Source organism: Rhizobium phaseoli (assembly GCF_003985125.1).
GTDB classification, from domain to species: domain Bacteria; phylum Pseudomonadota; class Alphaproteobacteria; order Rhizobiales; family Rhizobiaceae; genus Rhizobium; species Rhizobium phaseoli.
The window spans coordinates 1-57179 of record NZ_ML133582.1 but is presented as its reverse complement, the minus strand read 5'-3'; the positions used below and the strand labels follow the sequence as shown (position 1 = coordinate 57179).

Sequence of the window (57179 nt, the reverse complement as noted above, 5' to 3'; positions counted from 1 at the left end):
GGCCGGCGACCTGATCGCCAAACTCGATGACCGGACGGCCAAGGCCGCCGTCGACAAGGACAATGCGATGATCGTGCGCGACACGGCGACGCTTTCGGAAGCCGAGACCGCGCTGGTGCGGGCGCAGGACCTGTTCGACCAGAAAGCCGGCACCCAGCAGAGCCTCGATCAGGCGAGAGCCGCGCGTGACACCGCCGCCGCCACCGTCGATGCGGACAAGGCGACACTTGCCTCCGATCAGATCCTGCTCGAGCATACCGATATCCGCGCGCCCTTCGACGGCCGGCTCGGCGATATCGCCGTCAGCAAGGGCGCCTTCCTCAACGCCGGCGCGGCCATCGTCACCATCGCCAAATACGATCCGATCTATGTGAAATTCCACCTGCAGGAACGATATCTGCGCGTGCTGAAGAAAGCCCTGGCTGCCGGTCCGGTCGAGGTCAGCACGGTTCCCGCCTCCACCAAGGGCCAGGTCCGCAAGGGCGAAATCAGCTTCTACGACAACACGGTCGATACCGCCTCGGGCACGATCCTCGCCAAGGCGAAATTCGAGAACGCCTCTGGCGCCCTCTGGCCCGGCCAGTCGGTCAATATCGTGGTGCATTTCAACAATGATGAACAGCAGGTGGTGGTGCCGACGGTTGCCGTCAGCCCCGGCCCGGACGGTTTCTTCGCCTTCGTCGCCAAGGATGGCAAATCGCGGCTGACGCCGGTGACCGTCGCCCGCGCCAATGGCGGCTTCACCGCGATTGAATCAGGCCTTTCCGAAGGCGACCATGTCGTCGTCGAGGGCCAGGGCCAGCTCAGCGATCAACAAGCGATCCACGAACAGTTCGACGAAAAGGCGCTCGATGTCGCTTCCGCCGACGCGCCTCGGCAGCCCCAGCAGTCCGCGACGATCACGGTGGGAGCGCAGCAATGATCCCGAATTTCTGTATCCAGCGCCCCGTCGCGACGACGCTGCTTGCGATCGGCGTCATTCTGGCCGGCCTTGCCGGTTACCGGCTCGTGCCGGTCGCGGCCCTGCCCCAGGTCGATTTTCCGACGATCAACGTTTCGGCGCAGCTGAGCGGTGCCTCGCCGCAGACGATGGCAACGTCGGTCGCCACGCCGCTGATCAAGCAGTTCGAGACCATTCCCGGCATCAGTGAGATCAGCGCCTCAAGCTCGCTCGGCAGCACCAGCATCGTGCTGCAGTTCGACCTCAATCGCAATATCGACGCGGCCGCGGCCGACGTGCAGGCGGCGATCTCGCATGCGACCCGGCAGCTGCCCGACAATCTGACGACGCCGCCGAGCTACCGCAAGACCAACCCGGCCGATGCGCCGGTCATGCTGCTCTCCGTGCAGAGCAACACCATGCCGCGCAGCAAGCTCGACGAGATCGCCGAAGATATCATCTCGCCGTCGCTGTCGACGCTTCCGGGTGTCGCCCAGGTCAGCGTCTTCGGCGCACAGACCTATGCGGTGCGCGTCGAGGTCGACCCCAACAAGCTTCTGGCCCGCGGCATCGGCATCGACACCGTCAACAAGGCGCTTTCTGCCGCCAACAGCCAGCAGCCCGTGGGCACGCTGCAGAACAATGCGCAGAGCATGACCATCACGGCGAATACGCAACGCACCAATGCCGAGCAGTTCCGCTCGCTCGTGATCGCCAATCCGAACGGCGCGCCGATCCATCTCGGCGATGTCGCCGACGTCCAGGATGGCGTCGAGAACCAGTATACCGGCAGCTGGTATGATGGGCAGCGCGGCATCATCCTCGCCATTCAGCGGCAACCCGATGCCAACACGGTCGACGTCGTCGATGCGATCAACGCCAAGCTGCCGCAGCTTCACGCCGAAATCCCGGCTTCAGTCACGACTGTCGTCATGAATGACGCCGCAAAACCCATTCGCGCCGCCATCGCCGACGTGAAATTCACGCTGTTCCTGACGATCGGCCTCGTCGTCCTGGTCATCTACCTCTTCACCGGCCATGCGACCGCGACGATCATTCCGGGGCTTGCCGTTCCGCTGTCGCTGATTTCGACCTTCGGCATGATGTATGTGCTCGGCTACAGCATCGACAATATCTCGCTGCTCGGGCTGACGCTCGCGGTGGGGCTGGTCGTCGACGACGCCATCGTCATGCTGGAAAATATCCTGCGCCATGTCGAGGAAGGCATGCCGGTGCGGGAGGCGGCGATCAAGGGTGCCGGCGAAGTCAGCTACACCATCATCTCCATGTCGGTTTCGCTGATCGCTGTCTTCATCCCGATCCTGCTGATGGGCGGCGTCGTCGGCCGCGTCTTCAACGAATTCGGCATGGTGGTGGCGATCGCCATCATCTCGTCGGCCATCGTCTCGCTGACCGTGACGCCGATGCTCGGCTCGCGCCTGTCCAACAATCACAGCCGCCCGCCGCTCCTGATCCGCCTCTTCGATGCCGGTTTCGAGCGGACACTGCGCGGCTATGACCGGTCGGTCGGCTGGTGCCTGCGCCATCGCGTCACCATCCTCGGCGTGTTCCTCGGCTCGGTGGCGCTGACGGTCTATTTCTTCATGACGCTGCCGACGAGCTTCTTCCCGCAGGAGGATATTGGCCGCTTGACAATCAGCACCCAGGCTCGCCAGGACATTTCCTATTCCGCCATGGAGGCGCTGCAGCAGCAGGCGGCGGCCGCTGTCAAGGCGAACCCGGCGGTCAACCACGTGATGTCGACGATCGGTGGCAACCCGAACAAACCGCAGAACAACGGCTCGATGTTCGTCGAACTCAAGGACAAGAAGGAGCGCCCGCCGCTTGACCAGACGCTGCGCGAGCTGCGCACGGCGATCAACAAGATCCCCGGATTGCAGGCCTTCGTGACGCCGAACCAGAGCCTGCGCTTCGGCGGCCGCCAGACCGCCAGTCAGTATCAGCTGGTCATCCAGGCGCTGAGCGCCGACCAGACCAACCTCTGGGCCGGCAAGATCCAAGCGGCGATGCGCAAGGACCGGCTTTTCACCGACGTCACGTCGGACGCCCAGAACAACGCCCTGCAGGCCAATATCGTCATCGACACCGAGCGGGCGGCCGCCTACGGGATCGACAATGATACGCTGCGCACGACGCTGCAGGAATCCTTCAGCGGATATACGGCGGCCGAGATCCAGTCGACCGGCGACAGTTACGACGTCATCGTCGAATACGACACCAGCAAACCCTGGGACGACCAGAAACTGGCGGAAATCCGTGTCGCCTCGTCCAATGGCAGTCTGGTGCCGCTGTCGAACTTCGCGCATGTGCAACGTACCACCGGCCCTGTTACCATCAACCAGACGGGCCAGCTCGTCTCGACCACCGTGTCCTTCAATTTGCCGGAGGGCGTCTCGCTCAGCGACGCGACGGCGGCGATCGATGAGATCAAGAAGGAGATCAGCCTGCCGGCCGACGTCTTCACATCCTATGGCGGGACGGCGGAAATCTTCCAGCAGTCGCAGGGCAACACGCCTTATCTGATCCTGGCGGCCGTGTTGACCATCTATGTCGTGCTCGGCGTGCTCTATGAAAGCTTCATCCATCCGCTGACCATTCTCTCCGGCCTGCCGGCGGCGGCCTTCGGCGCGCTGCTGGCGTTGAAGATCATGGGCTTCGATCTGTCGATCATCGCGCTCATCGGCCTGCTGATGCTGATCGGCATCGTCAAGAAGAACGCGATCATGATGATCGACGTGGCGGTGGAGACCATGCGCACGACCGGCGAAAAGGCGACGGCGGCGATCCACGAGGCCTGCGTGCGGCGCTTCCGGCCGATCATGATGACGACCTTCTGCGCCCTGCTCGGCGCTCTGCCGATCGCGCTCGGCACCGGCGCAAGCTCGGAGCTGCGCCAGCCGCTCGGCATTGCCGTCGTCGGCGGCCTTGTCGTCTCGCAGCTGCTGACGTTGTTCATCACCCCTGTCATCTTCGTCGAGATGGACCGCTTCGGAAACTTCCTCGGCCGGCTGATGGGCCATAAGAAGGTCGAGGCACCGGTGTTGCAGGAGGCAAGGGCGATGGCTGCCGAATGATGATGGCCCTCTGACTTCCGCGCCGCTCAGCCCTTGAGGCGCACTTCTTTTCCCCGGCCAGGAGAAGAAGTGCGCCGGCGCTCGCATCAGCTTTCGATCCTCTTGAATGTGTCACGCCTCTGTGGCATCACCCGCCCTCCTTGATCCGGGCGTTGACACGCCCTTGCGGAGCAACGCTCCGTCTCCAATAACAATCGGCATGAAAGAGGTGCGGGCATGGCTCAGGCGCTGGGTTTGGACTTCGGCACGACCAATACGGTTCTCGCCACGGCGGATGGCGGGGCGACGCACTCGATGGCGTTCACGAGCACGGCGGGCACGGCCGACAGCATGCGCACGGCGCTGTCCTTCATGAAGGATGCGCAGCTCGGCGCCTCGGCACTGAAGGTGGAGGCCGGTCATGCGGCGATCCGCCAGTTCATCGACAATCCCGGCGAATGCCGCTTTCTGCAGTCGATCAAGACCTTTGCGGCGAGCGCGCTGTTCCAGGGCACGCTGATCTTCGCCAAGCGGCATAATTTCGAAGACCTGATGGAGGTTTTCATCAGGCGCCTGCGCAACTATGCCGGTGACAGCTGGCCGTCCGATGTCAGCCGCATCGTCACCGGCCGTCCGGTACATTTCGCCGGCGCCAGCCCAGATCCTGATCTGGCCACCCAACGTTATAACGAGGCGCTATCGCGCTTCGGCTTTCCCGAAATCCACTATGTCTACGAGCCGGTCGCCGCCGCTTTCTATTTCGCGCAGAACCTGAAGCGGGATGCGACCGTGCTGGTTGCCGATTTCGGCGGCGGCACGACAGACTATTCGCTGATCCGCTTCGAGACCGTCGCCGGCAGACTGACGGCAACGCCGATCGGTCACTCCGGCGTCGGCGTCGCCGGCGATCACTTCGACTACAGGATGATCGACAACATCGTCGCGCCGCTGATCGGCAAGGGCAGCCATTTCAAAAGCTTCGACAAGATCCTTGAAGTGCCGTCCAACTATTATTCCAGCTTCGGCCGCTGGAACCAGCTGTCGATCTTCAAGACCACGCGCGAATTCGAGGATCTGAAGAAACTGGTGCGCACCAGCCTGGAACCGGAAAAGCTGGAGATTTTCATCGACCTCATCGATCATGACGAGGGATATCCGCTCTATCAGGCGGTATCGGCGACGAAGATGGCGCTCTCGGCGGCCGACGAGGCGCCCTTCGATTTCGCACCGCTCGGCCGCAGCGGCCACCGCAGCGTCCGGCGCAGCGATTTCGAAGGCTGGATCGCCGACGATCTCGCCCGCATCGAAGGCGCGCTCGACGAAGTGCTCGAAAATACCAATACGAAGCCTGCCGAGATCGACAAGGTGTTCCTGACCGGCGGCACGTCCTTCGTGCCGGCCGTGCGCCGCATCTTCACGGAGCGTTTCGACCGCGACCGGATCGAAAGCGGCGGCGAACTGCTGTCGATCGCCCACGGCCTGGCGCTGATCGGCGAACGCGACGACATCAGGCAATGGACTGTGCAATAGATCCGGCCGGAGCGGCCAATCCTGCCGCCTGCCCTTTCAATGCCGATTTCTCTCCGTTAAACTTGCCGCATGATCTCCGCCAACGACCTTTCCCCCGCCGAGCTTGCAGCGCTTCTGCATTTCCATGCGGATGCCGGCGTGGAGTGGCTGCTGGAGGAAGAGGCGGTCGACCGCTTCGCCGAGTTCGAGGCGATGAAGGCCGCGCGCCGCCCGGCGTCGGCGCAGCAGGAACGCCCTGCGGCCGGGGAGCGCCCTAGCGTCGGAGAACGTCAGACATCGCCGCGCCCGACTGCCGCAGCCCGTCCGGCCCCGGTCTCCGGCCCGCAACCGGCGATTCCGGACGGCGAGGCAGTGCAGCAGGCGCGTTTCGTCGCCGAAGCCGCGCGATCGCTCGGCGAGTTGAAGACCTCGATCGAAGCCTTCAACGGCTGCAATCTCAAACACAGCGCCCGCTCGACCATCTTTGCCAGCGGCGATGCCGAAAGCGGCATCATGGTGATCGGCTCGGCGCCGAGCGCCGAAGACGACCGTGAAGGCCTGCCCTTCTCGGGCAAGTCCGGCCAGTTGTTCGACAAGATGCTGGCGGCGATCGGGCTGAACCGCTCGAGCGTTCTGCTGACGCAGGTCATTCCCTGGCGCCCGCCGGGCAACCGGGCGGCATCGGCGGCCGAGATCGACATCTGCCGGCCCTTCATCGAACGACAGATCGCGCTCGCCGAACCGCAGGCGATCCTGCTGCTCGGCAATTTCGCGGCGCGATTCTTCTTCGGGGAAAACGATACGATTCACGGCTTGCGGGGCCGCTGGAAAGACATCGTCATCGCCGATCGTACCATTCCGGCCATCGCCAGCCTGCATCCCCAGGATCTGTTAACCGCACCCGTCAACAAGCGGCTGGCCTGGAACGATCTTCTCGCCTTCCAGGCAAAACTGAAATCCCTGTCTCTGCTCAGAAATTAGCCGCAGTTGAATAATTTATGAAGCGCGCCATGCATTATTCGCATGGCTGCATCGCGTCAGCACGCATTGCAGAATCTATGTTGCACTGCAATATAAGCCTGTGTCTTGGGAGGAATCACAGGAACCAAGGCCATGAACAAGAGATTTCGTCCTATCCATTCCGGGTTTGATACCCTTCGCCTGGCCGGCGACCAGCTGCGCTCCACACACGGCTACAGCCGCTTCGGCTTCGCCACGAACGAACAGATGATCGCCCGCGGCACTGGCATCAACAGCCGCACGGCGCGCCCGAACGCGATTTTCTCGGACTTCCAGCAATACTGAGCGGCAGTCGCTACAGCGCTGCTGCCTCTTTCCGGACGCACAAATGGTGCTGTAGCGCTTTGAATTTGCTGCCATTTCATGCCAGAGTCATCCACCATGCCAACGATCCTGCTATCGCTTCTGCGCAACATCGAAACCTTCGAGCATATCCGCGCCGCGGTCTGCGCCGCGCGCGAATATGAGCGCGAGCTGTCGGCAACGCCGGCCAGTGCCGCCCCGAGCTCAGCAGCAATCGTGTTGTGATCACATCGTCAGCGCATCGATTTGGGCCGTTGCCCATTCGAAGGCTTCGTCGACATAGGCGAACTTGACCGCCTGCCAGGCGCAATATTCCTCGACGAAGTCACGCGATATCCAAAGATGCGTCTTGCGCGGCTCATCATGCCAGCCGACGCAGCCGCGCTGCGCCGCCTTTGCCAGCAGCCGCTGCAGGTGCGTGCGCGACATCATGAAATCGGCGGCAAGCGCACGGGTTTCGACGCGGCCGACGAGAAACTTGCCCGCCTCGGTGTCTTCCGGCTCCATCCTGGCCATGAAGTTGTCGACGACGAGGCCGCCGGCTTCCGTCCAGAGAAACAACGCCACCTGCGCCGGCGGCTCCCGCCAGCCGGCGTCTTCCAGGCAGTGGCGGGCAATGCGCGGCTGAACGAGCCGCATCAGTGAAGGGTTTGCCTGGAAAATAACCGCCCGCTCACCGCCGTCAAGCAGGTCGAGCGCGGCGAGATTGGCGTGAATCCAGGCAAACATCGCCTGGTGGCTGACAGTGGCGGGCTCGAAATGGCGTGGCCGGCGCCGCTCGTCGCCGGGCGTATGGGCGATGAAGCGGTAGGTATAGAGTTCTTCGATGAAGGCGAGCACGGTATTGCGGCTCGCCACCTTGTGGGCGGTGATGCGGCCGGTCAGCCGAACGGCGGTAAAACCCGAGGTCGGGTCGCGCGGATCATATTCCAGGTGAAGGGCATAGGCGGTCTGGGTCAGCAGCCAGCGCTGGTGGGAGGCGAGCAATCGCGCCAGACGCGGGCCGGCGTCGAACATGCTGCGCGTCTGCCCGGCCAGAAAGCGGATACTCGTCAGAAAGGCGCAATTCCCCGCCAATTGCTCCGCCGTGTATGCCATTATGCTTTTCTCCACCTCCGCTCGCAGACCAGCGTTCGGAGCAGTAATATAGAAAGCCGCCCAGCGGCCATTTCAGACATGCATAGCTTTGAATAAATGATAGTTTCTCATATTGAACAATCATATTCGCCGGGCCGGCGCCATCCTAAGAAATCACCATTTTCTTCGCCCGCCGGCGGCGGGCGCCGCACGACTGCAATCCTCGCGCTGAAATTTTGGATGTCGTGAGCTTGCGGGCATCAGGCCTGCGGCGTCGTCGCCTTGCGGGCTTCCCTTTGTTCGATGCCCAGTTGATGCTCGCGATAGATGATGAAGATACCGGCGCTGACAACGATGACGGTGCCGATCAGCATCGTAACGCTCGGCACGTCGCCGAAGACGAAGTAGCCGACGATGCCGCCAAGCAGGATCGACGTATATTCGAACGGCGCAATGGTGGAGACGTCGGCATGGCGGTAGCTTTCGGTCAGTAGAATCTGCGCGACACCACCACAAAAGCCGGCGGCGATCAGGAAAAGCGCCGACGGCCATGGCAGGACCAGCCAGCCGAAGGGCAGCGAAGCCAGCGAGAAGACCGATGCGGTGAGCGAAAAATACAGGACGATTGTCGCCGTCTTCTCCTCCTCGACGAGGCGACGCACCTGGATCATCGCCATGCCGCCTAGAACCGCCGAGAACAGCACGCAAAGTGCGCCGACGGCCTGTTCCGTTTCCATGCCGCCGTCGCGAAACAGCGTGAGCTTTGGCCAGGAGATGATGGCAACGCCGGCCATACCGACCAGGACGGCGCTCCAGCGATAGATGCGCACGGTCTCGCCGAGAAAAACCGCGGCGAAGATCACGGCGACGAGAGGCAAGGCGTAGCCGAGGGCGATCGCCTCCGGCAGTGGCAGATGCAGGAGGCCGTAAAAACCGAAAGCCATCGACAGAATGCCGATCGTGCCGCGCTTCAGGTGTCCGACCGGATTTTCGGTGTGGAAGGCGGGGCGCAGCTGTCCGATATAGGCGAGATAGGCGATGATCGGGAAGAGCGCGAAGAAGGACCTGCAGAAGGTGACCTGACCCGGCGGAATATCCGGGCCGGCCAGCTTGATGAAAGTCTGCATGGCCAGGAAGACCACGACCGACGAGACTTTCAGCGCAATGCCTCTCATCGGGTTTCTGAGAACCGAGTGCATGATCCTGGCTCTAATGCTGACTTGAACGAACGGGGAGACGCGTTCGACTCGGGAACGCAAAAGGTGACGCCGCCATCGTAGCGAAAGAAAATCCCGCTGCATAATCCTTAAATCGGAATGACGTCGGGATAAATTACGCAGAGGTCCAAAGTTTTACGGCACGGCCGGAACAGGATTATCGCCACCAATCCCACCCTGCTCTTTTCCCGTTTCACGCTCGCCAACCCGGCCGGCCGGGCGAAGGGCAGCGACTACGACGATCATGGCTCGATCGTCGCCTTCGCGCGCCCCCTCGGATACGAGGACTATGGCGGGCTTGGCTGGGACGGCGTTGTCGCACAGCAGACCGAAAGTGACGCGACCATCAAGGCCGCGCTCAATCTGAAATAGCGGCCTTTCTTCCGGCCGCCGCGTCCATCCGTTTCGAACAGGATATTTTGCCCGTGAACTTCGCATTCACGGGCAATTTGCTTTAACTTTAGTTCAGACTTTAATGTAATCATGCCGGCCAATTATTGCAGAGCGCGCCCGCCTCTGTATTCCGCGGTTGTCAAATAACGGTCTTCAGGAAACACCATGCGAACAGATACCGGCCAGGTCATTCATCTGGCAGATTACCGGCCCACCGACTTCGTGCTGGAACGCGTGGACCTGACTTTCGAACTCGATCCGACGGAGACCAAAGTCGAAGCCCGTCTCATCTTTCACCGCCGCCCGGACGCCGACATTACCGCGCCGATCGTGCTCGACGGCGACGAGCTGACGCTGGCGGGGCTGCTGTTCGACCAGGTGGAGCTCGATCCCTCGCGTTATGACGCGACGCCGGAAAGCCTGACGGTGCGCGACCTGCCGGAGAGCGCGCCCTTCGAGCTGACGATCACCACGATCATCAATCCCGAGGCCAATACCCAGCTGATGGGCCTTTATCGCACCGGCGGCATCTACTGCACCCAGTGCGAGGCGGAGGGCTTCCGCCGCATCACCTATTTCCCCGACCGGCCCGACGTGCTTGCGCCGTTCACCGTCAACATCATCGCCGACAAGGACACCAACCCGCTGCTGCTGTCGAACGGCAATTTCCTCGGCGGCGCCGGCTACGGCCCCGGCAAGCATTTCGCCGCCTGGTTCGACCCGCATCCGAAGCCGAGCTATCTCTTTGCCCTCGTTGCCGGCGATCTCGGCGTCGTCGAAGATACGTTCACCACCATGTCGGGCCGCGACGTGGTGCTGAAGATCTATGTCGAGCATGGCAAAGAACCGCGCGCGGCCTATGCCATGGATGCGCTGAAACGCTCGATGGCGTGGGACGAAGAGAGGTTCGGGCGCGAATATGATCTCGACATCTTCATGATCGTCGCCGTCTCCGACTTCAACATGGGCGCGATGGAGAACAAGGGCCTCAACGTCTTCAACGACAGATACATCCTTGCCGATCCCGAGACCGCGACCGATGCCGACTACGCCAATATCGAGACGGTCATCGCGCATGAATATTTCCACAACTGGACCGGCAACCGCATCACCTGCCGCGACTGGTTCCAGCTGTGCCTCAAGGAAGGCCTGACGGTCTTCCGCGACCAGGAATTCACCTCCGACCAGCGCTCACGCCCGGTCAAGCGCATCGCCGATGTGCGCCATCTGAAGTCCGAGCAGTTTCCGGAAGATGGCGGCCCGCTCGCTCATCCGGTGCGGCCGACGACATATCGCGAGATCAACAATTTCTATACGAGGACCGTCTACGAGAAGGGCAGCGAAGTGACGCGGATGATCGCGACGCTGCTCGGCAGAGACGGCTTCAAGAAGGGCATGGACCTCTATTTCGACCGCCATGACGGCCAGGCGGTGACGATCGAGGATTTCGTCAAATGCTTCGAGGATGCGACCGGTCGCGACCTCACGCAATTCTCGCTCTGGTATCATCAGGCCGGCACGCCGCTCGTCACCGCATCGGGCAGCTATGATCCGGCGGCCGGCAGCTTCACCCTGTCGCTCGAACAGATGACGCCGGCTACACCCGGCCAGTCGAGCAAGGAACCGATGCATATCCCACTCAGCCTGGCACTCTTCGGCGAAAACGGCGGCAAGATCGCGCCGAGCTCGGTCGAGGGCGCCGAATATGCCGGCGAGGTGCTGCATCTGACCGGCCGCACGCAAACGGCGGTGTTTCATGGCGTCGGCTCGCGCCCCGTCGTCTCGATCAACCGCAGCTTCTCGGCGCCGATCAACCTGCATTTCGATCAAAGCCCGGCCGATCTCGCTCATCTCGCCCGCCACGAAACCGATCATTTCGCCCGCTGGCAGGCGCTGACCGATCTGGCGCTGCCGAACCTTCTGAAAGCAGCCCGCGACGCGCGCGACGGCAAGCCGGTCGCCTGCGAGCCGACCTTCGTCGAGACGCTGATTGCGGCGGCCGCCGACGAAAGCCTCGAGCCCGCCTTCCGCGCCCAGGCGCTGGCACTGCCGAGCGAATCCGATATTGCCCGCGAACTCGGCGGCAACAACGATCCCGACGCCATCCATGCCGGCCGGCAGGCGATCCTCAAGCAGATCGCCGATGCCGGAAAGAATGTCTTTGCCGGCCTCTACGCGGCGATGGCGACATCCGGCGGCTTCAGCCCCGATGCCAAGAGCGCCGGCCTGCGCGCGCTGCGCAATAGCGCGCTGACCTATCTCGCGCAGGCCGAACAGACGCCTGCGCGCGCCAAGGCAGCCTTCGACGCGGCCGACAACATGACCGACCTCAGCCATGCGCTGACGATCCTCGCCCATCGTTTCCCCGACAGTGCGGAGACAAGCCAGGCGCTGGCCGCCTTCCGCGATCGCTTTGCGGAAAACGCGCTCGTCATCGACAAATGGTTCACGATCCAGGCCGGCATTCCGGGCGCCCAGGCGCTGGACCGGGTGCGCGGCCTGATGGAGAACCCGCTGTTCAAGCGGACCAACCCGAACCGGATGCGGGCGCTGGTCGGAACCTTCACCTTTGCCAATCCGACCGGTTTCGGCCGGGCCGACGGCGAAGGCTATCGCTTCCTCGCCGGCCAGATTCTCGAAATCGACGGCCGCAATCCGCAGCTTGCAGCCCGCATCCTCACCTCGATGCGCTCCTGGCGGTCCCTGGAACCGACCCGCGCCGATCACGCCCGCTCCGCACTGATCGAGATCGAGCGGGCGCCCGACCTTTCCACCGACGTGCGCGATATCGTCGAGCGCACGCTCAAAGGGTGATTTGCCTGGACCGGCCGTCGCGCAGCATGCGGCGGCCACTTCGCCCGGCGATTCGAATCGCCAAAAAATACCAAAATATAAATAGTTAACGGAATTTTACCTTTGCCTCTGGACAAGGCGAATCACCCATGATTCTCTAGGTCAGGTTCGAGCGAGCGGCGCGCGAATCACACGAGGGACAAGGCGAAGAGATGATGGACGTGCGGCGGGCAACCGTGGCCGGAAGACGGCTGCGTGTCGATTTTGACGGGCTGAAAGCCTGGCGAGACAGCCTATCCGGTCACCCGACATCGGAACCCCTCCTGCGTCATCTGCCGAAGGCGGAGCTCATCTTGAAGCGCGCCATTCCGGCATTGATCATCGCCTTCCTTTCCGTCGTCGCCGCCTCGCATTTCTTCGGCATGATGAGCGAATATAGCCGGCTGGAGGCTTCCGCCCGCCATGCCACGGCGCTTTCGGCGGCGACGGCCTCTGCCGTCTTTGCCGATGCGGCCGACATTTTCGACAGCGGCGATATCACGCAAGCCCAGGCCCGGCTTGCCAGGTACCTGCCACAGGACCGGCTGGACGACGGCGCCTTCGTGCTGCTGGTGCAGGCCAGCGGTAAGGTTTTTGCCGCAACGACCGCCGGGCTTTCGCATGTCGGCAGCAATGTCGGCGATTTCTTCCCCGAAGTCTCGGCGATCCGGCGTTTCGGCGATCGGGCCGGCGTCATCGAAACCACCATCGGCGGCGTACCGCACTATGCCGAGATCACGCTGATGGGCAATGCCGGCGGCTTCGTCGTCGCCGCCACCTCGCTCGAGGAAGTCGGCCGGCTCTGGCGCGAGGAGCTGGCGCTCAACGTCACGCTGTTTGCCGGCATCTCCTCGATCCTGCTCGTCATCCTCTATGCCTATTACACGCAGGTGAAGCGGGCCCGCGACGCCGACGACATCTTCCTGGAATCGAACCTGCGCGTCGAGACGGCGCTTTCGCGCGGCCGTTGCGGCCTTTGGGACTTCGATTTCGAGAACCGGGAATTCTTCTGGTCGCGCTCGATGTACGACATGCTCGGCCTGCCGGGCTCCGACAAGACGATGGGCTTCGGCGAGGCCGCGCGGCTGATGCATCCCGACGACGGCGGCCTCTACGAGATCGCCCGCGCCATCGCCAAGGGCCATTCCGGCCAGGTCGACCAGATCTTCCGCATGCGCCATGCCGGCGGCCACTATGTCTGGATGCGCGCCCGCGCCCAGGTGATCCGCAGCAATTCCGGCCGCATGCATTTGATCGGCATCGCCATGGACGTGACCGAACAGCATCGGCTCGCCCAGCGCTATGCGGAAGCCGACCAGCGGCTCGCCGACGCCATCGAATGCACCTCGGAAGCCTTCGTGCTCTGGGACAAGAACGACCGGCTCGTGATGTGCAACACGCATTTCCAGCAGGCCTACGGGCTGCCGGACAGCGTGCTGGTACCCGGCACCGAGCGCTCGATCGTCAATGCCGCAGCCGCCCGCCCGGTCATCGAGCGGCGGATCGCCGATGCCGACGGCTCCGGCTATTCGCGCACGACCGAGGTGCAGCTGGCCGACGAGCGCTGGCTGCAGATCAACGAGCGGCGCACCCGCGACGGCGGCAGGGTGTCTGTCGGCACCGACATCACGCTGATGAAACGCCATCAGGAGCGGCTGCGCGAATCCGAACGCCGGCTGATGGCGACGATCGGCGATCTTTCCGCCTCGCGCCAGACGCTGGAGATCCAGAAATCCGAGCTTTCGACGGCCAACGCCAATTACCAGGCGGAGAAGGAGCGCGCCGAAGCGGCCAACAAGGCGAAATCAGAATTCCTCGCGAACATGTCGCATGAGCTGCGCACGCCGCTGAACGCCATCCTCGGCTTCTCCGAAATCCTGCAGAACCAGATGTTCGGGCCGCTCGGTTCGGCGAAATACGACGAGTATGCCCGCGATATCCATGACAGCGGCAAACATCTGCTCAACGTCATCAGCGACATTCTCGACATGTCGAAGATCGAAGCCGGTCACCTCAAGCTGCACCGCGAGCGGATCGATCTCGTACCGCTGATCGAGGAAAGCCTGCGCTTCACCGCCATTCCGGCGGCCGAAAAGAATATCCTCATCGACCAACGCATCTCCTCTGGCCTGACGCTGACGGCCGACCGCCGGGCGATGAAACAGGTACTGCTCAACCTGCTTTCCAATGCGGTCAAGTTCACCGACAATGGCGGCCGCATCGCGGTGCGCACACGCCGCGTCGACGGCGCCGTCACCGTCACCATCGCCGATACCGGCATCGGCATCCCCCGTTCGGCGCTATCGAAGATCGGCCAGCCGTTCGAACAGGTGCAGAGCCAGTACGCCAAGAGCAAGGGCGGTTCCGGCCTCGGACTTGCCATCTCGCGTTCGCTGACCGCCCTGCATGGCGGCCGCATGAAAATCCGCTCGCGCGAAGCCGTGGGCACGGTGATCTCGCTGCGCATTCCGGACGATGTCTAAGCTTTGACCACGCTCAGGAAAATCTTCCGAACCGCCTTGGAAAGCCGCTTGATCTCCCCCTCCAGCGTCGTGATATCGGGGCAATCGCCGGCGCGGCAGACAAGTTCGATGAGACCCGCCGGCGCGTCGTTCGGATCGAACTCACCGTCAATGCAGAGACGGATCAATTGCGACAGGCTGGTGTAGAGCGCGAAAGCTTCGAGGCAGGTGTCGAGGTCGGCCGCGGCCATCAGCCGGTCGCCGAGCACCTTCAGAGCCTCGCCGGTGCTCAGGCCATTGACGGCAACATCGACACCCTTGGCGGGAGCGATCAGCACCAGGTATTGGGCGATGAATTCGAGATCGACGACGCCGCCGGGGATCAGCTTCAGGTCCCAGGGGCCGGACGGCGGCTTTTCCTTTTCGATCAGCTCGCGCATCTCGGCGACATCATGCGCCACCTTGGCAATGTCGCGATCGGCCGACAGCACCTCCCGGACGATATGCTCCGCCTCGGCGATCAGGCTGTCATCGCCTGAAATCAGCCGGGCGCGGCTGAGCGCCATATGCTCCCAGGTCCAGGCCTCCTCGCGCTGGTACTTACCGAAGGCATTGATGCGGGTGGCGACCGGCCCCTTGTTGCCGGAGGGGCGCAGCCGCATGTCGACCTCGTAGAGCACGCCTTCGGCGGTCGGCGCCGACAAGGCGGCGATCAATCTCTGGGTGACGCGGGTGAAGTAGCGCGTCGCGTCGAGCGGCTTCGGCCCGTCGGATTCGGAGGCGGCGTCGTCATAATCATAAAGCAGGATCAGATCGATGTCGGAGCCTGCTGTCAGCTCGAAACTGCCGAGCTTGCCCATGCCTGATATGGCGATGCGGCCGCCGGGATAATCGCCGTGCGCGGCCCGCATCTCGGTTGTCACGGCATCGAGCGCGGCTGATATGATGAGGTCGGCGAGATGAGTGAAGGCGCGGGCAGCCATTGCGCCGTTGATTGCGCCGGTGAGCAGGCGGATGCCGATCAGGAAGCGCTGTTCGGCGGCGAAGATGCGCAACCGGTCGAGCACCTCCTCATAATGGCGCGCCTGGGCGAGCGAGCCGTTCAGGCGCTCGCCGAGATAATCGCGCGTCGGCAGCTCGGCCATCAGGGCCGGATCGAGCATGCCGTCGAAAACATGCGGCCTGGCGGCGATCACCTCGGCCAGTCGCGGTGCCGAGGACATGATGTTGACAATCAGCGACAGGAGCGCCGGATTGCTGCCGAGCAGCGAGAAGAGCTGGATGCCGGCCGGAAGGCCCGAGATGAAGCTGTCGAAACGCAGCAGCGCCTCGTCGGCGCGCCTGCTTTCGCCGAAGACGCGCAGGAGCTCCGGCGCCAGCTCCGTCAGCCTTTCGCGCGCCTCCACCGATTGCGTCGCGCGGTAGCGGCCGTAATGCCAGGTGCGGATGATGCGGGAAATGTCGGACGGCCTGTTAAAGCCGAGCTTCTTCAAGGTCTCCAGCGTATCCGGGTCATCGCCCTGGCCGGTGAAGACGAGGTTTCCGGTTTCGGTGGAAAGCTTGCTCTCCTGCTCGAACAGGCGGGCATAACGCCGCTCCACCGTCTTCAGCACGCCAACCAGCCGTTCGGAAAAACTCGGCGTGTCGGTAAAGCCCATCATGAAGGCAATGCGCTTGAGGTCGGCATCGGTCTCCGGCAGCAGGTGGGTCTGCTCGTCGCGCACCATCTGGATGCGATGCTCGACGTCACGCAGGAACCAATAGGCCTCCGTCAGCTCGTCGCGGGTCTCGGCGTCGATCCATTTCGCCTTGGTGAGCTCGCCGAGCGTCTCCTCGGTCCCGCGGCCGCGCAACGCCGGCATGCGGCCGCCGGCGATCAGCTGCTGGGTCTGGACGAAGAATTCGATCTCGCGGATGCCGCCGCGCCCGAGCTTGACATTATGGCCCTTGACCGCGATCGCGCCGTGCCCCTTATGCGCGTGGATCTGCCGCTTGATCGAATGGATATCGGCGATCGCCGCGTAATCGAGATATTTGCGGAAGACGAAAGGCGCAAGCCCGCGCAGGAACTCGCCGCCGGCCAGAAGGTCGCCGGCCACGGCGCGCGCCTTGATGAAGGCCGCCCGCTCCCAGTTCTGGCCCCTGCCCTCGTAGTAGATCATCGCCGCGTCGACCGGAATCGCCAGCGGCGTCGAACCGGGATCCGGGCGCAATCGCAAATCGCTGCGGAAGACGTAACCATCCGCGGTGCGTTCCTGCAGGATGCGCACCAGCCGGCGCATCATCCTCGGGAACACCTCGATGGCGTCATCGGGGTCGGGCACGATGCCGGCCTGCTCGTCGAAAAAGACGACGAGGTCGATATCGGAGGAATAGTTGAGCTCGCGGGCGCCGAGTTTGCCCATGCCGAGCACGATCAGTCCCGAACCTTCGCTCGGCTTGGCCGGATCCCGCAGCCTGACCTTTCCGCTTTCATGCGCGGAGAGCAGCAGATGGTCGATTGCAGCGGCGACGGAGGCTTCGGCGAGCTCGCTCAGCCAGGCGGTCGTGGCCCGGCCGTCGAAGATGCGCGAGAGATCGGCCAGTGCAACGAGGAAGGCGGCCTTGCGCTTGATGATGCGCAGTCTGCTCATCACCGCCGATTCCACTGGCGCGGCCCCGTCGCCGTCCGGCTGCCAGCAGTCCCGCGCCTCGGCGATCAGCGCTTCGATCTGCGGCTCCAAGGGTTGGGTGATGGCGCCGGCGAGGACGGCCGGGTCGAGATTGACGATTTCGCGCAGATAGGGCGAGAGCGTCAGCACGGCGGCAATGAAATCGCGCAGCCGCCCTTCGCTCTTCAGCATCGCGGCGACCGCCGGCTCGCTTTTGCCGGCCTGCTGGAGGTCGCTCATCGCCAGCTTCAACTCCGTCTGGCTCAGCGGACGCAGCAGCCCTTCGGCGACGTCCTTCAGGCCATGCGTCGATTTCGTCAGCATAGGCTCTCCTGCTTGAAGCGGAAGGAAACGGCCGGCAGAATCACGCCTTCCCCCTCCTCGATCGGGATTAAACTAGGGTCTCGGGGCCAAACCGCCAATACGCGATTCAACGGATCGCGTTTCCGCACAAGTCCTTCAGGCAGCCTTGGCCGGGAAGATCATGCTGACGGTCAGGCCGCGCTGTTCCGGACTGTCGGGATCGGTGTCGGAGAGTTCCAGCCGGCCGTTGTGCAGTTCCATCACCGCCTCCACCAACGAAAGCCCGAGCCCGGTGCCGGGCTTCGAGCGGCTTTCGTCGAGGCGGACGAAGCGCTTGACCACGTCGTCGCGCCGATCGGCCGGAACGCCCGGTCCATGGTCTGCCACCGACAGGCAGATGCCATCCGGGCGGCGGGCAAGCCTTAGCGACACCTCGCCCGCCCCTTGCGTATCGGAGGAATATTTGATGGCATTGTCGAGCAGGTTGAAGATCGCCTGGCCGATCAGCTCGCGATTTCCTTGCACCTCGATCCCGGGTTCGACGCTCGAGCTCAAGCCAAGCCCGGCCTCTTCGGCCGCCGGCTCGTAAAGCTCGGCGCTGTCGGAAACAATGGCCGACAGCTCGACCGGCGACATCTCCGCGGCGACCGATCCAGCCTCGACGCGGGAGATCATCAGCAGCGCGTTGAAGGTGCGGATCAGCTGGTCCGATTCGGAAATGATGCCTTCGAGCGCTACCCGCCGCGTATCGGCATCGCTCATGTCGAGCGCATCGGCCGCCTTGTTGCGCAGCCGCGTCAGCGGCGTCTTGAGATCGTGGGCGATGTTGTCGGAGACCTGCCGCAGGCCTTCGTTCAGCTTCTCGATGCGCTCCAGCATGGTATTCAACGACATCGACAGCCGGTCGAACTCATCGCCGGAGCCGCCGACCGGCAGACGCTGCGACAGGTCGCCGGCCATGATCTTCTTGCTCGCATCCGACATGCGGTCGATGCGTTTGAGCGCATTGCGGCCGATGGCGAACCAGATGATGATCGCGCCGAGCCCCATGATCGCCAGCGCCACCATCAGTGCCTGACGCACCAGGAGGCGGAAACGTTCGGGATCGCCGAGGTCGCGGCCGATCAGGATCCGCAAGCCGTTGTCGAGCACGAAGATATTGGCGATCGCCCGATGGCGGCGCTCGACACCGCCGCCGTCGGTATAACGTTGATAGGCGAAGGGCGCGGAGGTCCAGCCGACCTCCTCGAAAACACCAGGCTGCACCGAGGCGACATTGCCGGCGAGAATATCGCCCGAGGGCCCGGCGATGATATAGAGATTGGCGCCCGGCTGACGGGCGCGCCGCTCCATCGTGCGCAGGAGAAGGTTCATGCCGCCTGTGTCATAGGCGCGCTGCACCTGTTCCACCTCCTGCTTGACGGCATCGCGGATCTGGCCGGTCAGCAGCCGTTCCGACATCGCCGTCACATAGAAGACGAGGGTCGCGGCGCAGATGGCGAAAAGCAGGATGTAGAGTGCCGAAAGGCGGACTGCGGTGGACTTGAAGAGAACCCTGAAGCGGCTCATCCCTCGTCCTTGATCATGTACCCCGCGCCCCGGATGGTTTTCAGGAGCGGCTGGCTGAAGTCCTTCTCGATCTTCGAGCGCAGGCGCGAGACATGGACGTCGATGACGTTCGTCTGCGGGTCGAAGTGGTAGTCCCAGACATTTTCGAGCAGCATGGTGCGGGTCACCACCTGGCCGGCATTTTTCATCAAATATTCGAGCAGGCGGAATTCGCGCGGCTGCAGCGGGATTTCCTTGCCGCCACGGCGCACCTCGTGGGAGAGCCGGTCGAGTTCGAGATCACCGACGCGATAGACGACATCCTGTTCCGGCGTGCCCTTGCGGCGGCCAAGCACCTCGACACGCGCCAGCAATTCGCTGAAGGCATAGGGCTTCGGCAGGTAATCGTCGCCACCGGCACGAAGACCGGTCACCCGATCATCGACCTGGCCAAGCGCGGAGAGAATGAGCACCGGCGTATGGACGCCCTTGCGGCGCAGCTCGCTGATGACGGAGAGACCGTCGCGGCGCGGCAGCATGCGGTCGATGACGATGACGTCATAGGTATTTTCCGATCCCATGAACAGACCGCTCTCGCCGTCGCTGGCGTGGTCGGCGACAATGCCTGCCTCGCGAAAGGCTTTCGTGAGGTAGACCGCGGCTTCGAGATCATCTTCGATGATGAGAATCTTCATGCGGCCGACATTACCCACCGGCTGCGTTTCGGCAAGGCTCAAAGCATCTGGCTGCGGAGCGGCGCTCATCGCGATCATCCTTCAAAATCAGAACAATCGAGCCGGGCGGAGTTTCCTCCGCACGGCTCCCGTTTTGCGGGGATCAGCCCTGGCCGTTGATCGGCAGAGCGACGAAACGGCTTCCTTCGCTCGACTGGATCTGGAAGAGCGCCCGGGTACGACCGTCCTTCTTGGCCTGGTTCAGCACCTTGACGACATCGCCGGGGGTGGAGACTTCCTGGTTGTTGACCGAGGTGATCTTCTCGCCTTCCTTGATGCCCTTGTCGGCGGCGTCGGAGTCCGGGTCGATACCTGTTATCGTCAGGCCCTTGCCGTCATCGGAGGGGCCGACCGTCAGGCCGAGATCGGCGAGCGCCTTCTCGGACGCCGGCGCCTCGGGCTGCTGCGGCTGGCTGTTGTCATCGGCATTCGCTTCCTTCTGGTCGGCCGGCAGCGTGCCGAGTTCGACGGTCAGGGACTGCGCCTTGCCAGCGCGCCAGACCGAAAGCTCGGCCTTGCTGCCCGGCTGCATCGCGCCGATGCGGCGGCTGAGATCGCGCGCATCCTTGATCGTTTCACCATTCAGGGCGGTGACGACGTCGCCGGCCTTCATGCCGGCCTTGTCGCCCGGCGAGCCCGCCTGCGGGGCGACGACGAGGGCGCCGCTCGGCTCGGAAAGGCCGATGGATTCGGCGATATCCTTGGTCACCGGCTGGATCTGGACACCCAGCCAGCCGCGGGAAACCTGGCCGTCCTTCATCAGATCGGCGACGACATCCTTGGCGGTCGAGGCGGGAATGGCGAAGGCGATGCCGACGCTGCCGCCGGACGGGGAAAAGATCGCGGTGTTGATGCCGACGACTTCGCCGCTGAGGTTGAAGGTCGGACCGCCTGAATTGCCGCGGTTCACGGCCGCATCCACCTGCAGGTAATCGTCATAGGGACCGGAGCCGATATCACGGCCGCGGGCCGAGACGATGCCGGCCGTGACCGTGCCGCCGAGACCGAAGGGGTTGCCGACGGCGACGACCCAGTCGCCGACGCGGACATTGTTGTCGTCGGCCCAGTTGACATAGGTGAACTTCTTGCCCTTGCCGTCAACCTTCAGGACAGCGAGGTCGGTGCGCGGATCCTTGCCGATCAGCTTGGCATCGAGTTCGGTGCCGTCATTCATGACGGCGACGAAGGCCTGGCCGTCGGAGACAACGTGATTGTTGGTGACGATGTAGCCGTCCTCGGAGATGAAGAAGCCGGAGCCTTGAGCGACCGGACGCAGCCGGCCCTTGCCGCCGGGACCATTCGGGCCGCCCGGGCCACCGGGGCCGTTCTGGCCGAAGCGCCGCTGATGGCCCTGCTGATCGTTCGGATCCTGGCCGAACTGACGGAAGAAGCGCTTCAGCGGGTGATCGTCAGGCAGATCATCGAAGCCGCGGCCGTTGAAATCGAAGGCGAAGCCGTCATTGTTGTCGGCGACGGGATTGACGCGATTTTCCACGCGAACCGACACGACGGCGGGCGAAACGGCATCGACGACATTGGCGAAGCTCGGAACGGCAGGCGCCTGAACCTTGACGGCTTCGGCATAAGACCGGGTGATTTCGAGCGGAACGCCGGTTGCGAGCACAGCGGCTGCGATACCGGCAACGGTAGAAGCCTTGAGCACGGTGGCGAGGGACGGACGTCCGTTGAAATTCTTCAGCATTGGAGCACCTTCTCTTGTTCTTAGATCTTCAGACCGGCAGCGCCGGATCATTCGATGGACAAGATATAGGATGGCGCACCTTACTGCGAACTGTCCGGCCAATGAAAAGTTTGTAATGTTTTGAAATCTTGCTGGTCGTCACTGCGCCCGGCCCTTCTCTGGAGCTGCCCAGAGGACTTGGAAATATTCACCCCGGCTCGACGGGGTGTTATTTCTTCAGTAGCTCGTTCAGCCTCGCCTGCTCATCCGCCGTCAGTTTGCTTCCCGTCGGCTTGCCTGATCTCCTGCGGGCAAACACCAGCAGCGACAGGCCGCCGGCGAGCACCAGCAGCACCGGCGCGCCCCAGAGCAGCACCGTCTTTATGCTGAACCGCGGCTTCAGCAGCACGAATTCGCCGTAGCGCGAGACGATGTAGTCCAGCACTTCCTCATCGCTGTCGCCGTCCTTGATGCGCTCGCGCACGAGCAGGCGCAGATCTTTTGCCAACTCGGCATTGGAATCGTCGATCGACTGGTTCTGGCAGACCATGCAGCGCAGTTCGGCCGACAGCGTCCGGGCACGCGCTTCGAGCGCCGGATCGGCCAGCACCTCGTCGGGATTGACGGCGAAGGCCGGGGTGGCCGAAAGCATCAGAGCCAAAACCAGGAGCAGACGCCGCATCATTCCGCCGGCTCCATCGCGGGTGTCGCCGGCTTCGCCTTGGCCCGGCGCCGCGGGGCGCCGACGCGCAGGCGGCGGTCGGAGAGCGAGACGCAGCCGCCGGCGGCCATGATCAAGGCGCCGCCCCAGATGCAGAGGATGAACGGCTTCCACCAGATGCGCACGACGATACCGCCGTCCGTGGTGGCGTCGCCGAGCGAGACATAGAGCTGGCTGAGGCCGAAGGTCAGGATGCCGGCTTCGGTCGTCGGCATCTGCCTTGCGGTATAGAGCCGCTTGGCCGACCAGGTATCGGCGACGACAACCCCGGCGCGCCGGATGGTGAAGTGGCCGCGCTCCTCGCTGTAGTTCGGTCCCCTGCCCGGCCGCATGCCGTCGAACGCGAGACTGTAGCCGCCGGCCTCGATGATCTCACCCGGCTTCATCGCGACGACATGTTCGCTCTGGAAGGTGGTGACGGCGACGATGCCGAGCACGCTGACGCCAAGGCCGGCATGGGCAAGCGCAGTGCCGAAGGCCGAACGCGGCAGACCGGTCAGCCGGCGCCAGGCGATGCTGCCGGCGAGTTTGCCGATGCCGGCGCGATACCAGAGATCGGCAATGGCGCCGAGGATCAGGAACAGCCCGGCCGCCAGCCCGAGCACGGCGAGCACCGGCCCGCCATGTTCGAGATAGAAGACGATGACGGCGGCGGCGAAGGCGAGAGCCGCGACGGCATAGAGCCGCTGCAGGGCGCCGAGCAGATCACCGCGCTTCCAGGCCAGCAGCGGCCCGAACGGCACGATGACCAGCAGCGGCGCCATCAACAGTCCGAAGGTCAGGTTGAAGAAGGGCGGCCCGACGGAGATCTTGTCGCCGGTCAGCGTCTCCAGGAGCAGCGGATAGAGCGTGCCGGTGAGAACCGTGCCGCAGGCGACCGTCAGGATCAGATTGTTGAGAACCAGCGCCCCCTCGCGCGAGATCGGCGCAAACAGCCCGCCGGCCGCCAGCTTCGGCGCCCGCAGGGCAAACAGCGACAGCGCCCCGCCGATGAAGATCAGCAGGATGCAGAGAATGAAGACGCCGCGGGAGGGATCGCTGGCAAAGGCATGCACCGAGGTCAGCACGCCGGAGCGCACCAGGAAGGTGCCCATCAGCGACAGCGAGAAGGTCAGGATGGCGAGCAGCACCGTCCAGATCTTCAGCGCCTCGCGCTTTTCCATGACGAGGGCCGAATGCAGCAGCGCGGTGCCGGCCAGCCACGGCATGAACGAGGCGTTCTCCACCGGATCCCAGAACCACCAGCCGCCCCAGCCGAGCTCGTAATAGGCCCAGTAGGAGCCCATGGCGATGCCAAGCGTCAGACAAGTCCAGGCGGCGAGCGTCCAGGGCCGCACCCAGCGCGCCCAGGCAGCATCGATGCGGCCTTCCAGCAGAGCAGCAACGGCAAAGGAGAAGCAGACGGAAAAGCCGACATAGCCGAGATAGAGCAGCGGCGGGTGGATGGCGAGCCCGACATCCTGCAGCACCGGATTGAGGTCGCGGCCCTCGGCCGGGGCCGGATCGAGCCGCAGGAAGGGATTGGAGGTCAACAGGATGAACAGCGTGAAGGCGAGCGAGATCCAGGCCTGCACGGCCAGCACATTGGCCTTCAGCGTCTCCGGCAGATTGCGGCCGAAGACGGCGACCAGCGCGCTGAACAGCGTCAGGATCAGCAGCCAGAGCATCATCGATCCCTCGTGATTGCCCCAGACGCCGGAATATTTGTAGATCAGCGGCACCAGCGAATGCGAATTCTCCCAGACGTTCTCGACCGAGAAGTCGGAGACGACATGGGCATGGGTCAGGACGGCAAAGGCAAAGGCGACGAGCGCGAACATCGCCAGCGAGCCGGAGGTCGCCACATCCATCATCGCCCGGTCATGGCGGCGGGCGCCGATGACAGGCACGATCGAGACGATCAGCGCCGTCGCCAGCGCCAGCAACAGGGCATAATGGCCGATCTCGATGATCATCGCGTCGCCTTCGCCTCCTGGCCTTGGCCTTGTCCCGCTTGGCCTTGTCCCCCTTGGCTTTGTCCGCCTTGGCCATCCTGCCACAGGCCCTGCGCCTTCAGCTTGTCGGCCACCTCCTTCGGCATATAGGTCTCGTCATGCTTGGCGAGCACCGTGTCGGCGACAAAGACGTTGCCGCCTGATGCAAACATGCCTTCGGTGACCACACCCTGGCCCTCGCGGAACAGATCGGGAAGGATGCCGGTATAGTGGACCTTGACCGCATTGGCGCTGCCGTCGGTGACGGTAAATTCCACCGTCGAACCGGCGCCGCGCACGACGCTGCCGGCCCCGACCAGGCCGCCGAGCCGGATGCGGGTCTCCGGCGCCACCGGGGTCTTCGCCAGATCCGCCGGCATGTAGAAATAGGCCACCGACTGGCTGAAGGCGAACATCACCAACAGCACCGCCGCAATAATGAAACCCATCCCGCCCGCGATCACCGCCAAGCGCTTCTGCTTGCGCGTCATTGCGTCATCCCCTCCGTGGCTATGCCAAGTTCCCTGGCAAGCGCCAGCAATTGCCGGCCCTGTTCACCCGCCGGCGGAAAGGCCGCAAGCCCGCGCTTCAGGGCATCGGCTGCGCGATCCTTATCGTTCAATACGGCGTAAGAGCGGATGAGACGCATCCATCCCTCGAAATTATTGGGTTCGGCGGTCAGCTTGGCGTCGAGGCTTTGGACCATGCCGCGGATCAGCTGCTGCCGGTCGCCGGCGCTCATGTTTTCAGCGGCGGCCACATCTTCCGAAGTCGGTCCGCCGGGCGCCGTCGGCTGGGCCGCCGCGCCGCCGTTCTTGGCAATATGTTCATTGACCAGCGGCAGCCAGGGCGCATCGGCGGGCGATTGCTGCGCCAGCGCTTCGAAGGCCCGGCGCGCCTCGTCGGTCCGCCCCGCCTGCTCCACGCTGAGGGCGACATAGAAACGGGCACGCGGATTGTCGGGTTCCAGCGCCAGCGACTGTTCCAGCGCCTGGCGCGCCTCCTCCGTCACCACGCCGTCGGAGACTGCCATCAGCGTCTCGGCAAGGCCATCGAGCCGGATCGGGCTCGGGCCGAGAAGCCGGATGGCATTGCGATAGGCGAGTTGCGCATCGTTGACCCGCATCGTGCGGAAATAGATCGGCGCCAGCACGTCCCAACCCTTGCCGTCGTCCGGATTCTCAGCCAGATGCCGTTCCGCCTTGGCGATCAGCACCGCCATGTCGTTGCCGGGATTTTCCAGCCGCGCTTCGAGCGGCTGCGCGGGCAGATCCGGCCTGCCCATCGTCAAATAAAGACAGAGCCCGAGCACCGGCAGGATCAGGAGAACGAAGGCCTCAGTAACACGGTGATGTCGTGCGGGTTTCGGCGTTGTCTCCGGCTCGCCGGCAGAAACGGCGATCAGCCGACGGCCGATTTCGGCCCTGGCATAATCAGCCTCTTCCGGTGTGATCAGCCCGCCGGCAAGATCGCGGTCGAGTTCGCGCAGCTGGTCGCGATAGACTGCCGCCTCGCCGGCGCGGCTGTTCTCAGCCGCCTTCGCTCCACGCAGAAGGGGGTAAAGCAGAATGACGGCGACGGCTGCCGTCAGAACGGCAACGAGAATCCAGAACAGCATAGCCGCCCAAATACGTGAAGCGTGACGCTATTCCAACTGCCAAAGCCCGAATGACGAAGATTTGAGGCTATTCGCCGCAATTTAGCTTGGAATGGGCCTCACCCGAGCGGCGACCAACTGCCGTCATCGTTGCGGCAGGCAGCGCCTCGCGCCACGGTATCCTTGCCGTCGACCGTCAGCGTATGGGTATATTGCCGGCAATTCTGCGAGCCGACCTGATAGGGTGCTGCCGCCACCACCTTGCCGGTAACATTCTTGCCGCTCCAGACCACGGGCTGGCCGACGGCTGCCCCTTCCAGCGCCCGATATTCCGCCTCGAGCGCTCTTTGCTTGTCGCTGTCGCTCAAGCTGACACCGCTGCGCCCGACGATGCCGCCCTGCAGTGCGGTGATGAAGGCAGCCGATGCCGAGGGTTTGCTGGAAAAAATGCCACGCGAGGCAGCTCCCTTCGTCGTCGTGCAGCCGGTGAGCGCGACGGCGAGAAGCAGGATGGAAACGATCATGCCTTGCGAGCGTAGAATCATTGCGTCGAACCACGATCAGGGGTCAAAATACAGCCGATCGAAGTGCAGCGTCCCCGTGTCAGCATTAAGGCAAAGCATGCTATGCGTTTGCCACTAGCTTTGTGACATCAAGCAGTTGGTCATGCAACATCCTTTGTGACGCCGGGCAGGATAAGCTTCGCCTTCAGCCCGCCCCACTCGCCGCGGGACAGTTCCAGCCGCCCTTGATACTCATTGGAAATCTCGGTGACGATCGACAGGCCGAGCCCGGTTCCGGGCTTGCTTTCGTCGAGCCTGCGGCCGCGTTTCAGCGCCTCGCGGATCTGGTCAGGCTCCAGGCCTGGCCCGTCGTCCTCGACAGCGAGCTCCACCCAGTGGCGGCGCGCACTCGCCTCCGCCCCTTTCACGTCCTCGCCGGCCTCGACGGCCGAAAGCCGCACCCTGCTCTTGGCGAAACGCGCCGCATTCTCCAGCAGATTGCCGACGGTTTCCTCGAGATCCTGCTGCTCCATGGCGACGGCCAGATGCGGCGGCGAGACGACGAGATCGAATTCGGTATCGACGTTCAGGCGGCGCATGACGCGCACCAGCCGTTCCAGTGCCGGCTCGGCATCGGTGCGGGCGAGTACGGATTCGCGCTGGGCGGCGATGCGGGCGCGGTTGAGATAGGACTGCACCTGCCCCTGCATCGATTCCGCCTGGCTGCGCACCAGTTCGCCATGGGATTTTTCGAGAACGCGCGCCTCGTTCAATAGAACGGCGATCGGCGTCTTCAGCGAATGGGCGAGATTGCCGACCTGCATGCGCGCCCGCTCGACGATGCGGCGATTGCTGTCGATCAGCGCATTGACCTCGTTGGCAAGCGGCAGGATTTCGCGCGGGAAGTCGCCTTTCAGCTGCTCGCTCTCGCCGGCGCGGATACGCTCCAGGGCGGCGCGCGCCTTGTCGAGCGGCTTCAGGCCATAGAGAATGGCGAGCGCATTGACGATCAGGCTGCCGACGCCAAAACCGGCGAGCGCCAGATAGAGGCTGTGGGAAAAGGTGCGCACGTCGTCCTCGACGACATCGACATTGCCGGTGACGCGGAAGCGCGCCGCACGCCCATCAGTGTCGAGCACCACTTCGGTCTCGGCCACCTGCACGCGGTTTCCCGAGGCGTCCGTCACCTGGTAGTAGCGCTCGTAATTCTTGTCGAAGGGCGCCTCGACGACGGAGGGAACCGGAATGAGCGCGGAGCCGAGCGAAGGCGAGACCAGCGGGGCTGTCGTATAGGTGCCGAGTGGCTCCACCACCCAATACCAGCCGGTCTTCGGCTGGGCAAAGCGCAGGTCGCCGAGCTGCGGGCTGCCGCTCAATGCGCCCTGATCGCCGATCGTGACGGAATTGATGACATTATAGAGCTGCGCCCGCAAGAGATCCTGGAAACCGCGTTCGGCGCTCTTGCGGTAGAGGGTCGAGATCAGCAGGCCGATCACCACCAGCGCCACCGTCGACCAGACCGTGGTCAGCAGCAGCACGCGCGCGGTGAGCGACTTAATTCGCATGTTTCGGCGCTTGGATGCGGTAGCCGAGACCGCGCACCGTTTCGATCAGGTCGACGCCCATCTTTTTGCGCAGGCGGCCGACGAAGACCTCGATCGTGTTGGAGTCGCGGTCGAAATCCTGGTCGTACATGTGCTCGACCAGTTCGGTTCTCGAGACGACCTCGCCCATGTGATGCATCAGATAGGAAAGCAGCCGATATTCGTGCGAGGTCAGCTTCAGCGCCGTGCCGTTGACCGTCGCCTTCGAGGATTTGGTGTCGAGCCGCACCGGCCCGCAGACGATTTCCGAGGAGGCATGCCCGGCGGCGCGGCGGATCAGCGCCCGGATGCGCGCCAGCACTTCCTCGACATGAAAAGGCTTGGTGACGTAATCGTCGGCGCCGGCGTCGATGCCGGCAACCTTGTCGCTCCAGCGGTCGCGCGCCGTCAGGATCAAAACCGGCACGGCGCGGCCGGCGCCGCGCCATTTCTCCAGCACGGTGACGCCGTCCATCTCCGGCAGGCCGATATCGAGGATAATGGCGTCATAGGGCTCGGTATCGCCGAGGAAATGGCCTTCCTCGCCGTCGAACGCCTGGTCGACGACATAACCCGCCTCCTTCAGCGTGTCGGTCAGCTGCCGGTTCAGGTTGACATCGTCTTCGATTACCAGGATGCGCATCGGTCCGCCTTCGTCCGCTTCAAATCGATCATGTTCTGAATAGACCGATTCCGCCTACATCGGAACCTTTACCGTCACCTTGCGCGGACGCTGACCGTTGCCCGACACGAGAACGGTGATAATGCAGCTATCGCCCACCGGTTGCACGGACAGGAGCTGGCCGCCCGTCTGCTCGACGACCTGGGCTGCGGCGGCGCTGCAATCGCCTGCCACGCGCAGGACGAGGGTGCCCGCGCCGTCCGATGAGGGCGCCGATGCCACCAGCCCGGCAGCCACTACTGCGACGCTCAGAGGAAAGGCCATGTTCTATGCTTTCAAGGGTAATTCCAACTTGCTGCGACTATGTACTCACGCGACCTGAATGGCAAATGAATGCACTGTAATACAGGGTGTTTAGAACCGTTCTCGACTGTTGGCGGCAGCCCGTGTGAGTTGCTGAAAACCGATGCCGCGGCAGCCTTCTGCGCGTGGGAAAAGGCTTGGCCCCAGGCGCATAGGGAAGGCTGGGAGCAGATCCTCGCGTCAAGCCCGCGCGCGCCGGGCTGCCGCGAATTGCAATCACAGCTTTTACCGGCTGATTGAACCTGTTATGTCGTTGCGGCTCCCGCATCCAGGCCATTTCAGCACCAATGCCAAACTCCTTCCGCTTCCGCTCAGCGCAGACGGTTTTCGTGCTCGCCATTACCCAGCTGATCGGCTGGGGTACGACCTTCGACATGCTCGGCGTGATGGGCCGCATCGTGGCGCCCGATCTCGGCATGGTGAACGAGGTGGCGTTTGCCGGCTTGACGATCATGATGATGGTCAGCGCCATCGTCGGCCCGGCGACCGGCCGCTGGCTTGGCCGTTATGGTGCGGCCCGGGTGCTTTCGGCGGCTTCCCTGACCTTTGCCCTCGGCCTCTGTCTGCTTGCCGCCGCCAACGGCGTCATTCTCTACGCCGCCGCCTGGATCGTGATCGGCGTCGGCGGCGCGCTCGGCCTGTCGGCCCCCGCCTATACCGCCGTCGTCGAGCGCGAAGGGATGAACGGCAAGCGGGTCATTGCCGTGCTGATGCTGTTCACCGGGCTTTCGAGCGCCATCTTCTGGCCGATCCTCAGCCTGCTCAACGAAACCGTCGGCTGGCGCTTCACCTTCCTCATCTGCGCAGGCCTGCAATTCTTCATATGCCTGCCGCTGCATCTTTTCGCCCTGCCGAAACCGGTCGCGGCCCATGTCGACGGCGGCACAGCCGGCATCGCCCCGGTGCCGCTGTCGAAGACGGCGCAGCGCAAGGCCTTCCTGCTGATCGCCGCGACGACGACCATCACCACCTTCATCACCTTCGGCATCTCGCCGTCGCTGCTCGAGATCTTCCACCAGTCCGGGGCCTCGCCGGCCTTCGCGCTGCAGCTCGGCTCGGCCCGCGGCGTGCTCGGCATTTCGGCGCGGTTCCTCGACATGCTGCTCGGCCGGCGCGGCAATCCCATCCTCAGCGCCGCCATGGGCATCGGCCTGATGCTGGTCAGCTTCCTGATGATGCTGGCCGCCAGTCCATCGACGCCGCTGCTCGTCAGTTTCGTCCTACTCTACGGCTTCGGCTCCGGCGTCATGACCGTCGCCCGGGCGCTTCTGCCGCTGGCGCTGTTTTCGCCGCGCGAATTCGGCCTCCAATCGGCGCGGCTGTCGCTGCCGCAGAACCTTGCCAATGCAATCGCCCCGGTCGTCTTCACCGCCATCCTCGACCGCGCCGGCACCGGCCCGGCGCTTTTCGCCGCAGCCGTTCTCGCCGCCTTGTCGCTCACTCTGGTGCTGATGCTGATGACGCTGGTGCGCGGTGCGCTGGCATCGAAGCCGAGCCCGGCCATCTCATGAGGCGTGGAATGGACGCCATCTTCAGCTGACCCATGACCAGTCGCGTTTGACGAATCTTTTGAATCGCTTGCCGCCGGTTTTTCGGACGTTGAGTCCGGTGGCTCACGGCTGCATTAACATCCAGCGCCCGCGAGTGCGGAAAGCCGCTTATCCCTTTGAAATTTCATCGAAGCATGGGTGGCCGATTCAGAGCGGCCGCGTCACCGCTGCGCGGCTGTCGTAGTCCGCGGCGATGCGCTTTTCCCGCAGCGGCCGAACACGCTCGATCGAGCGCTGATAATCGGGATGCGCCTTATAGGCGGCGAGAGCCGCCTCATCATCGAACTCACCGTAGACGACAAGATCGATCTCGGTACCCAGCTGATCGGTCTTCACATTGGTGCCGATTTCCAAGAGCCGCGCCTGCGGAATAGCGGTCAGGATCGAAAGCCCGGCCCTTACCTCCTCCAGATGTTCCTCCTGCACGGTGAAGAAGACGATATGGCGGATCACGCGGAAGCTCCTGTCAGATTTCAGAGGGTCGGCCCGCGCGATAACACGCCGACCCCGGGCCTTCAACCGCGCACCCTGCCCTGCGCGGCATCCGGACGCATCGCCGCATGGAAGGCTTTGGCGTAGCCCGCGAGCTTCTCGGCCCGGTCGGTGCCGTTGACGATGCGGCGCGCATTGACCCAGTCCTCGGTCGTCGCGTTCAGGTGATCGGCAAGTTTGTGGCCGGTGAAGCTGCCCTGCAGCATGCCTTCGATCAGGATGGTCACCGCCGCATCCATCTCCATCGCCCGGTCGGGATCGGCAACGAGATCGATGCCGGTCAGCACGCTCATCGCCTCGTAATTCCGCTTATGGGTGAGCTGCACCAGACCACGGCCCAACCAGCAGCAGCCATCCTCGTCCGGCCGCCAGTAGGGCGTCTTTACCCAGGAGAGCCGGCCGGCGGCAAAGGCCGCCTCCAGGATCTCGACCGCGCGGGCATCGCTTTGCGCCAGCGTCTCGCGGACCGGCTGCATCGTATAGGCGGTCTCGTGATACGCGGTTGCGAGGATATAGGCGAGCCATCGGAGGTCGGCCGGCGCAAACCGCCGTTCCCAGGCGTCGAGAATCGCCGTGATACCCTCTACCTGAGGCTGAGTTAGCTCTCCTTTAAAGAGCTCCTCGCGCACCGCATCAAAAAAGAACATCCGATCCATGTGGACAACCATACCGCGCTTCCCGCGAATCTCGTGGTTAAAACCGTCTTAATCGATTAAAATCAACTTAATCGTTTGAAGTGTCTAAGCCCCTGATTTACACGGCTTTTGTCTTGTGCAATGCATCTCCCCGCCCTGAAGCCTTACCACCACAAGAGGAGACTTCCGATGCAGACGCCCGCCAATACCCAGACCACCATTCCCCAGCACGTCGTCGACCAGATGGAGAACGAGTGGCGCCAGATTCGCCTTGCACGCGAGAACACCCCACCCGCCCCGGCAGCCTCAACTGCAGCGCTGAGAGATACAGGCAAAGCGGCGCGGATGTAAGGGCTGGCGTCATCGCGTCGCGGCCTCAAGCCGCATCGCCAGCGTTTCCAGTGACCGCGTGAAGACGGTTTCATCTCTAAGCGCGCGCGACAGCACCAGCGCCCCTTGAATGCCGCAGACGCCTTCCTCGGCCAGCGTCTGCGCCTCCTCCTCGACACAGCCAGCCCGCATCAGCGCCAATCGCAACGCGTCGATCCAGCGGGTGAAATAATCGCGGATCGCTCGGGAAAACCGTTCGCGGGTGTCGTCGAGCGCGAAGGCGCCGACGAGGCAGATGCGGCGGCCGGAGCGGAAGTACTCACTTACATTGGTCCACATTGCCGCGATCGCCTGACGGGCATCGTCATGTCGCAGCGGCCGATAGACCGCCTCTTCGAACCAGCCATCGATAGCGGCGAGCACGGCGTCGGCCATCTCCTCCTTGCCGCCCGGGAAGAAGTGATAAAGGCTGCCCTTGCCGATGCCGGTGCGTTCGGTGATGCGGCTGAGCGTGGCGCCCTCATAGCCGAGCTCGCGGAAGATTTGCGCGAGCAGCGGCACGATGTCGGCGCGTTCATAGACGGTCTTCACCGGCGCAAAATCATCCTGTTCTAGAGGCCGAGCTCAGTGAGGCCGGGATGATCGTCCGGACGTCGGCCGAGCGGCCAGTGGTATTTGCGCTCCGTTTCCCGGATCGGCAGATCGTTGATGCAGGCAAAACGGCGCTGCATCAAGCCGGCCGCATCGAATTCCCAATTCTCATTGCCGTAGGAGCGGAACCAGTTGCCGCTGTCATCATGCCATTCATAGGCAAAGCGCACGGCAATTCGATTGTCGGTGAAGGCCCAGATCTCCTTGATCAGCCGGTAGTCCAGCTCTTTCGCCCATTTGCGCGTGAGAAAGGCGACGATCTCGGCGCGGCCGGTGACGAATTCAGCGCGGTTCCGCCAGCGGCTGTCCGGCGTGTAGACGAGCGAGACGCGCTCGGGATCGCGGCTGTTCCAGCCATCCTCGGCAAGACGGACTTTCTGCGTGGCGGTCTCGAGAGTGAAAGGCGGAACGAGACTGGACATGAGATCTCCTGTACTGAATGGTAATCAATTTACTGATCGGTACACATTTTACAAGTCTGCATCGGGCGGTGATCGAGCTTAGACCTCGGTGCGCCGGCTCCACCGCAGCGGCAGGGCATCCGGGCGAAGCACGATCTCCTCCGGCGTGAAACGCCACAGCCTTTCCGCCTTGGGAAAGGCGGCGATCTCGGGCGAATCGAGTAGCACCTCGACCCTGCCGGTCATTTGCAGCATGTCGCCGGTTTCAAAATCGACGAAGACCAGCCCGGCCTTCGGATTGACCAAGAAATTGCCAAGCGTGTTGAAGAAACGATTGCCGGCAAAGTCGGGAACGGTCAGCGCGCCATCGGTGCCAAGATGCACGAAGCCGGCATAACCGCCGCGATGGGAGACGTCGACCTGGCGTTCGCCATTCTCGCGGTCGACATAGGAGGCGACGAAAAACGTATCGGCGCTCTCGACCATCCGCCGCGCGCGCTGGTCGAGCTCACGCGAACGCAGCGGCGGCACCGCGGTCGGCAGAGCGGGATCGCGGATAAAGGCGGCAGCGCGCGGCTGGATATATTGCGGACAATTGCCGAAGCTCTGGCCGACCCGCAGGCGAAAGGCGCCGGCATCCGTCCTGCCGATGACGCCGTTCAGCCGGTTGCGCCGCCGGGTCTCGAGCTGAATGCCGAGCATGGCGATGGCCGCGCCATCCTCCATGCCGGCATCGGCCGGATCGGCCGGCTCGCGCGGCAGGCGGACCTCAAGCGTCTCCGGGTCCGGCGAAGACATGAAGCCCGGCTGCGCGGCCCGCATCGTTGCCCAGACCTCTCCCTTCGCATCGACCGTGCCTAGCACGACGAAAGGCAACATCGGAAAGAAGGCGCGGTGCTGCTCGGGCATCGCCTTGCGGACAAAATTCCGCCCCGGACCGTCCATGCGTTCGACGACCCCGAGGCTGCGCTGCATTTCAAGCTCACCCTGATGCCAGGGCGATGTGGCAGCTTCTCTTGACTGCTCCAACATCACGGCCTCCTTTCAGGCACGATTTTCAACGGGGGCGGATCTTATGCGGCCAAGCCGATCTTGGTCTTGCTGAAGCCGACGAAGCCCGGCAGCGCCTCGATGCGGCCAAGCCAGGCACGCACGGCCTGATAGGGCGAGGTGTCGACATTGCCCTCCGGCGCATTGGCGATGTAGCTGTAAAGCGCGATATCGGCGATAACAGGATTGTCGCCGAGCAGGAAGGCGCGGCCGGAAAGCTCCGCCTCGACCAGCGCGAGAATACGGTGCGCCCGGGCAATCACCTCGTCGGCGTGAAAATTGGCGCCGAAGACGGTGACCAGACGGGCGGCGCAAGGTCCGTAGGCGATCTCGCCCGCGGCGACCGAGAGCCATTTCTGGATCCGCGCGGCCGTCAAGATGTCCTCCGGCAGCCAGTCGGTGCGGCCAAATTTGCGTGCGAGATAGACGAGGATGGCGGAGGAATCGGAAATGACCGTTCCGTCGTCGTCGAGCACGGGCACCTGGCCAAAGGCATTGAGCTTCAGGAACTCCGGAGCCTTGTGAGCGCCGGCAGCCAGGTCGACCTCGACCAGTTCGTAAGGCACGCCGAGCAGCGACAGGAACAGGTGAACCCGGTGCGAATGGCCGGACAGCGGATGATAATAGAGTTTCATGACGGTTCCTCTGGCGTCTTTTGGGGCGGGAGCAAGGCCTCGGCCTTGCCGGCGATGGCGATTTCGAACCATCTGCAGGGGAATTTACTGCCTTCCAATCGACTGCAGTAGGATGCTAATCTGGAAGGCATGTTCCCAATTATTGGAAGGATGAAATGGACCGCCTCGACGCCATGAGCGTGCTTCTTGCCGTCGTCGAACACGGCAGCCTGTCGGCCGCCTCGCGGCATCTGCGTTCACCGCTGGCAACCGTCAGCCGCAAGATCTCCGAGCTCGAGGCGCATCTTCACGCCAAACTGCTTCAGAGAAGCAACCGCAAGATCACGTTGACCGAGGCCGGACGCTCCTATGTCTCGGCGGCGCGAGAAATTCTTGACCGGGTCGAAGAGGCGGAACGGACGGCCGCCGGCGAATACAGTGCGCCGAAGGGCGAACTGACGATGACCGCGCCGATCGTCTTCGGGCGGCTGCATGTCCTGCCTGTCGTGGTGGATTTCCTGAAGGCCTATCCCGAGATCAATCTGCGGCTGATGCTCGGCGACCGGCTATCGAACCTCGTCGAAGATCACATCGACCTGGCTCTGAGGATCGGCACCCTTGTAGACAGCAACCTGATCGCCACGCGGCTCGGTGCAATCCGCCGCACCGTCTATGCCAGCCCGGATTATCTGGCGCGGAACGCCCCACCCCGGCAGCCGAGTGATCTCTCCGCGCATGACTGCATCACCTTCGAGAACATGGCCTCGATCCGGAGCTGGACCTTCAGCGACGGAAAACGTGATCTTGCCGTGCCGATCCGCTCGCGGCTTGCCGTCAACACCGCCGAGGCTGCCGTCGATGCGGCCGTGGCCGGCCTCGGCATCACCCGCGTACTCTCGTACCAAGCGGCCCGCGCCGAGACGGCGGGCCTGCTGGTGCCGCTGCTTACCGATTTCGAATCGCCGCCGGCGCCAGTGCACCTCGTCTACCCCTCGCAGGGGCTGGTGCCACTGAAGCTGCGAGCGCTCCTCGATTTCGCTACACCGCGCCTGCGGTCCACGCTGAAATAGATTTAGTCTAGGCCAGCTTGCCCTCTTCCGCCTTGTAGAAATACTGGCTGGCGACCAACCATCCCTTCAGCGGCCTGAGCGGCGGGATGCAGGTGGCGAGCATGAAGGGGCCGGTGACCAGAAGCTGCACCCAGATCGGCGCGAAAAACGCAACCTCCAGCCAGACGCCGAGCAGCACGCTCGGTATGCAAGCGAAGCAGATCACGAAAAAGGCCGGACCGTCCGCCGGATCGGCGAAGGCATAATCGAGGCCGCAAACCTCGCATTGCGGCTGCAGCGTCAGAAAACCCTTGAACATATGGCCCTGGCCGCAGCGCGGGCAGCGTCCCCTGACGCCGGTCTGCATCGGAGGAAGCGGGGGATATTCGGTGTCCATGATAACCTCGTCTTCTCTGGCACGCGGCTCAAATGCCAATCAATGCCGTGCAAATGTATGCATTCAATATGGTTACATTATGCGGCAATAGCCAGTCAATCTGCCAGAATGCCGCAGATTTCCGTCGGCTGGCGACCGGCAGCCGCAGACGTCCCGAATATCATCGAAGGGTGGCGAGGCCCGCAGGGTGCCTGAGGGCAAGCTGCAACGCTGCCAGGATCAGAAGAACGACGCCGCCATCTCCGGCGGGCCTTCTAGCGCATGGGCCATGAATTCCAGTGCGCCGTGCAGTCTCTCCCGGGTGACCGGGCCGCCGAGGCAGACCCGCATCGCTTCCGGGGCGGCGCCCTCGACGGTGAAGGCATCGCTTGCCGTGACGCCGATGCCGGAGGAACGCATATGACTGCCGAAGGTGGAACGGGTCCAGCCGTTGGCGAGCGGCAGCCAGATGTTGAAGGCAATCGGATCGGCGCGGTAGCTGCCGGCCGGCAGGATGGCGGCGACCATCTGCTGCCGGGCGGCGGCCTCAGCGCGGATGAAGCGCAGGATCGCGTCGGCCGTGCCGTCCTCGATCCAGCGGGTAGCGAGCGCTACGGTCAAAGGCGAGGCCATGACGTTGTTGGCGCGCATGGCGCTGACGAAGGGCCATACGGCCTTGCTATCGGGTGCCACGACATAGGCAAGGCGTAGGCCCGCGCCCAGGCATTTCGCCAGGCCGCCAATATGCCAGGTCAGATCCGGCGCCATTGCCGCAAGCGGCGCCGGACCTTGCTCTGGAATGAAGCCATAGGCATCGTCCTCGACGATCGGCAGCTGATATTTGCGGGCGACGGCTGCGATTTCCTGGCGCCGGCCGGTTGGAATCGTCAGCGTCGTCGGGTTCTGCAGCGTCGGATTGAGATAGAGCGCCTTCGGCTTCAACCGCTCGCAGGCGGTGGCAAGGGCGTCCGGCAGGATACCGTCCTCATCCATCGGCAGCCCGGCGAGATTGAGCCGCAATTGGGCGGCGATCGAGCGCATGCCGGGATAGGTGATGATTTCCGACAGCACCGTCTCGCCGGGTTTGGCCAACAGGCCGAAGATCGCCAACAGGGCCGGATGCGCACCCGGCGTGACGAAGATCCGCTCCTGCGATGGCGTGAGCCCGCGGCGGCCGAGCCAGGCGGCGGCAGCATCCTTATCGATGCCGGCGCCGCCGAAGCCCTGGTAGCGCAGAAGTGGAACGAGACTGGCGGCCACCGCCGACATGCCCTCGCGCATGCTAGCGATCAGTTCCGGATCGTCCGGTTCCGGCGGCATGTTCATCGAGAAGTCGACGATCGAAGCGCGGCGCGGATCGGGGGCGGCGTCAGGCGCGAAGTCCTGCCGCGCCCTGCCCGCGCGGCCGGTGACGAAGGTGCCCCGGCCGACATGCGACTCGACAAGCCCGCGCTTCTGCGCCTCGACATAGCCCCTGGCCACGGTGGTGAAATCGACATTCAGCCGCTTGGCGAGGTCGCGCTGCGGCGGCAGCCGGTCTCCAACCGCCAGGTAGCCGCTGCGCAGATCCATTTCGATCAGATCGGCAATCGCCATGTAACGCGGGCTGCTGCTGCGGCTGAGGTCGGGATGCCAGTCCTTCATGTCGTGATCCGTGCCCGTCTGATTCCTGATAGGTAGGATTGACTGTATATTGTTGCGCAGCAGCGCTGTCACCCCCCCTGATATTCCGGTATGCGTCAACGGCGTAACAGTCGGCTGCGGAAATTCGCGTCGCGCCAGCCTTGCCGCAGCCCCTTCATCTCCTTACCTATTAAGAGGCGCGCCGGCTTTCGGTCTCGCGCGGCGGCGCCCTCGGGATAAAAGCATGAATATCGATCCGATCCTGCGGTCAGTCGTGGCCGTCCGTTCCTCCATTCCGGAAGATGCCTTCACGGCGGAGACGCTTGGCACTGTCCGGGAGGGCAGCGGCGTCGTCATTCGCGACAACGGCCTGGTGCTGACCATCGGTTATCTCATCACCGAGGCGGAGGAAGTCTGGTTGACGACCCAGGACGGCCGGGTGGTTCCCGCCCATGCCCTTGCCTATGATCAGGAAAGCGGCTTCGGCCTGGTGCAGGCGCTCGGCGTTCTCAACGCTCCGGCCGTGGATTTCGGTGACGCGGCCGCCGCCAGGCCCGGCGATCCGGTCGTCCTTGCCGATGGAATCGGCGAGTTCGTTCAGGCAAATATCGTCGCCCGACAGGAATTCGCCGGCTACTGGGAATATCTGCTGGATGAAGCGATCTTTACCGCACCCGCTCATCCTGCGTGGGGCGGGGCAGCGCTGATCGGCGCCGACGGCAAACTGCTCGGTATCGGTTCGCTTCGCCTGCAGATGAGTCAGGACGGCGAGGTCGCGGACATCAATATGGTCGTGCCGATCGATCTGTTGCCGCCGATCCTCGACGATCTCCTGAACCGCGGCCAGGTCAACAAGCCGCCGCGGCCCTGGCTCGGCGCATTCTCCGCCGAGAGCAATGGCGGCGTGGTGGTGATGAGCGTCGCCGAAGGCGGTCCGGCCGCCGAAGCCGGCCTGCGTCAGGGCGATATCATCTCGGAGATCCGTGACGAAGAGGTCGACGGCCTGGCCGATTTCTACCGCAAGCTCTGGCGCAGCGGCCCGGCCGGTGCCGAGATTCCGATGCGGATCCTGCGCAACGGCCGGGAGGCCTGGCTGCGCGTCAAATCCGCCGACCGCAACAGCTTTCTGAAAAAACCGCAGCTGCAGTAAGACGCACCGGCCCGTTGCAAGCGGCCGGACCTCCAAACGGATTCGACTTTTCTTTTGGCCGTTGAAAGATGCTGCTGTTGCCTTAGTCCTGGGATGAACGGAGTTCGCAATCCATGTTTGACCATGTCTCCATCGGCGTCAAAGACCTCGAAAGAGCGCGCCGCTTCTACGATGCGGCGCTGGCACCGCTCGGCTATGAGCGTCTGTCCAATTCCGATCGGGTGATCGGCTACGGCCCTGATGAGGTCGGCCTCTGGGTGATACAGGCCGAGCATCCCGTTGTCGCCGACATGCAGTCGGGGCTGCATTTCTGTTTCGTCGCGCCTGATGAGGCCGCCGTCGACGCGTTTCATTCGGCGGCCGTGGCATCTGGCGGCACCGACAACGGCGAACCCGGCATCCGGCCGGATTACGGCCGCTTCTATTATGCCGCCTTCGTCATCGATCCCGACGGCTACCGGCTCGAAGCCTATTTCCATAAGGGTGAGATATAGCCCCGCCAGATAGGCGGGGCCGTCAGGCCGCCGCCCTGGAGATCGCCACGCGGCAGCCGGAAGCTTCGAGCGCCTCGCCGGCGACGTCGAGGAATAGCCGGCGGCGCACGACGACGTGCTTTGTTCTTCCTATTCAATAATCGGCATCTCGACGTAAGTCGCTCTTCGGCGACCAGTGTGCCGATTAAGTGAGGGTTTCAAACCTATGCCAGGCTTCCCGAAACTGCGGCTGATCGTAGGCGGATGGCTGGAGCCAGATCGAGGCCGCGCCCGTCCTGCTGTTCAAGGGATTGCTATGGTGAGCGAGGTCTTTGACCTCCTGCAGCCTCATGATGAAACAGGTCGGAGCGTCCGTCTTTGCCCTGATCGTGATGATCCACCAATCGGACCGTAGGTTGGCAAGACTTGCGCCAAGCCCCACGGGATCGCGTTTCGTAAGGCCTTTGCTTTGGACACCGAAAAATATCGTCTCAGCATCGTTCGCGCAGAACAGGTCGCTGCCTTTGGCATTCCTGGAAGTCAGCATGACGTTCCATCCCCTGCGAGACAATTGCCACGCGGCGTAGTGAGAAGCCGCGTTGCCTGTAACCTGTGATGACTTTACGTCCATGCCTGCACTCCCGGGCTTTATTCGTTGGCAAGCGTCTACGCAAGAATCCTAAGCGTTCGTCTTACTGCTTGCGGAATCCTCACCTCAGGCGCTCGATAAAACTTGGCCCCTTATACGCTGCTCCCCCCGGACTTGGCGGGGACAACGGCTACCTCGCGCCCTGCTTGCGGCGGCCGGTCCACGGACATCGCCGGCGCGGCAGACGGCCTACCAGCCGGCGGAATGAGGATCATCGCCCGCACCTGACCGGTGCGGGCTTTCGCGCCGGTCGGCGTGGGCTGCCGAGCCAAGAATCCCGTTGTGTTGCGGGGACGAAAGGCGCATGATCGCCGCCTCGGCAGCCATTGAACGGGCGCTGCCGACTGAGGGAATTGAATAGCTTCGCCCCGACGAAAGGAGGACCAATGTCTTCCACTTCCAAAAAGCCATATCTGACCTCGTCCGATCTCGACATGCTTCAATCCGTACTCGACAATGCGGGCTATGCGGCCAGGATAGAGGTCGACGACGGCAAGGGTTGCAACGTCGCAGCGATGCTGCTGATCAAACTGTTTCAGGAGGGCGTAACGTCGCCCGCTATGCTTTCGCTGGCGCTCGAACACCACTTCGGCAAGCTGAAAGCGCCGCCGAAACCAGTCACTCCGGTTTACGACCGTTATGCGATCCAGGGATTGCCCAGCGGCACGCGTAAGACAAACCTCAAACCCGAGGTGCGAAGCTGAAAACGCGCTTTGGAATTTCGTCTGAACAGGAGATCGATCGATGGCAAAAGGTCAGTTGAGAAGCAATCGAGAGGTTCGCAAACCGAAGAAGGACAAGCTCGCGCCGAAGATGGCAGGCACATTCGCAAGCCAGATGAAGGCCGCGACCCAGGCCGCTCCACACGGAAGCGCTCCAAAGAAATAGGCGCGCATCGAGCCATCGGGTGAATCGCCCTTCACCGACCCTGTGACAATCGCACGTCGGGATCGATTTGCGTAACGGGCGACGTGTGGCTAAAAGCGGCAACGCGTCCGGCCTGGACGCGGGATCAGCGATGATCGTGTTTTCGAAAAGCCGGAAGGTGCCACAGAGCATGACTCCTCTTCAAATAATCGACCGCGTCGACGATCCGTCGAGCGTCACAGCCTTTTCCGGTGATATTTCGTGATCGAAGGCGCGCGCCGCTTCGAGAGCGAGGAAATCCGGCTTGCCGACTTGGACGAGCCTGACGAAAATCCGCAGAACCCTGCGGCACCGACGGCACCTTTCGCCGAAAAACCCTGGTTGAAGATCCTAGCGGGATATCGCCAGCCGAGGGCCAGACGCAGTGCCTTTGAACTGGCCGTCACAGCTATTCCCTTTGCGCTGTTCTGGGCCGCCGCGTGGGCGGCCGTTCGGGACGGCTTTTTGCCGGGCCTGTTCCTCGTGGTTCCGGCGGCCGCTTTCCTGCTCAGGCTGTTCATGATCCAGCATGATTGCGGCCACGGCTCATTTTTCGCCCGCCGCCGCCTCGACGACTGGGTCGGGCGTACGATCGGCATACTGACGCTGACGCCTTACGACTACTGGCGCCGGGCGCATGCGGAACATCACGCCTCGGCCGGAAACCTGGACGAGCGCGGCGTTGGCGATATTGAGACGCTGACGATCGCCGAATATAACGCGCTGTCGCGCCGGAGGCGGCTTGCCTACCGGCTCTACCGGCACCCGGCCGTGATGTTCGGGATCGGGCCGGCATGGCTGTTCATCTTCAAGCAGCGCCTGCCTTTCGGCATGATGCGCTCCGGCCCCCTGCCGTGGATCTCGACCATGGCGACCAACCTTGCCATCGCGCTGGTCGCCGCCTTGCTGATCTGGGCGGGTGGGGTCGTTCCCTTCCTGCTGGTCCACCTCCCGATCGTGCTGCTAGCGGGCGCTGCCGGCGTCTGGCTGTTCTATGTCCAGCACCAGTTCGAGGAAACGCACTGGTCGAAGAAACCGGACTGGCAGTTCCAGCATGCGGCGCTTCACGGTGCCTCGCACTACGACCTGCCGCCGGTGCTGCGCTGGATCACCGGGAATATCGGCATCCATCATGTCCATCATCTGGCGAGCCGCGTGCCTTATTATCGGCTGCCGGAGGTGCTGAGGGACCATCCGGAGCTGGCCGATATCGGCCGCATCACGCTCATGGAAAGCCTGCGCTGCGTCAAGTTGGTGCTATGGGACGAACAGACGATGCGGCTGGTGTCGTTTCGCGATGCGGCGCGGCTCAGAGCTGTGGGGTAAACAGCAGCCTCAGCGATAGCCGGTGACATCGGCCGGCTTGCCCGGCTCCTGCACTTCCACCAGGTAGCGCCAGCAATCCGGCCGGGAGCCGTCGATGTCGTCGAAGCCATAGACTTTGGCCAGCCCGCCGCTCGACAGCGACTGGCCGTTCCAGCGGGCGCGATCGGAATCGGCAGCGATCGCCGCCACCGCGCGGCCGACAAAGCGCGGCGTTTCGGAAATGGCGAAGTGCGGCTGGACCTTCGTCGCGTCGCGCCAGTTCGCCTCGCTGACGCCATAGGCCTCCAGCATCATTTCGGAGCGCAGCCAGCCGGGCGTGATCGCAACGGCCGTGGCACCGTGTTTCACCAGATCCTGGGCATGCGCCCAGGCCATGCGGATGATGCTTGTCTTGACGAGGTCGTAAAAGGGCGACAGCCGGTAATGCGCGGCGTTGTATTCCGCCGTGCCGTCGGTCACCTCGACCAGCAGTCCGCCCGGCCGTTCGATCATCAGCGCCAGCGCGTAATGGGCGGTGATCAGATGCGTCTCGATGCCGAGCTGCAGCATGCGCAACCCCTTGTCCAGCGAATGCTCCCAGACGGGTTTGTCCCACTCGAACAGCTTCTCGCAGCCCCAGATGTCGTTGACGAGAATATCGAGCCTTCCGGCCTCCGCCCGGATGCGGGCGACCAGCGCCTCGACTTCGTGGGCGACCAAATGATCGACCTGCACGGCAATACCCCTGCCGCCCGCTGCGGTCACCAGCTCGGCCGTCTCCTCGATCGTCTCCGGCCGCGCATATTCGGATTGATGGGCGCGCGTCGTGCGCCCCGTCACATAGACCGTTGCACCGGCCGCGCCGAGCTCCACGGCGATACCGCGGCCCGCACCACGCGTGGCACCGGCGACCAAAGCCACTTTCTCCCGCAAGTCCGCTGTCATTTCGCCAACCTCCGCGTTAGAACCGAAAAGCGCCTATTGTATATAAACGAATGCTCGTTCATAAATAAGCCGAATGCAAGAGGAAATTTCATGCCGCGCCGCCGCACCCTTTCCGATGAGCAGCTTCTCGCCATGGTGCTGGCGCTGATTCAGGCGGAAGGACCGGATGCGGCGACCTTTGCGGCAGTGGCAAAGGCAAGCGGCCTGTCCGGTTCGACACTCGTGCAGCGTTTTGCCACGAAGGCGGCGATGCTGCGCGCAGCCCTGCTCTATGCCTGGGACAGGCTGGATGCGGAGACGGCAAGGCTCGCAGAAAGCGTGCCGAAAACGCCGGATGGCGCGGTCGCACTGCTCGTCGGCCTGTCGCAGGATTACGGCGACAATGCTGCCGCCTATGGCGAAGGGCTGCTGGTGCTGCGCGAGGATTTTCGCGATTCGCTGTTGCGCGCCCGCGGTGCGGCCTGGGGGAAGGCGCTGACGGCGGCGATCGCAGGCTGTTTCGGATCGGCGCAAGCGCCGGAGACGATCGCCCGGCTGATGCTGTCGCAATGGCAGGGCTCACTGACCTGGTGGGGTTTCAGCGCCGAAGGGCCCGTGGCCTTTTATGTGGAGACGGAGCTGCGGCGCTTCCTCGCCGCGGTAAAAACCTGAAGCCGCTTAGGCGTCTTCCTCGTCCTTCTCTTCGCCGACGGTCAGCGGCCAGTCGACGACGTAATCTTCGAGATCCTCGATATCGATCTCGGTTTCGCTGATCGTGCGGCCGCGGGCGGAAATGCCGGCGGCATGAACCGTTTCGGGGTCACCGGAGACGAGCGGATGCCACCAGTAGAGATCGCGGCCCTCGTTGATCAGCCGGTAGCCGCAGGTCGGCGGCAGCCATGCAATGTCGGGAACGTTCTCCTTGGTCAGCTGCACGCAGTCCGGCACGAAATCCCAGCGGTTCTCGTAGCTCGAGCAGCGACAGCTCTCACCGTCGAGCAGCTTGCAGCTGACCGAGGTGAAATAGATATCGCCGCTATCCCATTCCTCGATCTTGTTGAGACAGCAGAGGCCGCAGCCGTCGCAAAGGCTTTCCCATTCGGGGGCGGTCATTTCGGCCAGCGTCTTGCTCTTCCAGAAGGGCAGATCGTTCATCGTTCGTTTCTTGCAACAGCGGCCCGCAAATTCGCGTGACCACCAGTCTACTCTCTTGTTATCCGCCACAAAATCAATCAATTCTTCAGCATGCTCCTGGTACCGGAGAACTTTCTCCTGGTGCCGGAGAATTTTCTCCTGGTATCGGAGAGCTTTTGGGGGCCATCGGGCCTCGCGCTTTCGCCGCTTTCCGGCGGCCGGACATGAAGCAAGCGCGATCAGGCGGGAATACAGGACGTGCAGGATCCGGACAACCCTGAAAAAGGGCCTGAAATAGGGGCAGAAAAACAGGCGGCCGACACGGGCAGGCGGCCGGCGAAGAGCCGTCACATTCTGCTGCGCATCGATTCGTGGATCGATTCGACCGTCTGGAACGCCGGCTTTCGCGCCGCCGAGATCTGGGAAGACACCACCATCTTCTTCCGCCGTTTCCGCGTGCGCGGCTGGAAGCGCATCGTCTTCGAACTGGCCGGCGAAGGCTTGACGCTCGGCACGGTCGGCGCGGTGCTGATGCTGGTGCTTGCCCAGCCGGCCTTCGAAGCGACCAAGGAGGACTGGCGCAACCGCGGCGATTTCGCCGTCACCTTCACCGACCGCTACGGCAACGTCATTGGCCATCGCGGCGTCATCCATCAGAATTCCGTGCCGATCGACGAGCTGCCGGATTCGCTGATCAAATCGGTGCTCGCCACCGAAGACCGGCGCTTCTTCGACCATTTCGGCATCGACGCCATCGGTCTCTTCCGCGCCATGGTCACCAACGCCCAGGCTGGCGAAGTCGTGCAGGGCGGCTCGACGCTGACCCAGCAGCTCGCCAAGAACCTGTTCCTCTCCAACGAGCGCTCGATCGACCGCAAGGTCACGGAAGCCTTCCTGGCGCTCTGGCTCGAGGCCAACCTCTCCAAAAAGCAAATCCTCTCCACCTATCTCGACCGCGCCTATATGGGCGGCGGCACCTTTGGTGCTGCTGCGGCGGCGCAATTCTATTTCGGCAAAAACATCACCGATGTGAACCTCGCCGAATCCGCCATGCTGGCCGGCCTGTTCAAGGCGCCGGCCAAATATGCGCCGCATGTCAACCTGCCGGCCGCCCGTGCCCGCGCCAACGAGGTGCTGACCAATCTGGTGCAGAGCGGGCTGATGACCGAAGGCCAGGTAATCGCCGCCCGGCGCAATCCGGCCACCGTCGTCGACCGCAACGAGGTGGAATCGCCCGATTTCTTCCTCGACTGGGCTTTCGACGAGGTGCAGCGGCTTTCGCCGCGCTTCCACCAGCATTCGCTGATCGTGCGCACGACGATCGACATGGGCATCCAGAAGGCGGCCGAGGATTCGGTCGAGACGTCGCTGCGCGAATATGGCGAGGCCTACCACGCCAAGCAGGGCGCCATGGTGATGATCGAGAATGGCGGAGCCGTGCGCGCCATGGTCGGCGGCCGCGATTACGGCGAAAGCCAGTTCAACCGCGCCACCAAGGCGCTGCGTCAGCCGGGCTCCTCCTTCAAGGTCTATACCTATGCCCTGGCGATGGAGAGCGGGATGACGCCGCAGACGACGATCGTCGACGCGCCGATCTCCTGGGGCAACTGGAGCCCGCACAATTACGCCAACCGTTATGTGGGCCGCATCACGCTCGAAACCGCCATCGCCCAGTCGATCAACACCGTGCCGGTGCGGCTCGCCAAGGAGAAGCTCGGCATCCAGCCGATCCGGGCAATGGCGAAGAACCTCGGCGTCGAAACGCCGATCCGCGACGACGTCACCATTCCGATCGGCACATCGGAAGTGACGGTGCTCGACCAGGCGACGGCCTATGCTACCTTCCCGGCCGGCGGCTACCAGTCGCGCCGCCACGGCATCAGCCAGATCCTCGATTACGAGGGCGATGTGCTCTATGATTTCGACCGTGACGAGCCGGCCGCCAAACGCGTGCTGTCGGAACAAGCCGACGCCTATATGAATCAGATGCTGTCGCGCGTTCCCTATGTCGGCACGGCGCGCAAGGCGGCTCTCGACAACGGCGTTTTGACCGCCGGCAAGACCGGCACCACCCAGGCCTACCGCGACGCCTGGTTCGTCGGCTTCACCGGCAACTACACCTGCGCCGTCTGGTTCGGCAACGACGACTACACCTCGACCAACAACATGACCGGCGGCTCGCTGCCGGCAATGACCTTCAAGCGCGCCATGGACTACGCCCACCAGGGTGTGACGCTGCGCGCCATCCCCGGCGTCGAAAATCCGCCGCCCTCGGAGAAGGATGTCGCCAAAACCGCCGCCACCAAACCGCAGGACGGATTGCCGCAGCTCATCCGGCCACGCATGCTCTCGGTAGAATCGACGACTATCCTGAAAGACCTCGGCAAAAGGCTGAAGGACGCCGCCCCGCTCACGCCGCAGAAGGTAGCGAGCGCGGAGTAGACGCTGCGTGACCGGCCCCTGATCCGCCTGCCGCCACCACCGGGGTCGACCCACGGGTCTCGACCCCGGCAGGGGCTAGGGTGACGGGCAGGTAGTGACGCTAACCGGATCGATCGACCTCCATGTCGCCGCATGGCATTCCACCCTGCCAGAATCAGTGGTAACCCTTTCATCCCGGTTTCCAAGGTCGTAACGTGTTTCGATTCCCCCTTTTCATCCTGATCACGCTGATCGTCGCCTTTGGCGGCGGGATCATGATTTCGCGGTATGCGCTGGATGCGACGCAGGGTTTCGGAGCGATCAAGCTTGGCGCCTGGGAGGCTTTTCCGGCGTTGCAGACGGTCGATGCCGATCCCTACGCCAAATCGCACCGGGCGCGCGCCGGCAAGCTGCTTTATGGCAGCGCCGAGGGGCTGACCTTCACGGCGAGCGTCGACGACGAAGGGGCGCGGCTGAATGCCGGCTGCCGCTACCGCATCAGCGGGCAGACGCCACCCGCCCGGCTGTGGACGCTCTTTACCGCCGACAATGGCGGCAATCCGGCGGCGGTGAAGACCGGGCTTCCCGCGGCGCTGAATTCCTGGACGGTGCTGCGCCAGCCCGACAGCAGCTTCTCGATCGAAATCTCCGCCGCCGCGCAGCCGGGCAACTGGCTGGCCCTGCCGCAGGCCGGCAGCTTCCGGCTGGTGCTGACCTTGTTCGATACGCCGACGGCCGGCAGTTCCGGCGTGATCGACCTCGCCATGCCAAAGCTCACCAAGACCGGATGCGGCAATGCTTAGGATCGTTTTCGCCATTCTGACCGGCCTTTTCGGCGCAGCGCTTCTGCATCTCGTCATCATCCTTTCGCTGCCGCATTTCACCGGCCGGGACGCGGCGACCCGCGTCGCGGCGGAAGGCGATCTCAACAATTTTTACCTGCTGAACGATAGGTATGACGAGGCCGGGCTTGCCAATGGCGATCCCTTCGTGCGCACCGCTGTCTGCTCTTTCGACGTCGAGGATGGGCCGGTGCATTTCACCGCCAAAGGCAATGTGCCCTTCTGGTCGATCGCCATCTACGACAGCGCCTCCAACGAGGTCTTCAGCATGAATGACCGGACTTCAGTCGGCGGCGCGCTCGATGTGCTGGCCGGCGGTCCGATCCAGCTGACCGACCTGCGCAAGAACCTGCCACGGGAACTGGAACAGGCGATCCTGGTGGAAATGGCGCGGCCGGACGGTTACGCGGTGCTGCGGACGCTGGCGCCGCAGGCGAGTTTCGATGAGGCGGCGCGAAACTTCCTGACGGAAGCCGGCTGCGAGCAGTTCAGCGCCCGCTAAAGCGCATTGCCATTTTCAGATTGGCTCTTCGCGCTTTAGCTCTTTGTTTTTGCGCATGTCGTTGCCGCAAAACCGCTGCGCACTTTTGCGCGACATGACTTAAGGTTGCGCGGCCATTACTTCTTGCTGGCGCGCGGCGCGGGCGCCGGGCCATGTCTGGGGTTCTCGGCCAGCCGCTCGTAGCGGACTCCGGTGAACCAGAGGATCTTGGCTTCGCGGGGTTCCTTGTCCTGAGGACGCGGCGCCCGCGGTCGCCGATCCGCCAATGCGACTACTATTGCCATTCTCGTCTCCATGCACTGCCCGAGACGGATGAACTTGCGATGGATTTCACCCTGCCCGCCAATGTGCGGGCCGGCGCGTCCTGCGGTGCCGGCATGACCGAACCGAGGGCATTCGCGCCTTTCCCACGGCACCTGATTGAAATACCGTGATGCGGAGTTTCTACGATCCAGATACTCAAATCGCGTCGTTCCTGTCCGAATTGAGACACATGACAGTTAACAGTTTACTAATATTCAGCGGTTGCCAAATACAGTTCCCGTGACTTCCTCCTCAACGCATGAAGCGCCGATTTGGTTTCATGCCGCCTGCGCGTGGATCCGGACACCTGCCGAAGAACAAAATTAGAGATAATTCATACAGTTGACCATGCAGCGACGACCCGCGCGCCGACAGCCGCGCAGGTGTTGCAAATATGCGGCAGCCCGACATCCGTTGCGTCGCGGCCCAGGATCGGGTCGAACCGTTTCCATCGGAGAGCGGTTTGCGGCCATCGCCGACCCGCAAATCTTTCAGGCTCGAGCGCCAGCGACGGGCAACAGCTCCTTCCGGTGATTCCCCTTTCGTGTCCGGCGACCCTGATATCACGGTGCTGCGGCGCTTGACGGCATATCAACAGCGAGAGCCTGAAGACACCGTCTGCGGCACTAGCACGCCCTGCATCGGAGCGATGATGACAGCCGCGCAGAGCTGCAGCGGGCCCCGCGCGACGACAGCAGGGCGAACTGTCGCGGTGGTCGCAACAGCGATCGAAAACCGTCGCGGCAGCCCTTCGAAAGCAGACGGATTTTTGTTGCCGGCTAATAATCAGCAACACGCCACACGTGTATATTTCTGTTGCATTTTAATAAAATCTTCAACATCCATTAACCGTACCGGTGTAGGATTTGTTCATATCCGTGCGATCCGACAGGCGTTCCGCCAGCGCCATCGGCACCACGGTTTCCCTTGGTTCTGCGTTTTCAGGGTGTGCGTGTGCGTGACCGGTTTCGAGACCTCGAGGGCCCGTTGGCCGTCAGGAAAAAGGACGTGGTGTTAATGGCGACTGTCAGCAGTTTCGAGAGCCTGTCTCATCCGACACGATCTGAATTGCGCCAATTCGCCGAGCTTTTCACACCGCTGTTCCAGGCCTCCTCCGACGAGGCCAAGCGCCAGGCGGTCGCCGCCCTTTCCCAGTGCCAGACCATGCCGGCAGCCGTGGCGCTATTCATCGGCAATCAGCCGATCGAGATCGCAGCACCCTTTCTTGCCGCTTCAAAGGCCATTGCCGACGACACGCTGATCACCATCGCGCGCATGCAGGGCGCAGCCCATGTCAAGGCGATCGTCAGCCGCAACTCGCTGTCGCCGAAGGTCATCGACGCGCTGGTAGCGTTGCGCCAGAGCCAGCCGCGGCCGGCGGCCCCCGCCGCACCGATCACAGAATCGGAGGGCGTGCCGCTATCGCCCGCCCCGGTGGAGAGCAGCGAGGCCGAAGCGCTGGCGGAACAGCGTCTCGCCAATGAAGAGGCGTTGCGCGAGCGCATTCTCGACCTTGCCGGCCATCTCGGCCGCAAGGACGATGACAGGCTCGGCCTGCGCACGCTGACCGACATTCAGGAGGCGCTGCTGGTGCGCTTTGCCCGTTCGCGCGAGGCAAGCCATTTCGCAACTGCCCTCGCCGATGCACTTTCGGCCAGCCGCTGGCTTGCCGAGCGCATCATGCTCGACCTGTCGGGCCAGCAGCTCGCCACGACGTTGACGAGCCTCGGCATGAGTTTTCTCGACGCCGTCTTCGTGCTGGAGCGGTTCTATCCGCACCTGGCCGAACAGCAGCATAATGTCACGCGCGCCTGGATGGTGCTCGATGCGCTCGATGCGGAAGAATGCCACGAAAGAGTAGAGGCCTGGCGGCGCGCCGACCGCTACACCTACAAGCCGGAGGCGGCCGTTACGCCGGCGCTCGAGGAGACGGAAAGCCCCCGCTTCGTCCGCCAGGCGCCGGTGCAGCGCGACATGCGCGTGCTCGGACGGCGGTCGCGCTGAGCCGACGAGCGGCCCCAGAGCATGTCTCGCAAAAGTGTGCAGCGGTATTGCGCTAAAGACACATGCGTAAAATCAAAGACCTAAAGTGTGACAGGCGAATCTGAAAGATCGCGACACACTTTAGATTTCAGCCGTCCCGCGCGAGCGGAATAAGATCGCCCAATTCCTCCGCCTCCAGCTCGACGATCCACAGATCGGGGTCGAAGCGGCATTCACGCTCCAGCATCGCCCGCACCGCTTCCGGCTCGCTGCGTGCGAGGCGGATCTCGAACAGACGATCAACGGCCTCATCTTCGCCGAAGGCTGTCTGCGGAGCCGGCGCATAAAGCGTCTCCAGGCCGTCGCGAAAGTGCTGGCGGATGAAGATCGCCCCCGCCTCCTCGGCGCCCTTTTTCTCGACGGCGGCGAAATCGCCGCTGGCGAAGACCCGGCGCAGAAGGGAGGAAACGAAGATGTCGGCGCGTAATCTCATCGGCGCGGTATAGACCGGCGCGCCGGTATCGGCAATCCGCGCTCGGATATTGGCGGAGGCGTCAAACCTTGACCGCCAGCCGCAATCCACCCCAATGGCGGCCGCGCAGGCTGATCGGAGCGGAGATATCCTTCATCATCACGAAATTGCCGCCGCCCATGTCGCGCCGATAGGTCTGGACGAGGAAAGGCGCGGTGCTGCGGCCGGCGGCCAGGCCGACACGATCGGCGAAGATGCGGCGATTGCGGCAATTGGCGGTGTTCCAGACGGCGTCGCCCAGCCGCTGCGGCTGCGAGAATTTCCGGTTATGGGTCGGCAGGTAGCCGTTCTCGTCGATCGCCGCGCAGAAGGCGACGCGCTCGTCCAGGGTAAGGACCGGCTCCAGGATCGGCGGCAGCAGCCGGTCGGTAAGCTCGGTGAAGGCGGCCATCATCTGAACCGGATCAGTGCCCGGTATTGGCCGGTAGCGCCGGTCGAAGAGGGCGTCGAGGCCGATCTGGCCCTCGGCGACGGCCCGTTCGAAGGCACCCGATATCTGCCTTGCCACCGATTGCGCCTCCTCGATCCAGCGGCTGTCGGCGGTCTTCACACCGGCGCTCGCCGTCAGCTGGACCAGTGTTTCTGAGAGACCGACGACACTGTCGACCCGTCTTGCCGCCTGCTGCAGCCTGACATTCGAACCGGTCACCTCGCCGGACATCTCGCTGAGCTTTTCGACGAAACCGGCACATTGCTGGTCGACCGCCTCGGTGGTGTTGGCCATGACGGTCGAACTGTCGAGGATGCGGGTGATGACATGTTCCATGCTTTCGAAGGCGCCGCGCATCGCCTCCGACTTGTCGCGCACGCCGGCAGCGCTGTTGCGCGCATCGCCGCCGACCGCCGACAGCCTGTCGATCTTCACCCGCAATTCGTCCAGCGTGTCCTGGATCGAGCCGGTCGCCTTCGAGGTCTGCAGCGAAAGCGCCCGAACCTCGGCGGCGACGACGGCGAAGCCCTTGCCGGCGTCACCGGCGCGCGCTGCCTCGATCGCGGCATTCAACGCCAGCAGGTTGGTCTGGCGGGCAATGGTGCTGATCTCGTCGGCAATCTTGTCGACATCGGCCAGCGATTTCGAAAAGCCGGCGATTTCGGCACCGATGACGTCAGAGGATTGAACCATGTGGCCGATCTCGGCGACGGAGCCGGACAGTCGGTCGGCCGATTCCTTCAGCATCTGCCGGGCGTCGGCTGCCGTGCGGTCGGTCTCGCGCAGCGACAGGGCGACCGAGCGGTTGGTTTCGGCAATCGACAGCGCAGTGCGGGTGACATGATCGAAGGCGGAGGCATGGCGGCCCGACATCGCCGCCATGTCCTGAATGGCGCCGGCAATATCGACGAGATCGATGCCGAGCGTCGAGGCCTCCTCGGCAAGGCGCTGCAGGATGTGACGCAACGCCGTGCGATCCGGGCCTTCCGTCTCGACTGCCGGTTCTCCGGCCAGCTCGTCTATCGCCTTCAGAGCATGCATGACCGACGTTCCCCCGCCTCAATCGGCAAAGCTTCGATCAACATGGTTAATAAGTTGCAAATAGCGCCCGCATCTTAGACTTAGGTTGTAGTCTCGGGCGAGACCTAGTAGCGCGATAGGTCTCAGATCGCGCCGATTTCCTTGAGTTTCTTCAGCACCGCCTCGTTCGGCTCGCCGTTTTCGGGCAGGTTGTAGTGCTTCTGGAAATGGCGGATGGCGGCGCGGGTCTGCTCGCCGGCGACGCCGTCGACGCCGACATTGGCATAGGCCATGTTGGACAGACCCTTCTGTATCTTCAGCACCAGGTCGACAGTGGTGAGTTCGCTTGAAGGAAGCTGCTTTGCTGCCGATGGCGCCGTCTTGACCGTCTTTTCGGCGCTGCGGATCGCGGCGGCCACCGGGTCTTCCGCCGCCGCCTTCGAGCTCACATCCTCACGCGGTTTTTCCGCGGGCACGGTCGAGGGACCGGCGGCGTCGGTTTTCAGCGCGGCCAGCACCTCCGGCGTCGCTTCCCCGGTCTGCGCCATGCCGACGGTTTCCTGGAAGAAGAGGATGGCGGCGCTGGTGCGGGGGCCGATAATGCCGTCAGGAATGCCGTTATAGAGGCCGCGGCGCACCAGCTGCTGCTGGATGCCCATAACCAGCTCGCTCGGCTGCTGAGCCGGTGCGGCGGGCGCCGGCGTCGCGCTGGTGGTGGCGGCGGCATCCTCCGGCCGTTCGATCCGGAAGGTCGTGACCTCGCCTTGCTGCTCTTCGGCCGGGCGGCGGGCGCCGAGCACGTTCGAAGACTGCGGGTCGCGGGTGCGGAAAATCGGATGCGGATGCAGTCCGGGCTGATACCAGAGCGCATTGGCCGCAACGAAAGAGAAGATGACGACGAAGGCGATCGTGCCGCCGGCAACCGAGGGATTGCGACCGATGACGCCGCCGAGCGCCGATGCGCCCTGCAGCCCAAGACCACCCAGCGCAGATGCGCCCTGCAGACCGAGGCCGCCGAGAGCGGCTGCACCTGACACCACGAGGCCCGGCTGCTGCCGTCGGTTTTTTCCCTTAGGCGATTTTCGCTTGCGCGCGGCCATCGAAAAGCCCCTCTTCCAATTCTACCCCTGACTTGACCACGTCTTTCAGCCGCGGCGGAAACTCGACTGTCGCGCCCTGGCCGGCATCATCTGCCCGCCTAGCGCCCGAACCGTCCACCGCGATCTCGATGGTGATGATCGTACCCTCGCCCGGCTGGCTGGCGATAGCGAAATTTCCGCCATGCAGCGCGACAAGTCCCTTGACCAGTGAAAGGCCGAGGCCGGTCCCTTCGAAGCGGCGGGTGTAATCGTTCTGGATCTGGACGAAGGGCTGGCCGAGCAGCGCCAGCTTGTCGGCGGCAATGCCGATGCCGGTATCGCTGACCGTCAGCTTCAGGATGCCGTCGCGGGCCGCCGCATCGATAGAGACGACGCCGCCGGCCTCGGTGAACTTCACGGCATTGCCGACGAGATTGATGAGGATCTGCTGGATGGCGCGCTGATCGGCGACGATCTCACCGAGGCCGCGCTGGATCCGGCTTGTCAGGGTGACGCCCTTGGTCTTGGCCTGCAAGGCCAGCATCGATTCGCAGGATCTGACGGAGGCCGATATGTCGAAAGCTTCAAGGATCAGCTCGTAGCGGCCGGCCTCGATCTTGCTCATGTCGAGCATGGTGTTGACGACGGAAAGCAGATGCGCGCCGGATTCGCGGACGAGGCCGACATATTCACGCTGGCGGTCGTTTTCGAACTTGCCGAAATATTCGCCGATCAGAATATCGGAAAAACCGAGAATGGCGTTGAGCGGCGTGCGCAGCTCATGGCTGACGGCGGCGAGGAACCGCGATTTGGCATCGTTTGCCGATTCGGCGTCGGCCGCGCGGCTTTGCGCCTCGGCCCGCAGCTGCTGCTCGACGGAGACGTCGCGCAGCTGGGCGATGACGGCGGCCAGTTCGCCATCGGCATCGCGCCGGGCGGTCATATCCATTCTCAGATAAGCGAACTGGCGCTGATCGCGCGAAACCGAAGGCCGGTCGAGGCGCAGATCGACGCTTGCGGCATCCTCGCCGCGGCGCAGGCCGTCGAGCGCCTGCAGGAACAGGATGCGATCGGAGACATGCACCTGCTCCAGGAAGCCTCTGCCCTTCGGATCGCGCATCCAGGCGAGGAAATCGCGCCGGTCGCGGCCGCCGATGGTGGCGACGCTGCCGTGCGGATCGAGGAACAAGACGAGGCCGGGCGTGACGCTCAGGAAGAAGTCCTCGGCCGACTGGGTGGCGATGCCGGCCGACGAGCCCTGGCGGGCGAGCGCAATGCTGCCGACGGCGGAAAAGAGGAAGGCGGCGCAGACCATGGCGACACCGGCCGGCAAGGCGACGGCCGGGCTGGTAACCGCCGAAAGGCCGACGGGCGCGGCGACGAGAGCAGCCGACGACAGCAGCACCAGGCGGCGCAGAATCGCAAGCTCGCGCTGGCGCACGGCTTCGCCGCCGCCCGTCCGGGAGAGCCAGCTTGTCGCCGCCCGGTCTACGAGCGCCGTCACCCAGCCGCCAATGTCACTCAATACTCGCACGCAATACCCGCCCGAAAAGGCTGTCTGTCGATCCGGACAATAGGCCCCCGCGACTTAAGGAAAGGATAAGGCAAAAGCGCCGTTCACAGCCAGAAAGGGCAGAAATTCCCGTTTTGAGGCATCCGAGAGCCCCTTTGCCTTTTGTGGTTAATAGCCGGTAAGCAACGGAATTCCTTCATATTTCAGCATCGCGTTAACGCCTGTGGCAGGGCGAGCGGCCAAAAGCCCTGCAATTGCAAGGAGGTGCCGCCCTGATGCTTAACGGCAGTCGCTCGCATTCGACTTAAATGCAGCTCAAATCCGCTTCGCTAAAATTTGAATTAAATTTGCCGCAAATGCGCGCGAGTTTCGAAAAGCGGCATTCGCAACTTGTCGATAGGGTGAAAGCACACCGGACAACCGGCCTGATTCGGCGAAAAGAACCGGACGGGAAAACAGGATGGGCAACGACAATGTGGTTTCTGATCAAAGGATCCTTCTGGTTTGGCCTCGTGCTCGTGCTTCTTTCCGTCTTCAGCACGGAGGGTTCCGACAAGCTCGCCAGCGGCCCGCAATTGCAGCTTTCCGACGCCTTTACGGCGGCCAGCGGCGCCTATGACTATCTGACCGGCATGTGCTCGGAAAAGCCCGAGGTCTGCGCCAAGGGCGCGGAGACCCTGACGGCGCTCGGTTACCGGGCCCGCGAGGGCGCCCACGTTGCCTATGAACTGCTCGACAGCCAGTTCAGCGACGAGCCGGCAACGTCGGCAAAGCTTGCCGAAACGGCAAAGCGGGCGGCACCCGCCCTGCCCTCGCTCGCCGCCCCTTCCGTCCAGGAAAAGGTGCGCGAGGCAAAGGCTGCGCTCAACCAGCCGATGCCCTACCGCCCGCCGGTCGATGATGAAACGGCTGCCGAGACGGTGGTAACCGGCGCGATCCCGCTGCCGACGCCGAAACCGGCGATCTGACAATATTGCGCGGGCGCCCGCCCGCAGCGCATTTCGAATTCTTCGTTCCTGTTTGACGCAATTCCGGACGGAAAACAGCTTCGCAGCCGGAATTGCCTGAGCTTGCATCGGTGGTCCGCATGACGCGGAAATGCCCCATGCCTGACGTGCCTGCCCTGTTTAATTCAGCATCTTGCTGCGCCGTGAGGATGCCCATCCCTCACGGCGTTTCTTTAACACGCGGCGTCTTGGGCGGCATGCGCAAGCAAAAAAGCTGAAGCACGGGCAATTCTGAGCGGCTGCGACGCGCTTTACCGGTTCAAATCCGTGTGTCTTTCACCTATATGCAGTCCTAGAGCATGTCCGGAGGCAAAATTGCCGTGCATTTCGCCGGCCCTGCCAATGGTGAAAGGCTTTTCATGGCATCCCTCGACCAGATCATCGACGACTTTACCTTCCTGGACGATTGGGAAGACCGCTACCGCTATGTCATCGAACTCGGCAAGGCGCTGCCTGATCTGGCCGAGGAAAAGCGCACCTCCGAGAACAAGGTGATGGGCTGCGCCAGCCAGGTGTGGCTGGTGACGCATACCTCGGGCGACCCGGACAATCCGATCATGAACTTCGAGGGCGATTCCGATGCCCATATCGTGCGCGGCCTCGTCGCCATCGTACTTGCCACCTATTCCGGCAAGCCGGCATCCGAAATCGCCGCGCTCGATGCCTTCGAAATCTTCTCGAAGATCGGCTTGGTGGAGAACCTGTCGTCGCAGCGCTCGAACGGGTTGCGTTCGATGGTGAAGAGAATCCGGGAAGAGGCGCAAGTCCGCGCCGCAGCTTGAACGCGGTTCGATTCGACCCGGATGCGCACGGCAGCGCTGCGTAACTCAGTATATTAACACTTACTTATAGTATAGGAATACATTCTACGCCTCTCTTCGAAGCATAAGATGCGGCGCCTGGTGATATCCCGCCTTCACCAGATCCACTTTCGATAGGCGTAAAATAGTCTGGAAGATTATTTTCCCCGCCCGAAACAGGATAATGTCAGACCTCCCCGGACTAGAGCGTATCTGGATTTAGTTGAATCGGAAGGGATTCCGTTTTTGGCTGTTTTGTGATTCAAGATGCTGGCTGGAGTGGAGGCCAGCATCGGATGACTCGACCTCTTTCAAATGATCTTCGCAAG

50 protein-coding genes and 3 pseudogenes (1 of these 53 running past the window's edge) are annotated in these 57179 nt (G+C 63.4%); 23 read left to right on the top strand and 30 right to left on the bottom strand.

The window, feature by feature from the left end:
* From EFD56_RS24075 to EFD56_RS32755, 6 genes are all read left to right on the top strand, one after another.
* On the top strand, window positions 1–922 hold the 3' portion of the coding sequence (locus tag EFD56_RS24075; protein WP_126906484.1) for an efflux RND transporter periplasmic adaptor subunit. 389 nt of this gene lie to the left of the window's left edge; the window shows 922 of its 1311 coding nt (coding positions 390–1311); its start codon lies off the left edge, out of view; the stop codon is at window positions 920–922.
* Window positions 919–4035: an efflux RND transporter permease subunit gene (locus EFD56_RS24070; protein WP_126906483.1), complete on the top strand. Its 3117-nt coding sequence runs from the start codon at window positions 919–921 to the stop codon at window positions 4033–4035. Before EFD56_RS24075 ends, EFD56_RS24070 begins: the two co-directional genes overlap by 4 nt.
* Window positions 4036–4251: 216 nt before the next feature.
* Entirely contained in the window at window positions 4252–5544 is a 1293-nt protein-coding gene (locus EFD56_RS24065) for an Hsp70 family protein (protein ID WP_126906482.1), read from the top strand.
* 69 nt (window positions 5545–5613) lie between these two features.
* Complete coding sequence (locus EFD56_RS24060; RefSeq protein ID WP_126906481.1) at window positions 5614–6504, top strand: uracil-DNA glycosylase; 891 nt, start codon at window positions 5614–5616, stop codon at window positions 6502–6504.
* A 132-nt stretch (window positions 6505–6636) separates the two neighbouring features.
* Window positions 6637–6828, top strand: coding sequence for a hypothetical protein (locus EFD56_RS24055; RefSeq protein WP_010000817.1), 192 nt, complete (start codon window positions 6637–6639; stop codon window positions 6826–6828).
* Between the two features lie 96 nt (window positions 6829–6924).
* The gene (locus EFD56_RS32755; RefSeq protein WP_010000818.1) at window positions 6925–7071 is read left to right on the top strand and encodes a hypothetical protein; all 147 of its coding nucleotides are present in this window, start codon (window positions 6925–6927) and stop codon (window positions 7069–7071) included.
* Here EFD56_RS32755 and EFD56_RS24050 read toward each other — a convergent pair whose 3' ends face one another.
* Window positions 7072–7944 carry a hypothetical protein gene (locus EFD56_RS24050; protein WP_085742098.1) on the bottom strand — a complete coding sequence of 291 codons (873 nt, stop codon included), beginning with the start codon at window positions 7942–7944 and terminating at the stop codon, window positions 7072–7074.
* Window positions 7945–8183: 239 nt separating this feature from the next.
* Window positions 8184–9122: a DMT family transporter gene (locus EFD56_RS24045; protein WP_064817807.1), complete on the bottom strand. Its 939-nt coding sequence runs from the start codon at window positions 9120–9122 to the stop codon at window positions 8184–8186.
* Window positions 9123–9290: 168 nt separating this feature from the next.
* Between EFD56_RS24045 and EFD56_RS33600 the strand changes: the two are divergent.
* The 3 genes and pseudogenes from EFD56_RS33600 to EFD56_RS24030 form a co-directional block, all read left to right on the top strand.
* Window positions 9291–9512: pseudogene (locus tag EFD56_RS33600) on the top strand (methyl-accepting chemotaxis protein); the annotation flags it as partial.
* A gap of 186 nt (window positions 9513–9698) precedes the next feature.
* A complete protein-coding gene (pepN, locus tag EFD56_RS24035; RefSeq protein ID WP_085742097.1) occupies window positions 9699–12347 on the top strand; it encodes an aminopeptidase N in 2649 nt (882 codons plus the stop codon).
* A gap of 191 nt (window positions 12348–12538) precedes the next feature.
* Window positions 12539–14848, top strand: a complete 2310-nt coding sequence (locus EFD56_RS24030; protein ID WP_126906480.1) for a PAS domain-containing sensor histidine kinase — start codon at window positions 12539–12541, stop codon at window positions 14846–14848.
* On the opposite strand, the gene EFD56_RS24025 is transcribed toward EFD56_RS24030, so the two are convergent.
* The 12 genes from EFD56_RS24025 to EFD56_RS23970 form a co-directional block, all read right to left on the bottom strand.
* Entirely contained in the window at window positions 14845–17802 is a 2958-nt protein-coding gene (locus tag EFD56_RS24025; protein WP_085742095.1) for a bifunctional [glutamine synthetase] adenylyltransferase/[glutamine synthetase]-adenylyl-L-tyrosine phosphorylase, read from the bottom strand. The genes EFD56_RS24030 and EFD56_RS24025 overlap by 4 nt on opposite strands.
* Window positions 17803–17937: 135 nt before the next feature.
* Complete coding sequence (locus EFD56_RS24020; protein WP_085742094.1) at window positions 17938–19350, bottom strand: sensor histidine kinase; 1413 nt, start codon at window positions 19348–19350, stop codon at window positions 17938–17940.
* A complete protein-coding gene (locus tag EFD56_RS24015; RefSeq protein WP_406549437.1) occupies window positions 19347–20102 on the bottom strand; it encodes a response regulator transcription factor in 756 nt (251 codons plus the stop codon). Before EFD56_RS24015 ends, EFD56_RS24020 begins: the two co-directional genes overlap by 4 nt.
* A gap of 64 nt (window positions 20103–20166) precedes the next feature.
* Window positions 20167–21765 carry a Do family serine endopeptidase gene (locus EFD56_RS24010; protein ID WP_126906479.1) on the bottom strand — a complete coding sequence of 533 codons (1599 nt, stop codon included), beginning with the start codon at window positions 21763–21765 and terminating at the stop codon, window positions 20167–20169.
* 208 nt (window positions 21766–21973) lie between these two features.
* Window positions 21974–22429, bottom strand: coding sequence for a cytochrome c-type biogenesis protein (locus tag EFD56_RS24005; RefSeq protein WP_085742092.1), 456 nt, complete (start codon window positions 22427–22429; stop codon window positions 21974–21976).
* Entirely contained in the window at window positions 22426–24420 is a 1995-nt protein-coding gene (locus EFD56_RS24000; RefSeq protein WP_126906478.1) for a heme lyase CcmF/NrfE family subunit, read from the bottom strand. The genes EFD56_RS24005 and EFD56_RS24000 overlap by 4 nt, the downstream gene beginning before the upstream one ends.
* A complete protein-coding gene (ccmE, locus tag EFD56_RS23995) occupies window positions 24417–24929 on the bottom strand; it encodes a cytochrome c maturation protein CcmE (RefSeq protein WP_085742090.1) in 513 nt (170 codons plus the stop codon). The genes EFD56_RS24000 and ccmE overlap by 4 nt, the downstream gene beginning before the upstream one ends.
* Complete coding sequence (gene ccmI, locus EFD56_RS23990; RefSeq protein WP_085742089.1) at window positions 24926–26056, bottom strand: c-type cytochrome biogenesis protein CcmI; 1131 nt, start codon at window positions 26054–26056, stop codon at window positions 24926–24928. Before ccmI ends, ccmE begins: the two co-directional genes overlap by 4 nt.
* Window positions 26057–26154: 98 nt before the next feature.
* Window positions 26155–26580, bottom strand: a complete 426-nt coding sequence (locus EFD56_RS23985; RefSeq protein ID WP_064817800.1) for a hypothetical protein — start codon at window positions 26578–26580, stop codon at window positions 26155–26157.
* 119 nt (window positions 26581–26699) lie between these two features.
* Window positions 26700–28103, bottom strand: coding sequence for a sensor histidine kinase (locus EFD56_RS23980; protein WP_012483204.1), 1404 nt, complete (start codon window positions 28101–28103; stop codon window positions 26700–26702).
* A complete protein-coding gene (locus EFD56_RS23975) occupies window positions 28093–28764 on the bottom strand; it encodes a response regulator transcription factor (RefSeq protein WP_012483203.1) in 672 nt (223 codons plus the stop codon). The genes EFD56_RS23980 and EFD56_RS23975 overlap by 11 nt, the downstream gene beginning before the upstream one ends.
* A gap of 54 nt (window positions 28765–28818) precedes the next feature.
* The gene (locus EFD56_RS23970) at window positions 28819–29067 is read right to left on the bottom strand and encodes a hypothetical protein (protein WP_004670343.1); all 249 of its coding nucleotides are present in this window, start codon (window positions 29065–29067) and stop codon (window positions 28819–28821) included.
* A 326-nt stretch (window positions 29068–29393) separates the two neighbouring features.
* On the opposite strand from EFD56_RS23970, the gene EFD56_RS23965 reads away from it, so the two are divergent.
* Window positions 29394–30617: an MFS transporter gene (locus EFD56_RS23965; protein ID WP_183817449.1), complete on the top strand. Its 1224-nt coding sequence runs from the start codon at window positions 29394–29396 to the stop codon at window positions 30615–30617.
* Window positions 30618–30803: 186 nt separating this feature from the next.
* Here the strand turns inward: EFD56_RS23965 and EFD56_RS23960 are convergent, their stop codons facing one another.
* Both EFD56_RS23960 and EFD56_RS23955 read right to left on the bottom strand, forming a co-directional pair.
* A complete protein-coding gene (locus tag EFD56_RS23960; protein ID WP_010002930.1) occupies window positions 30804–31109 on the bottom strand; it encodes a Dabb family protein in 306 nt (101 codons plus the stop codon).
* A 33-nt stretch (window positions 31110–31142) separates the two neighbouring features.
* Window positions 31143–31816, bottom strand: a pseudogene (locus EFD56_RS23955) (hypothetical protein); the annotation flags it as partial.
* A gap of 156 nt (window positions 31817–31972) precedes the next feature.
* Here EFD56_RS23955 and EFD56_RS32750 point away from each other — a divergent pair.
* Window positions 31973–32134: a hypothetical protein gene (locus EFD56_RS32750; RefSeq protein ID WP_164736860.1), complete on the top strand. Its 162-nt coding sequence runs from the start codon at window positions 31973–31975 to the stop codon at window positions 32132–32134.
* Window positions 32135–32143: 9 nt separating this feature from the next.
* Here EFD56_RS32750 and EFD56_RS23950 read toward each other — a convergent pair whose 3' ends face one another.
* The 4 genes from EFD56_RS23950 to EFD56_RS23935 all read right to left on the bottom strand — a co-directional run bounded on the left by EFD56_RS23950 (window position 32144) and on the right by EFD56_RS23935 (window position 34850).
* Window positions 32144–32704 carry a TetR/AcrR family transcriptional regulator gene (locus EFD56_RS23950; protein ID WP_126906475.1) on the bottom strand — a complete coding sequence of 187 codons (561 nt, stop codon included), beginning with the start codon at window positions 32702–32704 and terminating at the stop codon, window positions 32144–32146.
* A gap of 20 nt (window positions 32705–32724) precedes the next feature.
* A complete protein-coding gene (locus EFD56_RS23945) occupies window positions 32725–33186 on the bottom strand; it encodes a nuclear transport factor 2 family protein (RefSeq protein WP_012483196.1) in 462 nt (153 codons plus the stop codon).
* 78 nt (window positions 33187–33264) lie between these two features.
* Window positions 33265–34197: a pyridoxamine 5'-phosphate oxidase family protein gene (locus EFD56_RS23940; RefSeq protein ID WP_126906474.1), complete on the bottom strand. Its 933-nt coding sequence runs from the start codon at window positions 34195–34197 to the stop codon at window positions 33265–33267.
* Window positions 34198–34238: 41 nt separating this feature from the next.
* Complete coding sequence (locus EFD56_RS23935; RefSeq protein ID WP_016734350.1) at window positions 34239–34850, bottom strand: glutathione S-transferase family protein; 612 nt, start codon at window positions 34848–34850, stop codon at window positions 34239–34241.
* Window positions 34851–35005: 155 nt separating this feature from the next.
* Here EFD56_RS23935 and EFD56_RS23930 point away from each other — a divergent pair, with 155 nt between their 5' ends.
* Entirely contained in the window at window positions 35006–35899 is an 894-nt protein-coding gene (locus EFD56_RS23930; RefSeq protein WP_126906473.1) for a LysR family transcriptional regulator, read from the top strand.
* A 7-nt stretch (window positions 35900–35906) separates the two neighbouring features.
* Here EFD56_RS23930 and EFD56_RS23925 read toward each other — a convergent pair whose 3' ends face one another.
* Both EFD56_RS23925 and EFD56_RS23920 read right to left on the bottom strand, forming a co-directional pair.
* Window positions 35907–36275: a DUF983 domain-containing protein gene (locus EFD56_RS23925; RefSeq protein ID WP_126906472.1), complete on the bottom strand. Its 369-nt coding sequence runs from the start codon at window positions 36273–36275 to the stop codon at window positions 35907–35909.
* 219 nt (window positions 36276–36494) lie between these two features.
* Window positions 36495–37898: an aminotransferase-like domain-containing protein gene (locus tag EFD56_RS23920; protein ID WP_126906471.1), complete on the bottom strand. Its 1404-nt coding sequence runs from the start codon at window positions 37896–37898 to the stop codon at window positions 36495–36497.
* A gap of 223 nt (window positions 37899–38121) precedes the next feature.
* On the opposite strand from EFD56_RS23920, the gene EFD56_RS23915 reads away from it, so the two are divergent.
* Together EFD56_RS23915 and EFD56_RS23910 are read left to right on the top strand one after the other, a co-directional pair.
* Window positions 38122–39027: a S1C family serine protease gene (locus EFD56_RS23915; RefSeq protein ID WP_012483191.1), complete on the top strand. Its 906-nt coding sequence runs from the start codon at window positions 38122–38124 to the stop codon at window positions 39025–39027.
* 113 nt (window positions 39028–39140) lie between these two features.
* The gene (locus EFD56_RS23910) at window positions 39141–39521 is read left to right on the top strand and encodes a VOC family protein (protein ID WP_126906470.1); all 381 of its coding nucleotides are present in this window, start codon (window positions 39141–39143) and stop codon (window positions 39519–39521) included.
* 184 nt (window positions 39522–39705) lie between these two features.
* Here EFD56_RS23910 and EFD56_RS23905 read toward each other — a convergent pair whose 3' ends face one another.
* On the bottom strand, window positions 39706–40047 hold the full coding sequence (locus tag EFD56_RS23905; protein WP_225882793.1) for a hypothetical protein: 342 nt from the start codon (window positions 40045–40047) through the stop codon (window positions 39706–39708).
* Window positions 40048–40453: 406 nt separating this feature from the next.
* On the opposite strand from EFD56_RS23905, the pseudogene EFD56_RS23900 reads away from it, so the two are divergent.
* Window positions 40454–40853, top strand: a pseudogene (locus EFD56_RS23900) (hypothetical protein).
* 475 nt (window positions 40854–41328) lie between these two features.
* On the top strand, window positions 41329–42381 hold the full coding sequence (locus EFD56_RS23895) for a fatty acid desaturase (RefSeq protein WP_183817531.1): 1053 nt from the start codon (window positions 41329–41331) through the stop codon (window positions 42379–42381).
* A gap of 9 nt (window positions 42382–42390) precedes the next feature.
* Here the strand turns inward: EFD56_RS23895 and EFD56_RS23890 are convergent, their stop codons facing one another.
* Window positions 42391–43305: an SDR family oxidoreductase gene (locus EFD56_RS23890; protein ID WP_126906466.1), complete on the bottom strand. Its 915-nt coding sequence runs from the start codon at window positions 43303–43305 to the stop codon at window positions 42391–42393.
* Between the two features lie 90 nt (window positions 43306–43395).
* Here EFD56_RS23890 and EFD56_RS23885 point away from each other — a divergent pair, with 90 nt between their 5' ends.
* Entirely contained in the window at window positions 43396–43956 is a 561-nt protein-coding gene (locus EFD56_RS23885; protein WP_126906465.1) for a TetR family transcriptional regulator, read from the top strand.
* A 6-nt stretch (window positions 43957–43962) separates the two neighbouring features.
* Here EFD56_RS23885 and EFD56_RS23880 read toward each other — a convergent pair whose 3' ends face one another.
* Window positions 43963–44439, bottom strand: coding sequence for a YcgN family cysteine cluster protein (locus EFD56_RS23880; RefSeq protein ID WP_037113525.1), 477 nt, complete (start codon window positions 44437–44439; stop codon window positions 43963–43965).
* Window positions 44440–44676: 237 nt separating this feature from the next.
* Here EFD56_RS23880 and EFD56_RS23875 point away from each other — a divergent pair, with 237 nt between their 5' ends.
* The 3 genes from EFD56_RS23875 to EFD56_RS23865 all read left to right on the top strand — a co-directional run bounded on the left by EFD56_RS23875 (window position 44677) and on the right by EFD56_RS23865 (window position 48183).
* Complete coding sequence (locus tag EFD56_RS23875) at window positions 44677–46860, top strand: transglycosylase domain-containing protein (RefSeq protein ID WP_097603343.1); 2184 nt, start codon at window positions 44677–44679, stop codon at window positions 46858–46860.
* A 194-nt stretch (window positions 46861–47054) separates the two neighbouring features.
* Window positions 47055–47642 carry a DUF1214 domain-containing protein gene (locus EFD56_RS23870; RefSeq protein WP_126906464.1) on the top strand — a complete coding sequence of 196 codons (588 nt, stop codon included), beginning with the start codon at window positions 47055–47057 and terminating at the stop codon, window positions 47640–47642.
* Window positions 47635–48183, top strand: a complete 549-nt coding sequence (locus tag EFD56_RS23865; protein WP_126906463.1) for a DUF1254 domain-containing protein — start codon at window positions 47635–47637, stop codon at window positions 48181–48183. Before EFD56_RS23870 ends, EFD56_RS23865 begins: the two co-directional genes overlap by 8 nt.
* Window positions 48184–48299: 116 nt before the next feature.
* On the opposite strand, the gene EFD56_RS32745 is transcribed toward EFD56_RS23865, so the two are convergent.
* Complete coding sequence (locus EFD56_RS32745) at window positions 48300–48467, bottom strand: hypothetical protein (RefSeq protein ID WP_164736862.1); 168 nt, start codon at window positions 48465–48467, stop codon at window positions 48300–48302.
* A 973-nt stretch (window positions 48468–49440) separates the two neighbouring features.
* On the opposite strand from EFD56_RS32745, the gene EFD56_RS23860 reads away from it, so the two are divergent.
* Window positions 49441–50490: a DUF2336 domain-containing protein gene (locus EFD56_RS23860; RefSeq protein ID WP_029531561.1), complete on the top strand. Its 1050-nt coding sequence runs from the start codon at window positions 49441–49443 to the stop codon at window positions 50488–50490.
* Between the two features lie 127 nt (window positions 50491–50617).
* Here the strand turns inward: EFD56_RS23860 and EFD56_RS23855 are convergent, their stop codons facing one another.
* The 4 genes from EFD56_RS23855 to EFD56_RS23840 all read right to left on the bottom strand — a co-directional run bounded on the left by EFD56_RS23855 (window position 50618) and on the right by EFD56_RS23840 (window position 55064).
* Complete coding sequence (locus EFD56_RS23855; protein WP_029531562.1) at window positions 50618–50962, bottom strand: DUF1491 family protein; 345 nt, start codon at window positions 50960–50962, stop codon at window positions 50618–50620.
* Between the two features lie 61 nt (window positions 50963–51023).
* A complete protein-coding gene (locus EFD56_RS23850; protein WP_126906462.1) occupies window positions 51024–52472 on the bottom strand; it encodes a methyl-accepting chemotaxis protein in 1449 nt (482 codons plus the stop codon).
* A gap of 122 nt (window positions 52473–52594) precedes the next feature.
* Complete coding sequence (locus EFD56_RS23845; protein ID WP_004670270.1) at window positions 52595–53551, bottom strand: peptidoglycan-binding domain-containing protein; 957 nt, start codon at window positions 53549–53551, stop codon at window positions 52595–52597.
* On the bottom strand, window positions 53523–55064 hold the full coding sequence (locus EFD56_RS23840; protein WP_126906461.1) for a sensor histidine kinase: 1542 nt from the start codon (window positions 55062–55064) through the stop codon (window positions 53523–53525). Before EFD56_RS23840 ends, EFD56_RS23845 begins: the two co-directional genes overlap by 29 nt.
* A gap of 452 nt (window positions 55065–55516) precedes the next feature.
* Here EFD56_RS23840 and EFD56_RS23835 point away from each other — a divergent pair, with 452 nt between their 5' ends.
* Window positions 55517–56011: a DUF5330 domain-containing protein gene (locus EFD56_RS23835; protein ID WP_126906460.1), complete on the top strand. Its 495-nt coding sequence runs from the start codon at window positions 55517–55519 to the stop codon at window positions 56009–56011.
* Window positions 56012–56409: 398 nt separating this feature from the next.
* Window positions 56410–56832 carry a SufE family protein gene (locus EFD56_RS23830; protein ID WP_029531563.1) on the top strand — a complete coding sequence of 141 codons (423 nt, stop codon included), beginning with the start codon at window positions 56410–56412 and terminating at the stop codon, window positions 56830–56832.
* Window positions 56833–57179: the final 347 nt, after the last annotated feature.

Excerpts from the sequence above, each read along its gene's own strand:
- EFD56_RS24070 (WP_126906483.1), top strand. The coding sequence starts at position 919 with ATGATCCCGAATTTCTGTATCCAGCGCCCCGTCGCGACGACGCTGCTT.
- EFD56_RS23885 (WP_126906465.1), top strand. The coding sequence starts at position 43,396 with ATGCCGCGCCGCCGCACCCTTTCCGATGAGCAGCTTCTCGCCATGGTG.
- EFD56_RS23890 (WP_126906466.1), bottom strand. The coding sequence starts at position 43,305 with ATGACAGCGGACTTGCGGGAGAAAGTGGCTTTGGTCGCCGGTGCCACG.
- ccmE (WP_085742090.1), bottom strand. The coding sequence starts at position 24,929 with ATGACGCGCAAGCAGAAGCGCTTGGCGGTGATCGCGGGCGGGATGGGT.
- EFD56_RS24010 (WP_126906479.1), bottom strand. The coding sequence starts at position 21,765 with ATGCTGAAGAATTTCAACGGACGTCCGTCCCTCGCCACCGTGCTCAAG.
- EFD56_RS24030 (WP_126906480.1), top strand. The coding sequence starts at position 12,539 with ATGATGGACGTGCGGCGGGCAACCGTGGCCGGAAGACGGCTGCGTGTC.
- EFD56_RS24050 (WP_085742098.1), bottom strand. The coding sequence starts at position 7,944 with ATGGCATACACGGCGGAGCAATTGGCGGGGAATTGCGCCTTTCTGACG.
- EFD56_RS24005 (WP_085742092.1), bottom strand. The coding sequence starts at position 22,429 with ATGATGCGGCGTCTGCTCCTGGTTTTGGCTCTGATGCTTTCGGCCACC.
- EFD56_RS24045 (WP_064817807.1), bottom strand. The coding sequence starts at position 9,122 with ATGCACTCGGTTCTCAGAAACCCGATGAGAGGCATTGCGCTGAAAGTC.
- EFD56_RS32755 (WP_010000818.1), top strand. The coding sequence starts at position 6,925 with ATGCCAACGATCCTGCTATCGCTTCTGCGCAACATCGAAACCTTCGAG.
- EFD56_RS24065 (WP_126906482.1), top strand. The coding sequence starts at position 4,252 with ATGGCTCAGGCGCTGGGTTTGGACTTCGGCACGACCAATACGGTTCTC.
- EFD56_RS23855 (WP_029531562.1), bottom strand. The coding sequence starts at position 50,962 with ATGAGATTACGCGCCGACATCTTCGTTTCCTCCCTTCTGCGCCGGGTC.
- EFD56_RS24020 (WP_085742094.1), bottom strand. The coding sequence starts at position 19,350 with ATGAGCCGCTTCAGGGTTCTCTTCAAGTCCACCGCAGTCCGCCTTTCG.
- EFD56_RS24055 (WP_010000817.1), top strand. The coding sequence starts at position 6,637 with ATGAACAAGAGATTTCGTCCTATCCATTCCGGGTTTGATACCCTTCGC.
- EFD56_RS23945 (WP_012483196.1), bottom strand. The coding sequence starts at position 33,186 with ATGTCCAGTCTCGTTCCGCCTTTCACTCTCGAGACCGCCACGCAGAAA.
- EFD56_RS24015 (WP_406549437.1), bottom strand. The coding sequence starts at position 20,102 with ATGATCGCGATGAGCGCCGCTCCGCAGCCAGATGCTTTGAGCCTTGCC.
- EFD56_RS23965 (WP_183817449.1), top strand. The coding sequence starts at position 29,394 with ATGCCAAACTCCTTCCGCTTCCGCTCAGCGCAGACGGTTTTCGTGCTC.
- EFD56_RS23925 (WP_126906472.1), bottom strand. The coding sequence starts at position 36,275 with ATGGACACCGAATATCCCCCGCTTCCTCCGATGCAGACCGGCGTCAGG.
- EFD56_RS23980 (WP_012483204.1), bottom strand. The coding sequence starts at position 28,103 with ATGCGAATTAAGTCGCTCACCGCGCGCGTGCTGCTGCTGACCACGGTC.
- EFD56_RS23985 (WP_064817800.1), bottom strand. The coding sequence starts at position 26,580 with ATGATTCTACGCTCGCAAGGCATGATCGTTTCCATCCTGCTTCTCGCC.
- EFD56_RS24060 (WP_126906481.1), top strand. The coding sequence starts at position 5,614 with ATGATCTCCGCCAACGACCTTTCCCCCGCCGAGCTTGCAGCGCTTCTG.
- EFD56_RS23970 (WP_004670343.1), bottom strand. The coding sequence starts at position 29,067 with ATGGCCTTTCCTCTGAGCGTCGCAGTAGTGGCTGCCGGGCTGGTGGCA.
- EFD56_RS23830 (WP_029531563.1), top strand. The coding sequence starts at position 56,410 with ATGGCATCCCTCGACCAGATCATCGACGACTTTACCTTCCTGGACGAT.
- EFD56_RS23865 (WP_126906463.1), top strand. The coding sequence starts at position 47,635 with ATGCTTAGGATCGTTTTCGCCATTCTGACCGGCCTTTTCGGCGCAGCG.
- ccmI (WP_085742089.1), bottom strand. The coding sequence starts at position 26,056 with ATGCTGTTCTGGATTCTCGTTGCCGTTCTGACGGCAGCCGTCGCCGTC.
- EFD56_RS23905 (WP_225882793.1), bottom strand. The coding sequence starts at position 40,047 with ATGCTGACTTCCAGGAATGCCAAAGGCAGCGACCTGTTCTGCGCGAAC.
- EFD56_RS24025 (WP_085742095.1), bottom strand. The coding sequence starts at position 17,802 with ATGCTGACGAAATCGACGCATGGCCTGAAGGACGTCGCCGAAGGGCTG.
- EFD56_RS23845 (WP_004670270.1), bottom strand. The coding sequence starts at position 53,551 with ATGGCCGCGCGCAAGCGAAAATCGCCTAAGGGAAAAAACCGACGGCAG.
- EFD56_RS23880 (WP_037113525.1), bottom strand. The coding sequence starts at position 44,439 with ATGAACGATCTGCCCTTCTGGAAGAGCAAGACGCTGGCCGAAATGACC.
- EFD56_RS23940 (WP_126906474.1), bottom strand. The coding sequence starts at position 34,197 with ATGTTGGAGCAGTCAAGAGAAGCTGCCACATCGCCCTGGCATCAGGGT.
- EFD56_RS23915 (WP_012483191.1), top strand. The coding sequence starts at position 38,122 with ATGAATATCGATCCGATCCTGCGGTCAGTCGTGGCCGTCCGTTCCTCC.
- EFD56_RS23935 (WP_016734350.1), bottom strand. The coding sequence starts at position 34,850 with ATGAAACTCTATTATCATCCGCTGTCCGGCCATTCGCACCGGGTTCAC.
- EFD56_RS23930 (WP_126906473.1), top strand. The coding sequence starts at position 35,006 with ATGGACCGCCTCGACGCCATGAGCGTGCTTCTTGCCGTCGTCGAACAC.
- EFD56_RS32750 (WP_164736860.1), top strand. The coding sequence starts at position 31,973 with ATGCAGACGCCCGCCAATACCCAGACCACCATTCCCCAGCACGTCGTC.
- pepN (WP_085742097.1), top strand. The coding sequence starts at position 9,699 with ATGCGAACAGATACCGGCCAGGTCATTCATCTGGCAGATTACCGGCCC.
- EFD56_RS32745 (WP_164736862.1), bottom strand. The coding sequence starts at position 48,467 with ATGGCAATAGTAGTCGCATTGGCGGATCGGCGACCGCGGGCGCCGCGT.
- EFD56_RS23910 (WP_126906470.1), top strand. The coding sequence starts at position 39,141 with ATGTTTGACCATGTCTCCATCGGCGTCAAAGACCTCGAAAGAGCGCGC.
- EFD56_RS23850 (WP_126906462.1), bottom strand. The coding sequence starts at position 52,472 with ATGCATGCTCTGAAGGCGATAGACGAGCTGGCCGGAGAACCGGCAGTC.
- EFD56_RS23835 (WP_126906460.1), top strand. The coding sequence starts at position 55,517 with ATGTGGTTTCTGATCAAAGGATCCTTCTGGTTTGGCCTCGTGCTCGTG.
- EFD56_RS24000 (WP_126906478.1), bottom strand. The coding sequence starts at position 24,420 with ATGATCATCGAGATCGGCCATTATGCCCTGTTGCTGGCGCTGGCGACG.
- EFD56_RS23975 (WP_012483203.1), bottom strand. The coding sequence starts at position 28,764 with ATGCGCATCCTGGTAATCGAAGACGATGTCAACCTGAACCGGCAGCTG.
- EFD56_RS23920 (WP_126906471.1), bottom strand. The coding sequence starts at position 37,898 with ATGAAGGACTGGCATCCCGACCTCAGCCGCAGCAGCAGCCCGCGTTAC.